Below are 55208 nucleotides of genomic sequence, written 5' to 3' on the forward strand. Positions count from 1 at the left end.
CCAGGCCCGGCGCCTGGAGGGCGAGGGCGGGAACGCCCTGGCCGATCGGCTGGAGGCGGGCCGCAAGGTCGTGGCCGCCGAGGCTCAGCGCTATGTCCAGCGCCAGCACGACCTCTATGCCGCCGAGAGCGGCCGCCAGCTGCGCGAGGAGCTTCTGGCCCGCAAGGCGCTGAACGCCGAGGGCGGCATCGATCCGGTGGACCTGCAGATGATGCAGGCCCTGGTGCGCAAGATGGCCAAGCGCCTGGCCGAGCGCTATTCCCGGCGGCGCAACCGGGCCCGAAAAGGTCACCTGGACGTGCGCCGGACGCTCCGCCAGTCGATGGCCTATGGAGGCGTGCCGTTCAACGTGGTCTGGAAGACCGAGCGGGTCGACAAGCCCAAGATCATCGCCATCTGCGACGTCTCCAAGTCGGTGGCTGCGGCCGCCCAGTTCCTGCTGACCTTCCTCTACAGCCTCAATGAGGTGGTCGACCGGATGGACGCCTACGCCTTTTCCGGGCGCATGATCCCGGTGAACCAGATCCTGGACGAGCACGGGGTGGACAAGGCGATCCTGGAGGTTTTGAGGCTGATCGGCTTCCAGCAGACCGACTATGGCCGCGCCCTGCAGGACTTCGCCGAGAACCATCTCGACAAGCTCGACCGCCACACCACGGTGATCTTCTTAGGTGACGCCCGGTCCAACTACGCCGATCCGCGCCTGGACATCATGCGCACCATCCACGAGCGGTCGCGCTCGGTGATCTGGCTGAACCCGGAGCCGGAGAGCTACTGGAACCAGGGCGACAGCGTCATGAACCGCTACCTGCCCTTCTGCCACCTGGCCAAGACCTGCAACACGCTCGACCAGCTCGAACGCATCATCGAAGACGTCCTGCGCCAGTACGTCCCGCGCTGAGGGGGGCGTCAGCCCCGGCGCGGCCAGCGGTGGGAGATGTAGATTCGGCTGTCGGTGACACCGCCACGCAGATAGACGTCGGCCACGGCGATCTCCTCCCGCGCCTTAGCGATCGCCGCGCCGATCCGGTCCGTGGACGGCGGGGGATGGCTGGTCGCTTCGCTCAGGCGCTTCCAGCTGAACCTCTGCCAGAACGAAAGCTTGACCCGAGGCGGCCCGACACCGCCCGACAGGCCGGACTCTTCACCGTCATTGACCTCCTGACTGAGGAAACGAACGTTGATGTAGGTCTCCACGCCGCTGCTGTAATCGAACCAGATCGACTGCTGTCGGCCATGGAGCTCGCGGGTGATAACGCCGGCCTCGGCCATGGCCGGCCGGGACGGAAATGACCAGCCGAGGTCCTGCAGCAGGGGCAGCAATTCCCCCCGCATGGCTTCGCGTAGGGAGATCTCAGGCGGACTCGTCCGGGCCGTGGCCCGCCGCGCTAGCCTGAACCATTCGAGACCGTCGGTTTCACCCGCACGATAACCACACAGGCTCTCAGCCAGGGCGAGGGGCGCCTCATATTCATCCGCTTCTGAGGGAATGGGCGGTAGCTCGCCCATCGACATGGGTTCGCCTTGGTCCTCCTCGGAAGCCAGCGACCACTGAAGCCGGCCATCCCGATAGGCCTTCGCCCGGGTGAAGCTCTCCGTATCGATGATCTCGGCCCCGAGGGCCTCCCCGCACGCCTCTGACACGCGGGGGAGTTCGTCCAGCAGATCGTCAGAAGCGTCACCGACCAGGACAAGCCAGCCGGATGGCAGTTCGGCCATCACCAGCCCCACGCCGACCTCCTGGCTCACCTCCCCCGCCAGCTCCAGGCCCAGACACGCCAGCAGCGCTTCCCGCCGCTCCGCCTTGACCGCCACCCAGCTCAGCTTGAGGCCCATCACGATCACCCGACCCGCGCAGCCCCCCACGGGCAGCATCTCGTCAGGCGAGACTGCCAGAATCCAGCCGGCCGTCTAGAACAAATTAGCAACGAGTTGGGGTCTTATGCGCCACTCGCACGCCCGCCTACCCCGCCGCCAACTCCTCCGCCCTCAACGGCAGACTCCGCACCCGCTTGCCCGTCGCCGCGAAGATGGCGTTGGTGACGGCCGGGACCACCGGCGGCAGGGCGGGTTCGCCGAGGCCCGTGGGCGGGTTGTCGGACTTGATGAAGTGGGTCTCGATCACCGGGGCGGCGTCGATGCGCAGCAGGGGGAAGGTGTCGAAATTCCCCTGCTCCACCTGACCATCCTTGATGGTGATTTCGCCGAACATCTCCGAGATGCCGTCGATCACCGAGCCCTCGATCTGGTTGAGCGCGCCGAGCGGATTGATGATCTGGCGGCCCACATCGGCGGCGACCCAGACCTTCTCCACCTTGACGGTCCCGTCCTCGGCCACGACCACCTCGGCGACCTCGGCGAAATAGCCCAGGTGGCTGTAGTGGAAGGCGATCCCCTTGCCCCGCCGCGGCTCCAAGCCCTCGCCCCAGGCGGACTTTTCCGCCGCCAGCCGCACCACGGCGGCCATGCGGGCCGCGTCATAGCCCGAGCGCGCGTCGTCGCCGACGAGGCCGCGATCGCCCAGCAGGCGCAGGCGCATCTCCACCGGATCGACCCCGCCGGCATGGGCCAGTTCGTCGATGAAGGACTGCACCACGAAGGCGATGGCGTTGCTGCCCGGCGCCCGCAGCGGGCCCGTGGGCACGCCGAGCGGCATCATCGAGACGTCCAGCCTGTAGTTGTCGATGAAACGGGCCGGGAATTCGGTCGGCGCCATGCCGGCGCTGCGGGCGGTGGCCTCGCCCTCGCCGAAGGTGACGAAGTGGTTGGCCCAGGCCGTCACATTGCCCGCGTCGTCGATCCCGCCCCGGAAGTGGTGGAAGCCGGCCGGCCGGTAGAAGTCGTGCCGCATGTCGTCTTCGCGGGTCCAGACCAGCTTGACCGGCGCCCCGGCCTCCTTGGCGATCCAGGCGGCCTCGGCCATGTAGTCGTTCATTAGCCGCCGGCCAAAGCCGCCGCCGGAGCGGGTCATGTGGACGATGACGTTCTCGGGCGCGAGGCCAAGCGTCTTGGCGACGATCTGGCGGCCGGGCTCGGGCAGCTGGGTCGGGGCCCAGATCTCCATCTTGCCGTCATGGAAGTGGGCCGTGCAGTTCTGCGGCTCAAGCGTGGCATGGGACAGGAAGGGATAGAAGTAGTCGGCCTCCACCGTCTTGGCCGAGCCCGAAAGGGCGGCCTCCACATCCCCGTCGTGGCGCAGGGTCTTGCCAGCCTTGGCCTCGGCGAGGCTGCGGGCCTGGCCGGCATAGCCTTGCGTGGACTGGCTGGAGGTCGAGTGGTCCGCCCACTGAACATTCAGCCCCTGGCGGCCCTTGTTGGCCGCCCACCAGCTGTCGGCGACCACGGCCACGCCAGGCAGCAGGCCGTCGAACTCCGTCCCGCCCTCGACCACGAAGGCGCGGCGGACGCCCTTGACCCCTTGGGCTGCGGCCAGATCGGCGCTGGCCACCTTGGCCCCGAACACCGGCGCCTTGGCGTAGGCGGCGTAGAGCATGCCCGGCAGGCGCATATCGATGCCGAACAAGGGCTGGCCGGTGACGATGGCGGCGGTGTCCACCTGCGGGATCGGCTGGCCGATGATCCGGTAGGCGCTCGCGTCCTTCAGCGGCACGCTGGACAGTTCCGGCGCGGTCTGGGTGGCGGCCTTGGCGGCCAGGGCGCCATAGGTCGCCCGGCGGCGGCTGGCGGCGTGGACCACCACGCCGGGCTCGGTGGTCAGACTTGCGGCCTCCACGCCCCAGTCGGCGGCGGCGGCGGCCAGCAGCATGGCGCGGCCGGCCGCGCCCACCTGGCGCAGCTGGTCCCAGTGCAGGGGGGTGGCCATGCTCCCGCCGGCGAACTGGCGGCCATAGGCCACCGGGTCGTTGTCGGCCTGGACCGTGCGGACATTGACCCAGTCCACGTCCAGCTCCTCGGCGATCAGCATGGGCAGGGAGGTCTTGATCCCCTGGCCGATCTCCGGGTTCTTGGAGACGATGGTGACGATCCCGTCCGGGGCGACCGCCACATAGGCGTTCAGCGCCGCGGGCGTATCGGCCGCCGCGCCCTTGCCGGCCAGGCTGAAGGCCAGGACCAGGCCGCCCGCGCCCCCGCCGGCCAGCACGGCCCGGCGGGAGGGGGAGAAGCCTTCGGTGATGTTGGAGATAATGCCCATGACCTTCAGGCCTCCTGGCCGGCGGCGCGCTTGATCGCGGCGCGGATGCGCACATAGGTGGCGCAGCGGCAGATGTTTCCGGCCATGGCCGCATCGATATCGGCGTCGCTGGGGGCGGGGTTTTCCGCCAGCAGGGCGGTGGCCGACATGATCTGTCCCGGCTGGCAGTAGCCGCATTGGGCCACGTCCAGCTCGCTCCAGGCCTGCTGGACGCGGGCGCCGACCTCAAGACTCGCCGCGCCTTCGATGGTGGTGATCTGGGCGCCGCCGATGGCCTCGATGGGCGTCACGCAGGCGCGGATTGGCGCGCCGTCCGCATGCACGGTGCAGGCGCCGCACTGGGCGATCCCGCAGCCATACTTGGTCCCCACCAGGCCCAAAGTGTCGCGCAACACCCACAAGAGGGGCGTATCGGCGTCCACGTCGGCGGTCATCGCCTTGCCGTTGACGTTGAGCTCGTAGGCCATGCCCCGTCCCCTTGTTCTCGTTTCCTCAGATACCGAGAGTACGGGGGGCGGGGCCGTAGGTAAACGGGTGTTCGACCCTCGCCTCAGAGGCGGGGAATCTGGATCACCGCGTCGGGCAACTCGTTGGGATTGTCGGTGGGATCGGCGGGGAAGTGCTCGGCCAGGATGTCGCCCACCTGGGTGACGGCGTCCACAAGGCCCTCGCCGGTGCGCCCGGCCTTGGCGCCGGCCACCAGGGCGGCGATGGCGTCGTCCCAGCGCTTCTGGTCGACCACCGCAGCGATCCCCTCGTCGGCGATCAGTTCGGCGGCGTGCTCGGCCAGGGAGATGAAGATCAGCACCCCGGTGCGCTCGCGGGTCTGGTGCAGGTTGCGGGCGAGGAACAGTTCCTGGGCGTGGCGTCGGGTGCGGTCCAGCTTGACGCTGCGCGGCGTCATGAACCGGCGCACCGGCTCGAGGGAGCCCACCGCAGCCACCAGGATAAACAGCACCGCCTGCAGGACCAGGGTGGCAGTGAGCGCGCCGCGGACCGCCATCTCGGCCGCCGCCCCGGCCTGGGCCGCCGTCCAGGGGGCGAAGGCGTCGGGGACCGACACTTCGACGCCCGCCAACAACAGGATGGCCGGCGCGGCCAGGGCCGTCAGCCCCGCCCACAGGAAGGGGGTCTCGCGGTAGTCGGAGGATTCCTCGGCGATGACGCAATAGAGCTCGCCGCGGGTGCGGGTCTCGGCCGCGCGCACGGCGGCCTTGACCTTCTGGGTGTCCTGATCGTTCAGCATCTCACCAGCTCCCCGAGGATCCGCCGCCGCCGAAGCCGCCGCCACCGCCGGAGAAGCCTCCGCCGCCAAAGCCCCCACCGCCGCCGCCGCCGCCCCGGCCACCGCTGCTGGAGAGCAGCAGGGGCAAGAGCCACCAGAGGCTTGAGCCGCCGCGCCGGCGCCCGCGGCCTCGGCCACGGCCACGGCCAAAGGCGCCCATGAAGCCGCCGACGATCCAGAGCACGATGAACAGGACGAAGATGATCGGCGCGATCAGACCCTCTTCAGACCGAGGCTGTTCGGCCGCCGCCGCCGCCCGGGCCAGGGCCTCATCCTCCGGCAGGGCCAGCTGATCGATGATGGCCTGGGTCCCGGCGATGACGCCCGCCTCCATCTCGCCGTTGCGGAACTGCGGCAGGACCACGGCCTGGAGGATGGTGGAGGAGAGCGCATCGGTGAGGATGGGCTCCAGCCCATAGCCCACCTCGATGCGGACCTTGCGCTGGTTGGGGGCGACGATGAACAGGGCGCCGGAATCGGTCTCGGCCTCGCCGATCCCCCAATGCCGGCCGAGCTGGTAGCCGTAGTCCTCGATCTCATAACCCTGCAGGTCGGGCAGGGTGACCACCACCAGCTGGCGGCCGGTGGCGCTCTCCAGGGCGGCCAGTTGCTGCGTCAGCTGCGCCTCGGTCTGGGGCGACAGCATGTCGGCGCCGTCGACCACGCGGCCGCTCAACGCCGGGAAGGTGGGCGCGGTCTGGGCCTGTCCCGTCCCGGCGATCGCCAGGACGAGACCGAAGGCCAGGGCGCAGGCGGCGCCGAACGACCTCATTGGGCGGGCGCAGGCTCAACAGCAGGGGCCGGCGCGGGGAGCGGAGCCGGGGCCGGGGCCGGTGTGGGAACCGGTGTGGGCGCAGGCGCCGCCGGCTGCTCGAAGGTCACCGTCGGCGCGGTCTGGGCCGAGGCCGAGGCTTCGAAGGTCTGCATGGGCTCGGCCCAGCCATGGATCGTGTTAGCCCAGATGGCGCCGGGGAAGGTGCGGATCTCGGTATTGTAGTCGCGCACCGCCTCATTGTAGTCGCGCCGGGCGATGGCGATCCGGTTCTCGGTGCCCTCGAGCTGGCTCTGCAGGGCCAGGAAGTTCTGGTTGGACTTCAGCTCCGGATAGCGCTCCTGGATCATCATCAGCCGGCCGAGCACCCCCGACAGCTGGTTCTGCGCCTCGGCGAACCGCTGGAACTGCTCGGGATCGGTGACGGTGTCGGCATTGACCTGGACCTGTGTGGCTGAGGCCCGCGCCTCGGTGACCGCCACCAGGACCTCACGCTCCTGGGCGGCGAAGCCCTGGACGGTGGAGACCAGGTTGGGGATCAGGTCCGAGCGGCGCTGATACTGGGTCTGCACCTCGGCCCAGGCCGCCTTGGCCCGCTCGTCCTTGGTGGGAATGGTGTTGATGCCGCAGCCGGCCAGGGCCAGGGGCACGACGATCAGGACGGCGGCGCGGGCGAGGCGGGCGATCAGTCTGGACAAGGCGGGCGCTCCAAAGCGGTGATGGCGCAGTTTCGCCGCGAATGTGGGCTGCGCCTTGATCCGGCGCAATGGGCGACAGGTTCTAGGCGCCGAGCGCCGCCTCCACCTGGTCCAGCCGGTCCTTGCCGAAGAACATCTCCTCGCCCACGAAGAAGGTGGGCACGCCAAAGGCGCCCCGGGCCGCCGCCGCCTCGGTCCCCGCCAGCAGCTCGGCCTTCACCTCCGGATCCTGCGTCGCCGCCAGCAACGCCTGAGCGTCGAGGCCGGCGGCCGTGAGCACTTCGGCGACCACGGCGGGATCATCCATCTTCCGCCCAGCCTCCCACATGGCGGCGAGGACGGCCTCCAGATAGGGCGCTTCGACTTCCGCGCGGCGGGCGGCGACCAGGCCGCGCATGATCAGCAGGGTGTTGACCGGAAAGTGCGGATTCATCTGGAAGGCGGCGAGCCCATGGCGGGCCACAAAGCGCCGGGTCTCCAGGTTCTCATAGGCGAGCTTGCCCTTGACCTCGGCGAAGGCCTCCACCGGCGAGCGGTTGCCGGTCAGCTTGAAGAGCCCGCCCAGCAGCACCGGCTGCACCGCCACCACGGCGCCGGTGCGCGCCAGGATCGGCGGCAGGGCGCGCCAGGACAGGTAGGCGTTGGGACTGCCAAAATCGAACAGGAATTCCAGGGTGGCGGCCATTGGGCGTCTCTCCTTGCTCACCAGCTCTCCGACCACGGACGAAGATCGAGCTCATGGGTCCAGGCCGAGCGCGCCTGACGGTGAAGGGCCACATAGGTGGCGGCGATATCGGCGGGCTTGAGGATGGAGTCCTCGGCCAGGCGTTGTTCGATATCGGGCAGGTTTCCCCGGCTGAACACGCCATCGATGGCGCCGTCCACCACCACATGGGCCACGTGAATCCCCTTCGACCCCAGTTCGCGGGCCAGGCTCTGGGCGATGGCCCGCAGGCCGTGCTTGGCCGCGGCGAAGGCGGCGAACCCCTCGCGCCCGCGCACCGAGGCCGTGGCGCCGGTGAACAGGATCGTCCCGCGCCCGCGGGGCAGCATCACCCGGGCGGCCTCGCGGCCCGTGAGGAAGCCGGCGAAACAGGCCATCTCCCAGACCTTGGTGAAGACCCGGCTGGTGGTCTCCAGGATCGAAAAGCGGACATTGGCCCCGATGTTGAACACCACCACCTCGATGGGGCCGACCTCGGCCTCGATGCGGTCGAACAGGGCGGCCATCTCGCCCTCCTCCCGAGCGTCGACCCCGTAGGCCCGGGCCTGACCGCCGGCGGCGATGATCTCGTCGGCCAGGGCCTGGAGCTGATCCCCATGGCGGGGCCTGCGGGTGACGCAGGCCACCAGGCCCTCGGCGGCGAAGGCCCTTGCGATCGCCCCGCCGACCCCGTCGCCGGCGCCGATGACCACGCAGGCGCCTCTGGGTTCATGGGTCATAGGTTGCTCCGTTCTGAATTCGAACTCAGGCTCGTATTGAATTTGAACGGAGTCAATCGCATCATTGGCCGGCAACGGGAGGCCGACCGCGATGAAATGGGATGAGCTGGCGCAGGAGCCCTGTTCGGTGGCCCGGTCCCTGGCGGTGATCGGCGACCGCTGGACCCTGATGATCCTGCGTGACGCTTTCTTGGGCGTGCGCCGGTTCGAGGCCTTCCAGGCCAGGCTGGGCATTTCCCGCAGCATCGTCACCGAGCGGCTGAACCTGCTGGTCGCTGCAGGCGTGATGCAGCGCCGCCTCTATCAGGATCGCCCCGTCCGTCACGAATACCGCCTGACCGACAAGGGTCTCGACCTGCATCCGGTGATCATGGCCCTCGTCGACTGGGGCGACCGCCACTATGCGGGCGAGGCTGGTCCGCCGATCCTGCGGCGGCACAAGGGCTGCGGCTGCGACTTCCACGCCGTCCAGGTCTGCTCCGAATGCGGCGAGCCCGTCACCGCCCGCGATGTGGAGGCGAGACCTGGGCCTGCCGCGGCGACGCTGCGAAGCCCCGCATGATCAGGCTGGATCATATCGCCATCTGGACCGACCAGAGGGATGATCTGCTGAACCTCGTGGCCGACGCCGCCGGTCTCGGGATCATCGATGGCTACACCCCGGCCGGAAACCTGGTGGCCCGCGGCGTTCGCTTCGCCAATGGGCCGTTCCTCGATGTCCACCAGGTCGAGAAACCGTCCCCTGACGACGGCCGGCCCTTTCACCGGCTGGTCGGCCTGAATGGTGATATCGACCAGGTCGAGCGCCGGGCGACAGCGTCCGGCCTGCGCGCCAAGGCGGCCCGCCGGGCCGAGGCCGCGCAACCGCAACTGGAAGCGCCCTGGGATCTGCTATCATTCCGCAAGGGACAGGGGCTGGCCTCCCAGATGTTTGTGATCGCCTACCACTCAGGCGCCCCCACCCTGCCGGACTTTGAAAGCCCGCTCTATGATCCGGCAGGGCCGGGCGCCGGTTCGGCTGAGCTGTCCCGGGTCTGGCTTCCCGAAGCCGATCTCGAGGCGGCGCAGGCGGTGCTCTCGGCCTTGGGCGCCAAGACCGCAGGCCCCGTGCAGTCGCCCCTGCCGCCCTATGAAGGCATGGCCTTCGACCTGGGCCCCACCCAGCTCGTTCTCGCCAGTCCTTGGGGTCCGCCGAGTGCGTTGCGGCTGGACATCCAAGCCGGCGGCGAAGACCCGAGAACGCTCTCGCCGCTGCCCGAGATCACCTTCGTGCTCAACGGGGCGGCTTGAGCCGTCCGGTCGAGCCCAGCCGCCTATGGCTCGCCCAAGCTCAGGTCCGCGTCGCGAACTCCGCATCGCCGGTGGCGGCCACCTGGGCGTCGTCGAACGAGGCGTGGGCCGAGGTGTAGAGCCGCGAATAGAGCCCCTTATTGGCCATCAGCGCCTCATGCGGTCCCTGCTCCAGGATGTGGCCCTGCTGCAGCACGATGATCTTGTCGGCGTCGCGGATGGTGGCCAGCCGGTGGGCGATGACGATGCAGGTGCGTCCCGCAAACAGCACCTTCAGCGCCTTCTGGATCGCCTGTTCGGTGAAGGAGTCGATATTGGCTGTGGCCTCGTCGAGGATCAGGATCTGGGGATCGGCCACCAGGGCGCGGGCGAAGGACAACAGCTGTCGCTGTCCCAGCGAGAGGTTGCGGCCCCGCTGACCGAGCTGGGTGTCGTAGCCCTCGGGCAGGCGCATGATGAAGTCATGGGCCGAGACGGACTTGGCCGCCGAGATCACGTCCTCCCGGGTGGCGCCTTCGGTGTTGTAGCGGATGTTCTCCTCGATGGTGCCGCTGAACAGGAAGGGCTCCTGCAGCACCATGCCGATATTGCGGCCCAGGGACTCCAGCGTCACGTCGCGCACGTCGCGGCCGCCGATCAGCACCTGGCCCTGGTCCACCTCATAGAAGCGGTGGGCGAGCGCGATGATGCTGGTCTTGCCTGAGCCGGTAGGGCCCACCAGGGCGACCACCTGGCGGGGCCGGACCTCGAAGCTCACATCGTGCAGGACCGGCCGAGCCGGATCATAGCCAAAGGTGACATTGCGGAACTCCACCGTCGGCTCGAAGTCGGCCAGGGGCTGGGCGTCGGGCTTGTCGACAATGGTCACCGGCACATCCAGCACCTCGAAGATCCGGTGCCCGGCCGCCATGGCCCGCTGCATGATGGTGTACTGCATGGACAGCATGCGCACGGGATCGAAGAACCGCTGCACATAGAAGATGAAGGCGACCATGACGCCGACGTCCAGCCGCCCCCCCAGCACCGCATTGCCGCCGACCACGATGACGATGCCCATGGCCAGGCCGGTCAGCACGTCCACCGTCGGCACCATCACCTGGGTCATGGCCGCCGAGTTGTTCTGGGCGACCATGTTCTCCCGGGCCTTCTCCGAATAGAGCTCGAAGTTCATCGCCTCGCGGCGGCTCTCCTGGACGGTGCGGACCCCCTGGATGTTCTCGGCCAGGGCGCTGTTGGCGGTGGACGATGCGTCGCGGGCTTCCCGGAAGGTCTTCTTGGAGAAGGGCAGCCAGATGGCCCGGACCACGATCAGGGCCGGGATCACCGTGAGGGTCAGCAGGCCCAACTGCAGGTCCATGCTGAGCAGGGCGACCGTGATGCCGATCAGGAGCGCGATGTCGCCCACTGCGCCTGTGGTGCTCTCCAGGAACTCCTGCAGGGCGTTCACGTCCCCCTGCAGCCTGGCCATGATCCGGCCCACATGGGTCTTGTCCATGAAGGACAGGGAGACGTCCTGGAAGTGGCTGAACATGGAGCGGCGGACATCGAAGATGACCCGCTGGGCCAGCCGCGAACTCATCCACTGTTCGAGGAAGAAGGCGCCGGCGTTCAGGATCACCACGCCGACGAAGACGGCGATGATCATGTCCAGGCGCGCATTGTCGCCGCCGCCGACCGCGGCGTTCACCGCCTGGCCGATCATGTAGGGGATGGCGATGGCCGTGGCCGCCGAGATCAGCACGGCGATCTGCGCCCCGATCACGAACGCCTTGTGCGGCTTCAGATAGGGGATGAACCGCCCCAGGACCTTGGGGTTGATCGAGGCGAAGATCTCCTCGGCGTCGTCATTGCCCAGGGTGGCCCGGGGCCGGCGGGGCGTTTGCGAGGCGACATCATTGCCGCGGTCGAAGACGAAGTCGCTCATGCCCGCACCCCCTGGATCTGGTTGGCGACCGCTTCGGGGTCAATGGTCGGCTCCGGCGGCAGGTCTTCGGCCAGCCCCCCCTGATCGGCCCGGGTCTGCAGGGCGTAGAGGTCGGCATAGACGCCGCCGGCGGCCACCAGCGTCTGGTGGTCGCCGCGCTCCACCACCCGGCCCTCGTCCAGCACGATGATCTGGTCGGCGTGCATCAGCGAGGACAGGCGGTGGGCGATGATCACGGTCGCCTTGGCCTTGGTGGCGCTGGCCAGGGCGTCGCGGACCTTGCGCTCGGTGACCGCGTCGATGGCGGCGGTGGAGTCGTCGAAGATCATGACGCCAGGCCCGGGCACCACGCCCCGGGCGATGGACATCCGCTGGCGCTGGCCGCCCGACAAGGCCACGCCCCGCTCGCCCACCCGGGTGGTGTAGCCTATGGGCAGGCCGGCGATATAGTCGTGCAGTTGGGCGGTGCGGGCGGCGCCGACGATGCGATCCTCCTCGGCCCAGGGATCGGCATAGGCGACATTGTTGGTCACCGTGGTGTCGAACAGGAAGGCCTCCTGCTGCACCAGGCCGACATATTCCCGCAGGGAGGCCAGGCTGACCTCGCGGATGTCCTGGCCGTCGATGGTGATCCTGCCGCCGGTGACGTCATAGAAACGGGGAATCAGGTTGGCGATGGTCGACTTGCCGCTGCCCGGCGCGCCGACGACGCCCAGGGTCTGGCCCGGTCGGACCTCGAAACTGACATCGCTCAGCACCGGCCGGCCCACGTCATAGGCGAAGTCCACATGCTCGAAGCGCAGGACTCCTTGCGTCGGCGCCAGCGGCTGGGCGCCCGGCGCATCGGCGATCTCGGGCTCCAGGTCGAGGACCTCGAACACCCGCCCGCCCGATGAGGTGGCCCGGGCGGCCGAGGCGAAGATCATGGCGATCTGCCGGATCGGCGCCTGCAGCAGGGTCATATAGGCGAGGAACTCGGTAAGCCGGCCCACCGACATGGCGCCGGCGATCACCTGGTGGCCGCCGTACCAGAGCAGCAGGGCCATGGAGCCGTAATAGCTCAGCGTCATGGCGGTGATCGCCCGGAAGCGCAGGGTGATGCGCTTGAACGAATACTGCAGGGCGTTGTCGGCGGCGACGTCGAACTTGCCCATCTCGAAGGCCTTGGCCGAGAAGGCGCGCACCACCCGGATGCCCTGGAGATTTTCCTCCATGGTCAGGGTCAGCACCGACATCAGCTGCTGAACCCGCAGCCAGGTCACCCGCAGCATGATCCCCATCCGCGCCAGGACCCAGCTGGCGAACGGCACGAAGGCCAGGGCCAGGAAGGCCATTGTCACGTCGGTGGAGAACATCATGAAGGCCGAGACCGACAGCAGCATGACCAGCGTCAGGGTCTGCATCATGCCGCCCTGGATGAAGGCCCGCGTGCCCTCCAGGTCCAGCATCCCCCGGGTCACCAGGTCGCCGGAATGGATCTTGTCGTGGAAGCCGAAGGACAGGCGCTGAAGCTGCTGGAAGAAGGCCAGGCGCAGGTCATAGGCCACCTTCTGGCTGACCTTTTCGGCCACATAGCCCCCATAGCCGGTGAGCAGGCCGCGAAGGCTGGCGGCCCCCAGAACCAGCAGCGCCGTGGTGATCAGGGCGCGCTGGACGTCATCGACGCTGGCGTTCTCGCTGGCCAGCAGCAGATGGGCCTGGTCCACCGCCTGGCCGAAGAGCCGGGGCAGGGTCAGGCTGAACAGGGCCGCGCCAATGGAACAGCCGACGGCCAGGGCGACCAGGCCCGGATAGCGCAGGGCCAATCCCATGATTCTGCGCAGCACCCGGGGCATGGCCGAGACGTCAATCGACACAGAATCCGCCGCCGCATCCCTGGGGGAGGGGCGTGAATCACTCATCTGAAAATGTCCAATCTTGGTATGACGCCATCATGCGGCGCCACCAGGGGTCGCGCCACCATCTTTTGACGCGCCCGCCAAATAGTCCGCCCACGTGACATCCATCCCCACGCGGGCGACCAGACAGGACAGACAAGTTGGCGTCAGGCCGCCGAAGGGTGGGCCTGTGGCGTCAGGGTGACGGGATTTCGCGGCGCCCTGGGTCGGGCGCGAATCCGCTCGCCCTTCAGCCAGATCTTCAGGGCTTCCCAGTGGATGGCGCCCATGACGCCCAGGGTCATCCAGGGGTGGCCCAACCAGGCGGCCAGCAGGCGCCGGTCATCCAGCGGCTGGCGCTGACCGGCGAAGCTGGCCGAGAGCAGCGGCCCCTGGGCGTCGGCCACCTCGATGCTGACGGCCAGGCCAGCCGTCTCGCCCTGTCCCGGCGGACGGACCTTGAAGGCGTAGGTCAGGTCCATGTCCATGAAGGGCGAGACGAAGAACACCTTGTCGGCGCTCTGGCGCACGACCCCGCCCGACCCGTCCGCCGCCACCGGGATCAGATAGCTGTGCCGGTCGCCGAAGGTGTTGTTGACCTCATAGAGGATGGCGCTGAGCGCCCCGTCCGGCCGATGGCAGAAATAGACGCTGATGGGGTTGAAGACGCCGCCCAGCACCCGCGGCATGCAAAGCAGGCGCACCGCCCCGCCGCCCTCTAGGCCCGCCGTCGCCAGGTGTTGTTCCACCTGGATCTTGAGCGGCGTTTCCGAACCGTCCCCGTGGTCGCAGGTCTGGAAGCTCATCAGACCAGGGCCGTCGAAGCCGAACAGGCGAAGCCCCCGACCCAGCGCCGGCCCCTCATCCAGGTCCAGCAGCAGCATGAAGATGCGATAGCGCAGGGCGTGCGTCCGCGGCCGCGTCCGCCGATGGCTGACGAGGCCGGAATACAGCGCGCTGGCGCGCTCGCTCACGCGGCCGCCTCGGCCAGGGCGGCGGCGGCCGGAGGCGACAGGTGGATGCGGCCGGACTCGTCCTTCACCGACCAGGGCCGGCGGACGCCCCCCAGCTGCTCGGCGACGGCCAGGCCTGACTGCAGGCCGTCCTCATGGAACCCATGGCCGAAATAGGAGCCGCAGAACCAGGTCCGCTTCACCCCCTGCAGGCCCCAGAGTTCCTGCTGGGCGGCGATCGCCCCGCCATCGAACAGGGGGTGGTCATAGACATCGGTGCGGATCACCGCGTCGGGCGCGATCTCCCGGGTCGGATTGAGGGTGACGAACAGCTCGGGCCTGGCCGGCAGGCTCTGGAGCCGGTTCATCCAATAGGTGACACAGCCCTCCTGCGGGGCGTTGCGCCGGCCGATGTGGTTCCAGCTGGTCCAGGCCGCCCGGCGCCGCGGCATCAGGGCCGGGTCGGTGTGCAGCACCGCCAGGTTGCGGCTGTAGCGGAAGGCCGACAGAAGCCGCGTCTCCTCGGCCGTCGGATCCTCAAGCAGGGCCAGAGCCTGGTCCCCATGGGTGGCGATCACCACCTCGTCGAACCGCTCCACCTGGCCGCTGGCCAGGCGGATATCGACCCCGCCGGCCTCGCGGCGCACGCCGGTGACTCGGACGCCCGTGCGCACCTCGCCCTGAAAGGCCTGGGCGAGCTTCTCCACATAGGCCCGACTGCCGCCCTCCACCGTCCGCCAGAGGCCGCGGCCGAACACCTGCATCATGCCGTGGTTCTGGAAGAAGCGGATCAAGGCCGCGGCCGGATAGTCGCGGATGGCCGCCAGGGGCGTCGACCAGATGGCCGCAGCCTGGGGCAGCAGGTGATCGTCGCGGAAGGCCTGGCAGTAGCCCTTCTGCTTCAGATAGTCGTCCAGGCTGGTCAGCGGCGAGTCCAGCTCGGCCAGGTCCTTGGGTCCGTTGCGGTAGAAGCGGGTGACATCCCGGAGCATGCCCCAGTAGCGGGCGCTGAAGAAGTTGCGCTTCTGGGCGAACAGCGAGCCCGACGAATATTCGAACGCCCCGTCGTCCAGGGAGACGCTGAGCGCCATGTCGGCGTCGATGCTGGGGGTCTCCAGGTGCTTCAGCAGGGCGGTGAAGTTGGGATAGTTGTCCTCGTTGAAGACGATGAAGCCCGTATCCACCGGAATGACCCCGTCGGGCCCGCCGGGAGCCTCCACCGTATGGGCGTGGCCGCCGAGGCGGCCATCGCCTTCGAACAGGGTCACCTCGTGGCGAGCGCTCAGGAGCCAGGCGGCGGAGAGTCCGGCGACACCGCCGCCGACAACCGCGATCCGCAACGGCCTGGAAGTGCTCTCTACGCCCACGGGCATTCCCATCTCTTGGCGGCGACGCCACAGCGGGTCCCGGCGAGACACGATACGACGCGAGCACCGCGGCGGATGCAGCCAAGGTGACGCATCCGAACCTCCGCCTTGCGCGTATCCATGGGTGATCTGGCCCCGGCTCTGTTGATCCCCCGGCCGCCACGCCCCAGCGAGGACCGCCCCCATGAGTTTCATCAGTTCGACCGTCCAGGCCTTCGAGGGCGCGCCCATCCCCGATGTCATGCGGCGCGTGGCGATCGAACTGCTGGTGGCCAACGCCCGTCGGCGCCTGGGCGCTGCAGGGCGAGACGCTGAAACCGCCTTCGCCCTGGAGATGGCCCAGAGGCCCATCGCCGAGCACGCCGCCGCGGCCAATGACCAGCACTACGAACTGCCGGCCGCCTTCTTCGAGAAGGTGCTGGGGCCGCAGCTGAAATACTCCTCCTGCCTCTATGGCCCCGGCGTCGAGGATCTGGCGGCGGCCGAGGAAAATGCCCTGTCCGAAACCGCCGATCATGCGGGTCTGGCGGACGGCCAGGAGATCCTGGAGCTGGGCTGCGGCTGGGGCTCCCTCACCCTGTGGATGGCGCGGGCCCTTCCGAACGCCAGGATCACAGCGGTGTCCAATTCGGCCAGCCAGGGGGACTTCATCCGCAGCCGGGCCGGCGCCCTTGGGCTGACCAATGTCACGGTGGTGACCGCAGACATGAACGTCTTCGAGGCGGCCGGCCGCTTCGACCGCGTAGTCTCGGTGGAGATGTTCGAGCACATGGCCAACTGGCGCGCCCTGCTCACGCGGGTGCGCGGCTGGCTGAAGCCCGAGGGGCGGGCCTTCATCCACGTCTTCACCCATCGCACCACGCCCTATCGGTTCGATGTGGAGGACGAGGCCGACTGGATCGCCCAGCACTTCTTCTCCGGCGGGGTGATGCCCAGCCACGGCCTGATGGCCCAGTTTCCCGACCTGTTCGAGGTCGAGGCCGACTGGCGCTGGTCGGGCCGCAACTATGAGCGCACCGCCCTCCATTGGCTGGAGAATTTCGACCGCCATGACGCCGCCCTGCGCGAGGTGCTGGCCGAGGTCTATGGGGACGCGAGCCCCCTTTGGCGCCGCCGCTGGCGGCTGTTCTTCCTGGCCACGGCCGGCCTGTTCGGTCACCGGGACGGGCAGGAGTGGGGCGTCAGCCACTATCGTCTGAAACCGTCGGCCTGAAGGACTCGACCATGCTGAAATATGTCATCGGCTATCTGGGCGCGGGCCTGGCCTTCGCCCTCATCGACGCGGTCTGGCTGACCACGGCGGGGCCCAAGCTCTATCGGCCGACCCTGAACGCGGTGCTGGCCGACCAGTTTTCCCTGCCCCCGGCCATCGCCTTCTATCTGATCTATATCGCCGGCATCATGATCCTGGCGGTCAGTCCGGCGGTGCGCGAGGGCGTCTGGACCCAGGCGCTGACTACCGGCGCCATCCTCGGCTTCCTCTGCTACGCCACCTATGACCTGACCAACCAGGCGACGCTGAAGGTCTGGGCGACCCACATCACCTTGGCCGACATCGCCTGGGGCACGGTGCTGACCGGCGCCTCGGCCACCGCCGGCTACTTCGTCACCCGTTGGGCCGAGCGCACCTTCTAGGCCGCCGATCCCCTCCCATCGCCAGCCCCATCCGACCTCTGTTCGGATTTGGCGGGCGTTGTCGTTGCGGAATTCCGCTGTCATTGTGAGCGCCGATGACGGTTCGGCGGGCGGGCAGGCATATTGCGTCTGCGCCCCTCCGATGAACGGCCGTCCGCAACGATAATCAGATGCGACCTGCGTCCCGAAGCCTCGGACAGCAGGCGCCGGGAGGAATTTGATGGAAGATTTGAAAGAGCGCCTTGGCCTGGAAGATCGCCTGGATCAGGCCGCAGTCAACGGCATGACCATGGCCGTCTGGGCCGATGTCCAGCCCGACAAGGCCGCGGTCATCGACGCCTATGGCAAGTCGCGGACCTTCGCCGAGGTCAACGCCAACGCCAACCGGCTGGCCCGCCTCTTCCGTCAGCATGGGGTTCAGCCCGGCGACAGCCTGGCCCTGGTCTGCTCGAACCGGGCGGAATTCATCGAGGTCCTGGCCGCCACCATGCGCGCCGGCGTGCGCATCACCCCGGTCAACTGGCACCTGAACGCCGACGAAATCGCCTACATCATCAATGACTGCGAGGCCAAGGTGCTGGTCGGCGACGTCCGCGTCGCCGTGATCGGCGAGGCCGCCACCCACTGCCCGCACCTGACGCTGAAGCTGTCGGTGGGCGGTGAGATCGACGGCTTTGTGGATTATGACACCGCGCTCTCGCCCCTGGACGGCTCCGACATCTCTGACCCCGTCCTGGGCAACCAGATGATGTACACCTCGGGCACCACCGGGCGGCCCAAGGGCGTGTTCCGCCCCGTCGCCGCGGTCACGCCGGCCAGCATCCTGGCCGGCCGCGGCTATGACGACACCTCGATCCAGCTCTGCGCCGGCCCCGCCTACCACGCCGCGCCGCTGGCCTTCGATGTCCGGGCCGCCATGGGCACCGGCTCGACCCTGATCTTCATGGACAAGTGGGACTCAGAGCAGATCCTGCGCACCATCAGCGAAGAGAAGGTCACCCATCTGCACATGGTGCCGATCATGTTCCAGCGCCTGCTGGACCTGCCGGCCGAGGTGAAGGCCAAATATTCCGTCGATCACGTCCGCTATATCGTCCACGGCGCAGCGCCCTGCCCGCCCGAGGTCAAGCAGGCGATGATCGAATGGTTCGGCCCGGTGCTCAGCGAGTACTATGCGGGCTCCGAAGGGGGCGCGGGCTTCGCCATCAGTTCCGAGGAATGGCTGAAGAAGCCCGGCAGCGTCGGCAAGCGTCCGGCCATGCTGCAGGTCCGCATCATCGACGAACAGGGCAATGACTGCCCCAACGGCGTGCCCGGCACCATCTACCACCAGCTGCCCCCCGGCGGCGGCTTCCAGTACTACAAGGACGAAGCCAAGACCCAGGCCTCCCGGGTCGGTGAGTTCTTCACCATGGGCGACGTCGGCTATTTCGATGAGGACGACTATCTGTTCCTCACCGGCCGCAGCGCCGAGACCATCATCTCCGGCGGCGTGAACATCTATCCGCAGGAAATCGACAACGAGCTGATCAAGCATCCGGCCGTGGCCGACTCCTCCACCGTGGGCATCCCCCACGCCGAATGGGGCGAGCAGGTGAAGGCGGTGATCATGCTCAATGAGGGCTATGAGCCCAGCGACGAACTGGCCCACGAAATCCTCGACTTCGCCCGCAAGGCCCTGCCCGGCTTCAAGGTCCCCCGCAGCCTGGACTTCGTCACCGAGCTGCCGCGCAGCGAGGCCGGCAAGATCCAGCGCAACAAGGTCCGCGCCCCCTATTGGGAAGGCCGCGCCCGGCAGATCTGATCGCAGCGCCGCGCCGGGACCCGTTCCGGCGCGGCGAAATCTTGCGAAAACATCCGTGTTTGGCGTGACCTCCGGGACCGTGGCATGTACCGCCGCCCTCTAGATCCGCGAGTTTCCGCCATGCCGATTCCGTTCATCGACCTGCAGGCCCAGCGCCAGCGCCTCGGCGAGCCCCTGGAGGCGGCCATCCTCGAGGTGGTGCGCTCCGGCGCCTATGTCATGGGTCCGCAGGTGGCCGCCTTCGAGGCCGCGCTCGCCGAATTTGGCCAGGCGCCGCACGTGCTGTCCTGCGGCTCGGGGACGGAAGCCCTGATGCTGCCGCTGATGGCCTGGGGGATCGGACCCGGCGACGCGGTCTTCTGCCCGTCCTTCACCTTTGCGGCCACCGCCGAGGTCGTGCCCCTGGTGGGCGCCTCGCCGGTCTTCGTCGACATCCTGCCCGACACCTACAATATGGACGCCGTCCACCTGGACGCCGCCATCGCCGCGGTGAAGGCCGAAGGCAGGCTGACGCCCAGGGCGGTGATCGCCGTGGACCTGTTTGGCCAGCCCGCCGACTATCCCGCGATCAGCGCGGTCTGCCGCAGGCACGGGCTGAAGCTGATCGCCGATTCCGCCCAAGGCTTCGGCTGCACCCTGGACGGCCATCACCCCCTGCACTGGGCCGATGTGGCCACCACCAGCTTCTTCCCGGCCAAGCCGCTGGGCTGTTATGGCGACGGCGGGGCGGTGCTGAGCAAAGAAGCGCGCCTGCACGACCTGCTGGTCTCCCTGCGGGTGCACGGCCAGGCGGTGAAGTCCGACCTCGAGGGCCGCACCTTCGACCACGATCCCAAGTACCTGAACATGCGGATCGGCATGAACGCCCGGATGGACACGATCCAGGCCGCGGTCCTCTTGCAGAAGCTGTCGATCTTCGCCGACGAGATCGCCGCCCGGAACCGGGTGGCCGATCGCTACGCCCAGGGGCTGGGCGACGTGGTCCGGACGCCTGACGTGATCGCCGGCGGCGTCTCGGTCTGGGCCCAGTACACCATCGAAACCGACGACCGCGACGGCCTGGCCGGACACCTGAGGGCCGCCGAAATCCCCACCGCGGTCTATTATCCGATCCCGATCCACAAACAGGGGGTCTATTCGGGCTATCCTGTGGGGCCGGGGGGCCTGCCGGCGACCATGGCCGCGGCCGAGCGGGTCATCAGCCTGCCCATGCACCCCTATCTGGAGGCCGACGTGCAGGATCAGATCATCGCCGCCATCCGCGCCTTCGCCGGTCGCAACGCATGAGCGGACCTGCCCTGGACGGGGATCGTCCGACGCCGGATCAGATGGCCGCGGCGTTCGAGGCCCGCGCGGAATCCCGCGACCTGGTCATCGGCGTCATCGGCCTGGGCTATGTGGGCCTGCCGCTCGCCGAAGGCTTCATCGGCAAGGGTTTCCGCGTCCTGGCCTATGACCCGGACGCCGCCAAGATCGCCGCCCTGAGCAGCGGCCACTCCTACATCAAGCACATCTCCGACGCCCGGGTCGCGGCCATGGGGGCCACCGGCCGGCTGGAGGCCACCACAGACGAGGCGCGCCTGGCCGCCGCCGACGCCCTGCTGATGTGCGTGCCGACGCCGCTGAACGTGCATCGGGAGCCGGACCTCTCCTATGTGGCCGACTGCGCCAAGACCATTTCGCGGCATCTGCGCCGGGGTCAGCTGGTGGTTCTGGAATCCACCACCTATCCCGGCACCAGCGAGGAGTTGATCCGGCCCATCCTGGAGGCGGCCACCGGCCTGAAATCGGGCGTCGACTTCGCCATCGCCTACAGCCCCGAGCGCGAGGACCCCGGCAATCTCGACTTCGGGGCCACCACCATCCCCAAGGTGGTTGGGGCCGACACCCAGGCCGAGCGGCGGATGGCTATCGCGGTCTATTCGCCGCTCACCCAGGTGGTGCCGGTCAGCGACCTGAAGACGGCCGAGGCGGTGAAGCTGACCGAGAACATCTTCCGGCTGGTCAATATCGCCCTGGTCAACGAGCTCAAGGTGGTCTTCGAGAGCATGGACATCGACATCTGGGAGGTGATCGATGCGGCCAAGACCAAGCCCTTCGGCTACATGCCCTTCTATCCGGGGCCGGGCCTGGGCGGGCACTGCATCGCCATCGACCCCTTCTACCTGACCTGGAAGGCCCGCGCCCACGGCGAGGCCACCCGTTTCATCGAGCTGGCCGGCGACGTGGTCGCCGCCCTCCCCCGGCGGGTGGTGGAGGCGGTGGCCGAGTCCCTGTCCAGCCGCGAAGGCAAGGCGGTCAAGGGCGCCCGCATCCTGGTGGTCGGCCTGGCCTACAAGAAGAATGTCGACGACATGCGCGAGAGCCCCTCGCTGCACGTGATCCGCCTGCTGCGCGAGCGCGGCGCCCTGGTCGACTATTATGACCCGCACATCCCGATTGTTCATGACCATGGCGAGCATCCGGAAGTGGCCGGCATGAGCTCCATCGCCTGGGACCTCGCCGCCATCGGCGCCTATGACTGCGCGGTCATCTGCACCGACCACGACGCGGTGGACTACGCCGCCCTGACGACGGCGGTCCCCCTGGTGGTGGACACCCGCAACGCCGTCGGCCGCCTGGCCCCCGACTTCGTGGATCAGATCCGCAAGGCCTGAGGACAAAGCCGCCCACGCTCGTCACCCTCGGGCGCGACCCGAGGGCCTATGAACACAGAGCCAGTCCCGTATTCATGGATGGTCGGGTCAAGCCCGACCAAGACGGTGAAGCCCCTACTTGAACCAGCAGAGCTGCTCGGTGGTGGCCAGCAGGACGCCGTCCCGGGACCAGAGCGCCCCGTGCTGGTCGAAGAAGCCGCTTTCGAACCGGCGGCCCTTGGCTTCGCCCAGGATGAAGTCGCCGCCCACCGCTTCCAGCTCCGCCGGCGTGGCGTGGAAATAGACGCTCATGCTCACCGTCGAGGCCGGCCGCCGCTCGGCGCTGCGGTAGAAGATCCGCGGGGCGAAGACGTCGGCCAGACCCGCCAGCAGCACATAGTCCAGCGGTCTCGCCTGGTGGTCGCGCATCCAGTTGCGGGTCAGGCTGTCGGGGTTTTCCTGCAGCGGCGCCGAGCCCTGGACCGGCCGCTGCTCGAACATGGCGGTGAAGAAGCCCGGACGGGTTGGGACGCTCTCGATATCTTCGGGACGCTTTACGCCCTCGGGAAAGCTCGCCTCGTGGGTCGAAAAGGTCTCCCGCCGCTGGCCGAGGGTCACCATGGCCATGGCCACCGGGGCGCCGTTCTGGATGAGCTCAGAGGTCCAGAACTCCACAGACTTGCCCTGGCGGGCCGGCCGCGTGGAGAGCTGCAGCGGACTGTCGTCCAGGCCGCCCATCAGATTGACGGTCAGGCCCACCGGCGTGCCGCCATGGTCGCTCTCGGCCAGGACGGCCTTCAGCAGCAGGGCGGCGGTCCAGCCGCCCCAGGGGCCGATCATGTTCCAGTAGCGCTTGTCGATCCGGGAGTCCCACAGGCGGGGACCGGCCGGGCTCAACGGCAGGGCTTCGTCGAAGTCGTGCAGGCGCACGGGCGCGGCGGCGTCCATGGGAAATCCCTCAAAAAATGGCAGGCGCGGCGGGGAGGCCGCGATCAATAAGCCTGCTTCTAGAAAGGGCGCCCTAGGGGAAGGCAAAACGAATGAGAGCGCAGCCAAGGACTGCGCTCTCTCCGTCAGGATGAGGCCGGAACTCCCCCAAGCCCGGCTACGTCACAGCAAGGGATGCGACGCTCCTAACAGCCTTTTTCCCGGTAGAGGCCCAGCAGGTGGTTCATGCGCTGCTGCTGGGGCGAAACGGTCGGGGCGGCGACCTCGCCGCCGGCCGCCACCGCCTGACCGACGGCCTCGGAGCTGGAATCGGCCACCGCGCTCAAGGCCTGGGCGGCGAAGGGGCTGAAGGCCCCGCCCACCATGCCGCGGGCCAGCCCATAGCGAGCCGCGCCGCCCAGGACGCCGCTGGCCAGGCCGCCGGCCATGCCCCGGCCCTGCTTGGCGCGCTGGGCCTGCTTGGCGGCTTCCGCCTGCTCGGCCATCAGCTGGGCGTTCAGCGCGTTGGCTTCGGCGCCGACCCGCTCGCAGCTCATGGCCCGGTCGCCGGGACGCAGCACCTGATAGACGCCGGGGTCGATCATCGGCGCGGCGGGCGGCAGGCTCTCGGCCGGCGCCGGCGGCAGGGCGGTGACGTCAGGGGTCTGGGCGACCGCGGCGCCGGCGGCCAGCGCCAGGGCGGCCGTGGCGCAGATCAAGCGCTTCATGGTTTTGGTCTCCATAGGACGGAAGATGGCGGGGAGGATCATTGGCCGCGCGCCTTGCGGATCTCGGCCACCAGGGCGGTATTGAAACCCTGGATGGCGGCGCGGCTGAGGGCGGCGTAGCGCTTGGGCGAAACCTCGGCGTCGTAGACGAGGCTCTGGCGGTAGATCGAGCCGAAGCCGACGCTGACCAGGGCGTTGTGGGTGGCGACGGAGTCCGATCGGTCGGCGGTCTGGGCCAGGATGCCGAAGGGCTGCGGGGTGAAGGCGCCCTTGGTGGTGAACCAGCCGGGCATGGCGCCGCCGCTGTCGTTCCCCCAGACGAAGTCCACCCGCGACGTGGGATTGATCCCGAACCGCAGTTCGGCATCCACCGAGGCCGAGCCGCTGTAGGTGCGCCGGCCCGTGCTCTCCATGTCGATATAGTCGAGCAGCAGCCGCGGCGAGATGATGATGGCGTCCAGATCGCGGCTGGCCCGGCCGAACCGCATGAGGGCGCCGGAGGCCGCCACCGCCCCCATGCCCGTCTCAAAGGCGTGGCCCTTGATGGGCGGCAGCCCCGTCGGGCCATAGACGACCCAGGCCTTGGTGGCCCGACCGTCGATGATCCCCTGCCCGCCGAAACGGGCGCTGTAGCGGGCCAGGCCCTGCATCTGCTCGGACGCCAGCTGGGCGACCGGGTCGACCACCTGGAAGCCGGCGGCCTCAAGCTGGCGCACCAGGTCGGCATAGGCCTCGTCGGCCAGGTCGCGGGCCATCTCATCGGTGAGGCCCACCAGACGGGTGGCGATCTGGGTCCGCCGCTGGCTGGGGTCGAGGCCGGCTCCGCCACCGAAGGCGCTGGCGCTGGCGCCCTGGACGAAGGCCAGGGTGTAGCCCGGGATGGCGATCTTCGACCGGTTGGCGAGGAACCGGGTGGAATGGCCCTGCAGCGCCACCGGCAGGGGCGGCGCATGGGTCGGCATCATGTCCAGCTGCGCGAGGCTCACCCGACCGCCGGCCTCGGCGCCCACATAGAAGCGCCCCACCGCGCCGCTGACCGAGGTCGAGCCGGTGCGCCCCGACGAGGCGTCCTGGGCCGGCGGCGCGCCTGCCGGCGGGGTGTAGAGGGCGCCGAAGGGATCGGACTGGCTCGCAGCCGGACCGCTGAAGGCCAGGGTCAACAGGCTGGCGCAACCCAGGACGCTAAGGCCCTGGCGGCGACGGCGGATGGTGAGGCGCATGGGGGAATGGCCTTGGCGAAAACAGACGGAGGCGTGTCGTCCCCTTCCTGCGGCCTGCGACGGGACCGCCGCATGATCCAAACGGACTAGGCTGGCCGACTTCGGCGCGCCGGGCGCCTTGCGATCATCGCCCCGGCATGGGAAGGCTTGGCGTCAAACGTTTGTTTTAAGTCATTAGGGAGACGGCCCATGAAGGCTGCGGTCTATTACGAGAACGGCGGTCCTGAAGTCCTCAAATACGAGGAAATTCCGGACCCGACCTGCCACCCCAAGGGGGTGATCATCCGCGTCGAAGCCATCGCCATCGAGGGCGGCGACACCTTGAATCGCTGGCGCGGCCCGCTGATGACCAACCCGCATGTGGTCGGCTATCAGGCGGCCGGCGAAATCATCGAGATCGGCTCGGAAGTCACCAATGTCCGGGTCGGCCAGAAGGTCGCCACGGTGAACAACTGGGGCAGCCATGCCGAGCTGCGCTCGGTTCCGGCGCGCAACTGCTGGCCTGTTCCCGACGGCTTCGACCTGCGCAAGGCCGCGGCCATTCCGGTGACCTTCGGCACGGCCCATGACTGCCTGTTCGAGTTCGGCCGCATGAAGAAGGGCGAAACCGTCCTGGTCCAGGCCGGCGCGTCGGGCGTCGGCGTGGCAGCCATCCAGCTGGCCAAGCGGGCCGGGGCCGGCCTGATCCTGGCTACCGCCTCGTCCGACGAGCGGCTGGAGAAGCTCAAGCGCCTCGGCCTCGATCACGGCATCAACTACACCCGCGACGACGTGGTGAAGGAGGTCAAGCGCCTGACCGACAACAAGGGCGTCGACGTGGTGGTCGATTCCGTCGGCGGCTCGACCCTGCAGGGCTCGATCAATTCGCTGGCCTATCGCGGCCGGGTCTCCATGGTCGGCGCGGCCGGGCGCGAGCCCATGGTGGTCGATGTCGGCACCATGATGGGCGGCAACCGGGCGCTGTCGGGCGTCTTCCTGGGCGCCGAGATCGGCACCGACCGGGTGCATGACAACATCCAGCAACTGATCGAAGACGCCGCCAAGGGCGAGCTGGAAGTGATCATCGACAAGGAATTCCCCCTGTCGGACGCCGCCGGGGCGCATGCCTATATCGAGAGCCGCCAGGCTGTCGGCCGGGTGGTGCTGGTCCCCTGATCGCCCCATGATCGGACGGCGCGGGCGCAGGCCTGCGCCGTCCGCAATCCTTTTCCTATACCGGGAGGCCGCCATGCCCCGCGCCGCCGTCAACGGCATCGAGATCGAGTACGAGACCTTCGGCCCGGATGACGCCCCGCCCGTGCTGCTGATCAACGGCCTGGGGTCGCAGATGACCCGCTGGCCCGTCGCCTTCTGCGAGAAGCTGGTCGCCCGGGGCTATCGCGCCATCCGCTTCGACAACCGCGATGTGGGCCGCTCCACCTGGTTCCAGTCCGGCGACCGCTACACCCTGTCGGACATGGCCGCCGACGCCTCAGGCCTGCTGGACTGCCTGAAGATCGACAAGGCCCATGTGGCTGGCGTCTCCATGGGCGGCATGATCGCCCAGACCGTGGCCATCGAGCATCCGGGCCGCGTGCGCTCGCTCACCTCGATCATGTCGGCCACCGGCGCGCCGGGAACCATGGACTCCACCCCGGAAGCCGCCGCCGTGCTCACCCAGGTGGCGCCAGATCCCACCGTGGACGAAGAGGCCTTCGTCGCCCACGGCATGAGGAACGCCCGCATCATCGGCAGCCCGGCCTATCCGTGGACCGACGAGGCCCTGCGCGAGCGTGTGCTGTCGGAAATGCGCCGCGCCTTCAATCCCAAGGGCGTGCAACGCCAGCGCGGCGCCATCGGGGCCAGTGGCGATCGCACGGAGAAGCTCTCCAAGCTCGACGTGCCCACCGTCGTCCTGCACGGCGAGGTCGATCCGCTGATCCCCAAGGCCGGCGGCGAGGCCACGGCCAAGGCGATCCCCGGCGCGGAGTTGCGCATCATTCCGGGCATGGGCCACGACCTGCCCGAAGCCCTCTACGACACAATTATCGACGCCATCGTCGCCGCCGCCGAACGGGCGCGCTGACGCCTTTATCGCAGGAGAACTACATGGGACGTCTCGAGGGCTTTTCGGCCGTGGTCACCGGCGCGGCCAGCGGCATCGGCCGCGCCAGCGCCAGCCTGTTCGCCAAGGAGGGCGCCCGGGTGGTCTGCGTCGACCGCGCCGAGGCCGTGGAAGAGACCGCCGCGTCCATCCAGGCCCACGGGGGCCAGGCGATCGCCATGACCGGCGACGCCGGGGATGAGGCCTTCGTCCAGTCCTACATCCAGCGCGCGGTGGACGAATTCGGCGGCCTGGACGCCGTCTACGCCAATGCCGGGATCACCGGCGGCCCCACCCCCTTCTTCGAGCTGACGCCGGAGATCTGGACCGAGGTGCTGCGGATCAACCTGATCGGCCCGTTCCTGGCCATCAAGCACGCCAGCAAGGTGATGATCCCCAAGGGCAAGGGCTCCATCGTCTGCACGGCTTCCGTGGCCGGCATCCGCTCTGGCGCTGGGCCGGCCTCCTATTCGGCCTCCAAGGCCGGGGTCATCAACCTGGCCACCACGGCGGCCAACGAGCTCTATGGCACGGGCGTGCGGGTCAACGCCGTCTGCCCGGGCCTGATCGAGACCGGCATGACCCAGAGCGTCTTCGACTATGCCCGATCCCGCGGCAGCGAGGACAGGATCGGCCAGCTCAATCCGCTGAAGCGCGCCGGCGTCCCCGACGAGATCGCCCACATGGCCCTGTTCCTGGCCAGCGACGAGGCCTCCTATGTCAACGGCCAGGCCATCGCCGTGGACGGCGGTCTCTCGTCCTCACATCCCGTGGGCAAGCGCGGCGGCCCCCGATAGGCGCAACCTTCGAAGGGGCGCAGGGTTTTGCCTTGCGCCCCGGCGGGCGCTAGAAGCGGCGCTCACACGCTGCAGACCAGACGAAGACCTCCAGGACCCATGGCCGGACATTCAAAGTTCAAGAACATCATGCACCGCAAGGGCCGCGCCGATGCGGTGCGGTCCAAGCTGTTCTCCAAACTCAGCCGCGAGATCACGGTGGCCGCCAAGTCGGGCATGCCTGACCCGGCGATGAATTCCCGCCTGCGCCTGGCGGTGGCCAACGCCAAGGCCGAGTCCATGCCCAAGGACAATATCGACCGGGCGATCAAGAAGGCCTCAGGCGCCGACGCCGAGGCCTATGAAGAAATCCGCTATGAGGGCTTCGGCCCGGGCGGGGTCGGCCTGATCATCGAGGCCCTGACCGACAACAGAAACCGTGCGGCGGCCAATGTGCGGGCCATCTTCGCCAAGAACGGCGGCAATCTGGGGGAGACCGGCGCGGTGTCCTTCATGTTCGACCGGGTCGGCCAGATCGTCTATCCGGCCAGCGTCGGCACCGAAGACAAGGTGATGGAAGCCGCCATCGAGGCCGGCGCCGAGGACGTGGAATCCGACGAGGACACCCACACCATCTACACCGCTTTTGAAGGCCTGTCCGAGGTCGCCCAGACCCTGGAAGCCTCGCTCGGCGAGCCCAAGTCCACCACCATCGCCTGGCGCCCCAAGACCCTGACGCCCGTTGAGGGCGAGCCCGTCGCCACCCTGATGAAGCTGATCGACGCCCTGGAAGACGATGACGACGTCCAGAACGTCTATGGCAATTACGACATCTCCGACGAGGACCTGGAGACCTACGCCGGCTGAGCGCCCGTGAAGCTCCCGCGCGCCTCGCGCGTTGGAGGTCCATGGAGTGGTTCGCCGCCTATGTGCTGCCCGTTGCGGGCGCCGTCATCGCCGGCGGGCTGATCGGGTTCGAGCGGGAGTACCGCGGCCGGCCGGCCGGCTTCCGCACCCACATCCTGGTCAGCCTGGCCTCGGCCCTGCTCATGCTGGCCGCCGTCCACCAGGTCGAGTGGATGGGCGATGTCTCGGCCGAGATCATCCGCATCGATCCGGTGCGCATGGCCCACGGCATCCTGACCGGGATCGGCTTTCTCTGCGGCGGCGTGATCTTCCGCCATGGCCTCAGTGTGCACGGCCTGACGACGGCGGCCTCCCTCTGGATCACCTCGGCGCTCGGCACCCTCTATGGCGTCGGCTTCTACGGCCTGGCGATCGGCGGCACGGCAGTGACGGTGCTGGTCCTGGGGGTCCTGCGGTGGGCCGACCGGCACATGCCCCAGCTCAATATCATCGACGTCCGGGTCTGTTACCGTCGCGCCGAAGCCCTGGACGAAAGCGCCTTTCGCGAGCTGATGGGCGAGTTCGGCCTGCACGCCGGCGCCATCAGCCAACGGCTCTGGGCCGGCGCCGGGGACCGGCTGGGCCGGGTGGAATACAGCGCCACCCTGCACGGCAGCGGCCAGCTCAAGGTGGAGCGCCTGGCCAGGCGTCTGCGCGATGATCCCCTGGTGGTGGAGTACAGGCTTGCGCCCCGAAAGGACTGAGCCAGGCGACAGGGCCATGCCTGCGGTGCTAGAAGCCGCGCCCTCATGACCTTGCGAATCTGGATCGAAACCAATCATCAGGCCCCCTACCGCACCGGCGGCTGGGCCTGGCTCCGTCAGACCGGCAAGGCCGTTTCCGGCGCCGCCGGCGGCGACCGGGACCTGGACGCCGAAGGCTTCTGCATCCGCGCCCTGCAGGCGGCGCTGATCGATCTGCCGGCCGACGAGGGGGTCGCCCTGCACCTCTCCGACCCCCTGCTGATCGACGGCGTGCGCACCATGTCGGCGAGGCGGGCGGCCGGCTGGCTGGATGAGGCCGGCGCGCCCGATCCGGAAGCCAAAGGCTGGGAAGGGGTGGCCCAGGCCCTGGCCGGGCGGACCCTCAGCCTGGTCCGCACCCAGCCCACCGACCCCCACACGCCGGCCGGCTTTGCGGCCGCCTGGGCCGAGCTCGCCCGGGACAAGGCCAAGACCAAGGGGACGTTCAAGAACCCGATCCCCCGCCCGAACCTGACCAAGGTCCGCGGCCTCTAGGCAAGCGTAAACGCCGCCTTAACCCCGTGGCGGGCTAATCGGCCGGTAGGAACAATCCCCGAACACGCCTATAGAGTCGCCCATGGCCGCCGTGCGAATCCTTGGACTGGACCCCGGCCTCCGCCGCACCGGCTGGGGGGTGATCACCATCGAGGGCGCACGTCTGACCCACGTGGCCCATGGGGTCATTGCGCCCAAGGACTCCCTGCCCTTTTCCGAGCGCCTCCTGGTTCTGTTCGAGGCCATCAGCGCCATCGTCGCCGAGCACGGGCCCGACGAGGCCGCGGTGGAGGAGACCTTCATGAACAACAACGCCGCCTCCGCCCTGAAGCTGGGCCACGCCCGGGCCATGGCCCTGGTGGCGCCGGCCCGCGCCGGTCTGCCGGTGGCCGAATACGCCGCCACCGTGGTCAAGAAGGCGGTGGTGGGCACCGGTGGCGCCGACAAGGACCAGGTCGCCTTCATGATCGCCCGGCTGCTGCCGGCCGCCGGCGGCGTCACCGCCGACGCCGCCGACGCCCTGGCCGTGGCCATCGCCCACGCGCATGCCCGCACAGCCCGCAGCCTTGCGGCGCGGATACCGTCGAGGAAGGTGGCGTGATGATCGGCCGGCTGCGGGGAACGGTCGCCGAGATCGGCGAGGAGGACGCCCTGATCGATGTCCTGGGCGTCGGCTATGTGGTCCGCTGCGGCGCCCGCACCCTGGCCCGGCTGCCGCCGGTGGGCGAGGAGGCGGTGCTGCACATCGAGACCCAGTGGAGCGAGCAGGCGGGCATGCGCCTCTATGGCTTCCTCACCCGGGACGAGCGCCGCACCTTCCTGATCCTCAAGGAGATCCAGGGGGTGGGCCCCAAGGCCGCGCTCGCGGTGCTGGACGTGCTGCCGCCGGCCGAGCTGGCCGCCGCCGCCGGGCGTCAGGACAAGGCGGCCATCGCCCGCGCCCAAGGGGTGGGGCCCAAGCTCGCCCTGCGCATCGCCACCGAGCTGAAGGACAAGCCGCTGACCGACCTGCCGATCAGCGCCTTTGCGCCCGGCGCCGGGGCGGCTGAACCGTCCGTGACGCCTTCAGCCTCCGGCGAAGCGGTCGCGGCCATGATGGGCTTGGGCGTCGCCGAGCCCCAGGCCCGCCGACTGGTCGAGGCCGCGGCCGCGCGCCTGGGCGAAGAGGCGCAGGCGCCCGCCCTGATCAAGGCGGCCCTGCAGGAGCTCGGCCGGTGAGTCGGCTGGTCAGCGGCGAGGCGGCCCCAGCCGAGGGGACCGACCGGGCCTATCGCCCCCAGACGCTCGCGGAATTCGTCGGCCAGGAGCAGTCCAAGGCCAATCTGCGGATCTTCATCCAGGCCGCCCGCGACCGCGGCGACACCCTCGACCACGTCCTGCTGTTCGGGCCGCCGGGGCTGGGCAAGACGACGCTGGCCCAGATCATCGCCCGGGAGATGGGGGTGAACTTCCGCGCCACCTCCGGCCCGGTCCTGGCCAAGGCCGGGGACCTGGCCGCCATCCTGACCAATCTGGAGGCCGGCGACGTCCTCTTCATTGACGAGATCCACCGCCTGGCGGCCAATGTGGAGGAGATCCTCTATCCCGCCATGGAGGACCATGTGCTGGACCTGATCATAGGCGAGGGCCCCTCGGCCCGGTCGATCCGCATCGATCTGTCGCCCTTCACCCTGGTGGCCGCCACCACGCGGGCGGGCCTGTTGGCCACGCCGCTGCGCGACCGGTTCGGCATCCCCGTCCGCCTGGAATTCTACACCCCGGCCGAGCTCATCAAGGTCCTGGCCCATGCGGCGGGCAAGATGGGGGTGAGCCTGACCAAGGACGGCGCCGCCGAGATCGCCGCCCGCGCCCGGGGCACGCCGCGGGTGGCCGGCCGGCTGCTGCGCCGGGTGCGGGACTTCGCCGCCGCAGAGGGCGCCGCCGAGATCGACCGTGGCGCCGCCGGCCGGGGCCTGGCGCGTCTCGAGGTGGATGAGGTGGGTCTGGACTCCCTCGACCGCCGCTATCTGCGCGCCCTGATCGACAACTATGGCGGCGGGCCGGCCGGGGTCGAAACCCTGGCCTACGCCATCGCCGAGGCCCGCGACGCCGTCGAGGACGTGATCGAACCGTATCTGATGCAGCAAGGCTTCATCCAGCGCACCCCCCGGGGTCGCGTGGCCTGCGCCAAGGCCTACGCCCATCTGGGCCTGACCCCGCCGCCCCAGCCGCCGGGGGCGGGCCAGGCGACCCTGTTCGACGAATAGACGAAAGGCCCGACGCGATGACGCCTGCCCCTGGCGAGCCTTCCGCCGGCTGGATCGACGGCCGCGAACACGTCCTGCCGGTCAGAATCTATTACGAGGACACCGACTTCACCGGCGTCGTCTATCACGGCAACTATCTCCGCTATTTCGAGCGCGGCCGGTCGGACTTCCTGCGGCTGGCGGGTGTGCGCCACGCCGAACTGCTGGCGCAGGAGACCCCGGCGGCCTTCACCATCGTGCGCATGGAGCTGGATTTCAAAGCCCCGGCCCGCATCGACGACGCCCTGCAGGTGCGCACCACCTATGACCGGGTCAAAGGCCCCCGCCTGTTCATCAGCCAGAGGATCGTGCGGGGCGAGACCCTGATCGCCCAGGCGGCGGTCCTGGCCGCCTGCATCGGCCTGGATGGCCGGCCCCGCAAGCCACCGCCGGGGATGGCGGCCGCGCTCATCCCCTTCTTCGCCCACGAGCCATCAGCCTCCTCATAAGGCCCGGGCAGGTGACGACGAGCGCACGGTGATTCAACTTTGCTGCGATCGATTCGAGGCGTGTGGCGTTTCTGCGCGTTAGGCAGGATTCGGTAAGGTTATTGCTGTTCCAGTGTCTCGTTAAGGACGTGGTCATCACCGACCGGCGCCTTAAGTTCGCCACCGCCACGTTCCAAGCCACCCCTGGGCGCAATCTCGCCCTCGCCAACGGAGCCCAGACCGCATGGACCCCGCCGCCTCCGGCACATTGACGGCCGAAAGCTTTTCCCTGATCGCGCTGTTCCTGCGCGCCGACTGGGTCGTGAAGGCCGTGATGATCGGCCTCGGCCTCGCCTCCCTGTTCTCCTGGGCGGTGATCATCGACAAGCTGCTGCGGTTCAGCGCGCTCAACCGCCATGCCGACCAGTTCGAGGACCAGGTGTCGTCGGGCCGGTCCCTGGAGGAAATCGCCAACGAGGCCGGCGAACGCCCCCGCCACGCCCTGCCCCGCATGCTGCAGGCCGCCCTGCGGGAATGGCGCGAGGCCCGAACCAAGGGCCTGTCCAGCGACACCCAGGCCGGCTTCCTGATCCAGCGCATCGACCGGGTGCAGGACGCCATCATCGCCCGCGAAGCCTCCCGCGTGGAGGAAGGCCTGCCCCTGCTGGCCATCGTGGCCACCGCCTCGCCCTTCGTCGGCCTGTTCGGCACGGTCTGGGGGATCATGGGCGCCTTCCAGGCCATCGCCATCCAGCAGAACACCAACCTGACCGTGGTGGCCCCGGCCATCGCCGAGGCGCTGTTCGCCACCGCCATCGGCCTGGCCGCCGCCATCCCGGCCTATATCGCCTACAACAAGTTCTCCTCCGACGCCGCGCGCTACTCCGGACGCCTGGAGGGCTTCGCCGACGACCTGGCCACCGCAATCCAGCGGCGGCTGAGCGATCGGGCCTAAGTCCCCATGGCGCTCTCCTCCCACGACGCCTATTCGGCCGGCGGCGGCCGGCGGCGACGGCGGTCCAGCCGCCGCGGCGCCCTGTCGGAAATCAACGTCACGCCCCTGGTGGACGTGATGCTGGTGCTGCTGATCGTCTTCATGATCTCGGCGCCGCTCCTCACCGTCGGCGTGCCCCTGGAGCTACCCAAGACCGAGGCCAGCGCCATCCCCGACCAGTCCGAGCCCCTGACCGTCTCGGTGCGCGCCGACGGCGCGGTCTTCATCGACGAGGAGGAGACGCCCTTCGACAGCCTGTCGCCCCGCCTGATCGCCATGGCCGACGGCTCCACCGAGCGCCCGATCTATGTGCGCGCCGACGGCCGGGCCACCTACGCCCTCGTCGCCCAGGTCATGGCCGCCCTGGCCAGCTCGGGCTTCACCTCGATCAACCTGCTCACCGAGACCGGCGGCCCCTCTTCGGGCGCGGATCAGACGGCGCGCTGAGGCCAGCGCATGCGCGATGAGCGGTCGAATCTGAGCTCAGCCCTCATAATCTCGGCGATCCTGCACGTCGCCGTCGTCGGCGCGGCCCTGATTCCCTGGCCCTGGGCGCGGGAGCTGACCGTCGGGGCGGTAGTCCCGATCAAGGTTGTGAGCTCGATCCCAGACAATCCTCGCCCCGCCGTCCAGGGGCCGGAAGATCAGGCCGCCCAGACCGAGACGCCGGAGCCCGAGGCGCCGCTTGATGCGCCGGCTGCGGCGCCAGAGCCACAACCTGAGCCGCAACCACAACCTCAGCCTCAGCCTCAGCCTCAGCCTGCGCCGCAACCCACGCCCAAGACGCCGACGCCCAAACCTGCGCCGACGCCCAAACCCGCGCCGACGCCGAAGCCGACGCCCACCCCGCCTCCCAAACCGGCGCCGGCGCCCAAGCCCGCGCCCACGCCTGCGCCTGCGCCGGCTCCGTCTCAACCGGCCCCGAAGCCGCCCGCCCCCAAGCCTGCCGCCCCGGCCAAGAAGGACAGCGGCCTGGACCTGGACGCCCTGGCTGACAGCCTCAAGGGCTCTCGCAGTTCCGCCGCCAAGGGACCCAGTCGCCCCGAAACCGCGACCCAACCCCGCGCGACCACCGGCAGCGGCATCTCCGGAGCCGCCATGTCAGGCCTGTCCGAAGAACTTCAGCGCCGCTGGAATCCCAATTGCGAGGTCGAGGCGGCGCGCAACGTCCGCGTGCGTGTCACCTTCCGCCTGGGGAGCGACGGCCGGGTGGTCGGCAATGTTCAGGCCGGCGGACAGGAAAACTCTTCGGACCCCGTCGTCCGCGCCGCCGCCGAACGCGCCATTCGCGCGGTCTATAGCGCCGCCCCCTTCACCACCCTGCCCCGCGAGTTCTACGGTGACCAGATCGCCGTGAGCTTCAACGCCGCCCAGGCGTGCGCCGACAATTAAGGAGCATTCGAGCCCATGCGTCTAAGGACCCTGTTCGTCGCCCTGACGGCGGCCCTGCTGTCGGCCGCGACCCTCGCCAGCCCTGCGCGCGCCCAGATCGAGGTGGACGTCAACCGCGGCGATATCCAACCCCTGCCCGTCGCCGTACCCGCCTTCACCGGCGAGCGGGGCGCGGAAATCGCCCAGGTGATCACCAGCAATCTCGAGCGCTCGGGTCTGTTCCGCCCCATCGACCCGGCCGCCTTCATCGAGCGCGACCTGGACATCCGCTACCAGCCACGCTTCGCCGACTGGAAGACGATCAACGCCCAGGGCCTGGTCAATGGCGAGGTGACGGTGGACGCCACCGGCCGCCTGACCGTCAACTTCCGCCTATGGGACGTCTTCTCCGAACAACAGCTGCTGGGCATGCAGTTCACCTCGACTTCGGAGAACTGGCGCCGGGTGGCGCACAAGATTTCTGACGCCGTCTATGAGCGCCTGACCGGGGAAAAGGGCTATTTCGACACCCGCGTGGTGTTCGTGGCCGAGAGCGGCGGCCGCGTGGACCGGATCAAGCGCCTGGCCATCATGGACCAGGACGGCGCCAATCCCAGCTATCTGACCGACGGCTCCTACATCGTCATGACGCCGCGGTTCTCCTCCACCAGCCAGGAGATCACCTACATGGCCCTGCGGCCGGACGGGTCGTCGATCTACCTGTTCAATCTGGAGACCGGCCGCCGGGAGTCCCTGGGCAATTTCAGCGGCATGGTGTTCGCTCCGCGCTTTTCACACGATGGCGGCAAGGTCGCCTTCTCGGTGGAGCGAGGCGGCAATACCGATGTCCACGTCATGGACCTGCGGAGCCGCTCCACCAGCCGCCTGACCAGTGATCCCTCCATCGACACCTCGCCCTCCTTCTCGCCGGACGGGGGGCGGATCACCTTCAACTCTGACCGGGGCGGCTCCCCGCAAATCTACGTGATGAACGCCGATGGATCAGGCGCCATGCGGATCTCCCGGGGGAGCGGCCGATACATGACCCCGGTGTGGAGCCCAACGGGCGAATACATCGCCTTTACCAAACAGGCCGGCGGCCAATTCCATATCGGCATCATGCGCCCCGATGGCTCAGGGGAGCGCCTTTTGACCACCAGCTATCTGGATGAGGGTCCTACCTGGGCGCCCAATGGCAGAGTTTTGATGTTCTCCCGTGAAACATCTGGCGGACCTTCGCGTTTGTGGACGGTTGACGTGACGGGCCGGGTAGTCCGGCCGGCGCCCTACCCTCAGTCAGGGTCGGACCCGGCTTGGTCGCCTCTGCTCAACTGAATGTGAATGCAGGAAAAGAGTTTTGAAGTTGTTAGGCTAGCTTGACTTCAGCATGTACAACCGCCTTCGCAAGTGTGACTGGCCCCGGGCGCGCCCCGCTATTATAACTCTTTTATAAGGAAAGACTGCGTGATGACCACCAGCTCCATGACCAAGCGCGCCGCAAAGTTTGCGGTTATCGCGCTCGCCGCCGCCTCCGTCACTGCCTGTGCTTCACGTCCCAAGCCGGAAGCCGTAGGCCCCACGCCTCCGCCCCCGCCGCCTGCGACGTCCCAGCCGGGTACGACGCCGCCGCCCGTGAGCCAAGGCGCTCTGCCGGGCACCCAGCAAGACTTCGTCATCAATGTTGGCGACCGGGTCTACTTTGACTTCGACGCCTATTCGGTTCGTGGCGACGCCGCCCAAATCCTGGAAGCCCAGGCCGCCTGGCTGAACCGCTATCCGTCGGTGATGATCCGCATCGAAGGCAATGCCGACGAACGCGGCACCCGCGAATACAACCTCGCCCTGGGCGCCCGTCGCGCCAACGCCGTGCGCGACTTCCTGGTCGGCCGCGGCGTGTCGTCGAGCCGCATCAACACCGTGTCCTACGGCAAGGAACGCCCGATCGATCCGGGCACCAGCGAGGACGCCTACCAGCGCAACCGGAACGCCCACACGGCGATCACCTCCGGCGCCAACTAGGCCTGAGCTCAAGCTATGAACTGGCGGAGGGGACCCCTGGCGGGTCCCCTCTTTGCTGTCAGCTTCCCATGACCCTTGGCGCCGATGGCTTCGCTGGCCCATGGTGGCGCCAACGCCGCAATTTCGGCCCTTCGGCCCCATAGATGATTTGACCATGACGCATCGCAGCCGCATCGCCCTGCCCGCCGCCCTGGCCCTGTCTCTGATGACCCTGGGGCCGGCCTTCTCACCGCCGGCCCTGGCCCAGACGTCCATGAGCGACCCCCTGGACGCCCGCGACGCCCGGCGGGTCGAGCGCATGGAGCAGGTGGTGCGCGAACTCCGCGCCATCGTCTTCCAGGGCCGCGACACCGGCCGCCCCGTGGTCGTCCAGCCCGCCGAGACCGATTACCGCCTCGCCGACCTGGACCGGCGGCTGAGCGATCTGGAGACGGTGCTGACCCGGATCAACGGTCAGATCGAGACCAGCAGCTTCGACCTTCGCCAAGCCACCGAGCGCAACGCCGCCCTGGAGGCCCAGATCCAGGCGCTCAGCGAACGTATCGCCACGCTGGAAGCCTATACCGGGGCGCCCATCGGCGGCGGGGGCGGCGGCACACCCCCCGGCTTCGGCGCCACCCCCGCGCCCGGTGCGAGCAGCGGCGCCGGCGGTTCGCCGCAGGCGGAGTTTGACCGCGCCCGCGGCCTGATGCTCAGCGGCGACTATGACGCCGCCGAGGCCGCCTTCGAGGGCTTCACGGCGAACCATGGCGGCTCCAATCTGGCGCCCGAGGCCAACTACTGGCTGGGCAAGACCCTGGTGGTTCGCGGCGCCGACGGCGAGGCGGCCAGCGCCTTCATCGCCGCCATCCGCGGCTGGCCGACGACGGCCTGGGCGCCGGACGCTGTGCTCGAGCTGTCCCGGTCGCTGATCGCCCTGGAGCGCAACGCCGAGGCCTGCCAGACCCTGGGCGAGCTTTCCCGCCGCTATCCCAACGCCGCGCCGTCGATCAAGTCCCGGGCGACGGCGGCCCGGACCCAGGCGCGGTGCGGCTAGCCGAGGCCGCGCCGGCCGAGAGCCACCCCGGACAGGACGCCCTGTCGCGGCGTCTGCGGCCTGACTCGCCAGCCCCCCTGGCCGTGGCCTATTCCGGCGGCGGCGACAGCCTGGCCCTCCTACTGAGCGTCCGGGCCTGGGGGCGAGCCCATCAGCGCCAGGTGGTGGCGCTTCATGTGGACCATCAACTGCAGGCCGCCTCCGACGCCTGGGCGCGCCATTGCGCTGACGTGGCCGAGCGCCTGGGCGTACCTTTCCTCAGGCTGACATGGACGGGACCAAAGCCGAACACCGGCCTGCCGGCCGCCGCCCGCGCAGCCCGCCATCGTCTGTTGGCGCAGGCCGCGCGAGACCTCGGCGCCCGGGTTCTGCTGCTGGGGCATACGGCTGATGATGTCGAGGAGGCCCGCCTGATGCGGGCGGACGGCGCCTCCGTCCCGGAGCCTCGGAGCTGGACGCCCAGTCCCGTCTGGCCCGAGGGTCGCGACCTCTTCATCCTTCGCCCCTTGCTCGGTGAGCGCAGAGCCGCCTTGCGCGCCTGGCTGGCCGATCAGGCGCTCACCTGGATCGACGATCCGGCCAATGAGAACCTGACCTATGCGCGGGCTCGGGCGAGAACAGCCCTGGCCGATGGACAGGTTCGCGACCTGCCGACGCCGCGCCATATCGACACCCGAGCGCTCGCGGCGACCGCCCGCATCCATGCTCTGGGGCTCGTTGCATGGCCGCGGGGCGAACTGGCCGCTCAACCGGTCGCCGTGGCCCAGCGGGCGCTCGCCATCGCCTGCCTGTGTGCGGCCGGCGCTGTGCAGCCACCGCGAACGGCGGCGCTGGCGAGTCTGCTGGCCCGCATCGGAACGCCGGAGGCCTTCACGGCTACCCTGGCCGGCGCCCGGATCGAGGCTGAGGCCCAGGACGTCACGATCCTGCGGGAGGCGGGCGAGGCGGCCCGGGGCGGCCTGACGGAGCAGGCGCTGATCCCGGACAGGGCTCAGGTCTGGGACGGACGTTTCGAGATCACGACCACTCGACCAGGCTTGCGGGTCCGCGCCCTCGCGGGGCTTGCGTCCAGGCTGGAGCCATCGGCGCGGCAGGAGCTCGCCGCCCTGCCCGCCCGTCTGCGCCCCGTCCTGCCGGCGGTGATCAAGGCGGACGGTCAGGTTGCCTGCCCCGTCTTGGCCCCGATCAAAGGCGTCGAAATCCGCAGCCTGATCGCCGGCCGCCTTGAGGCCGCCGCCGGCCTCGTGGAGCGAGAGCCGGCCGCCTAGAGCGACTTGAGGATGCCCTCGACCATCTTCTTGGCGTCGCCGAACAGCATCATGGTGTTGTCCCGGAAGAAGAGCTCGTTATCGACGCCGGCATAGCCCGAACTCATGCCGCGCTTCACGAACAGCACGGTGCGGGCCTTCTCCACGTCCAGGATCGGCATGCCGTAGATGGCCGAGGTCGGGTCGGTCTTGGCCGCCGGATTGGTGACGTCATTGGCCCCGATGACGAAGGCCACGTCGGCGGTGGAGAATTCCGAATTGATGTCCTCCAGCTCGAACACCTCATCATAGGAGACCCGGGCTTCGGCCAGCAGGACGTTCATATGGCCGGGCATCCGGCCAGCCACGGGGTGGATGGCGTATTTCACATCCACGCCCTCGGCCTTGAGCACGTCGCCCATCTCGCGCAGGGCGTGCTGGGCCTGGGAGACGGCCATGCCGTAGCCGGGCACGATGATCACCTTGCTGGCGTTCTTCATGATGAAGGCCGCATCCTCGGCCGAGCCCTGCTTAACCGGCCGGGTCTCCACATGGCCGCCGGCCGCGGCCGCGGAATCGTCGGCGCCGAAGCCCCCCAGGATCACCGAGACGAAGGACCGGTTCATGCCCTTACACATGATGTAGGACAGGATCGCGCCCGACGAGCCCACCAGGGCGCCGGTGATGATCAGAGTCGTGTTCTCCAGCGTGAAGCCGAGCGCCGCGGCGGCCCAGCCGGAATAGGAGTTCAGCATCGAGACGACGACGGGCATGTCGGCGCCGCCAATGGGGATGATCAGGGTGACGCCGATCAGCAGGGCGAGCGCAAAGATGCCCCAGAAGGCCCAGACCGCCGCGCCGCCGCTGGCCACCAGCACCACCACCAGGGCGACGATCCCGGCGGCGATGGCCAGGTTCAGCAGGTGGCGGGCCGGCAGCAGGATCGGCGCGCCGGACATGTTGCCGTTCAGCTTGGCGAAGGCGATCACCGAGCCGGTGAAGGTCACCGCCCCGATGGCCAGGCCGAGGGACAGCTCGATCAGCGAGATCAGGTGGATCTCGCCGGTGATGCCGATGCCATAGGCCTCGGGGGTATAGATCGCCGCCACCGCCACCAGGCAGGCGGCCATGCCCACCAGACTGTGGAAGGCCGCCACCAGCTGGGGCATGGAGGTCATCGGCACCTTGCGGGCGATGACCGCGCCGACCCCGCCGCCGATGGCGACGCCGCCGATGATCAGGGCCAGGGTCAGGGCGTCCAGCGCCCCTTGGCCCAGCAGGGTGGCCATGGCCGTGCCGACGGCGATGGCCATGCCGATCATGCCGTTGCGATTGCCCGCCCGGCTGGTCTCAGGACTGGACAGGCCCCGCAGCGCCAGGATGAACAGCACCCCGGAGACGAGATAGAGAATGGCCGCGAGATTGGCGTTCATGGTTGTGCCCCCTGAGCCCGCTCTACTTCTGCTTCTTCTTGTACATGGCGAGCATGCGCTGGGTGACCAGGAAGCCGCCGAAGATGTTCACCGCCGCCAAGGCCGCAGCCAAGGCTCCAGCGCCCTTGGAGACCATCACGCTGCCGCTCAAGGCGGCGCCCTCGGCCCCATGGGCGGCGGCGGCCAGCAGGGCGCCGACGATGATCACCGAGGAGATGGCGTTGGTCACGGCCATCAGCGGCGTGTGCAGGGCCGGCGTCACGCTCCAGACCACATAGTAGCCCACGAAGATGGCGAGCACGAAGATCGCCAGGCGGAAGACGGTGGGATCGACGGATTCCATGGGGGTCGTCCTCTCTTGATGGGGTCAGCCGGCCAGGGCGGGGTGGACCACGGCGCCGCCCCGGGTCACCAGGGCCGCCTTCAGGATCTCGTCCTCATAGTCGGGGGCGAAGGCGCCTTCCTTGTCGAGGAACAGGCCCGCAAAGGCGAACAGGTTGCGGGCATAGAGGGCCGAGGCGTCGGCGGCGATGCGGCCAGGCAGATTGGCATAGCCGACGATCTTCACGCCCCCGGTCTCCACCACCTGACCCGATACCGAGCCCTCGACATTGCCGCCCTGCTCCACGGCCAGGTCGACGAGGACCGAGCCCGGCCGCATGGAGGCCACCTGGCCGGCGCTGACCAGCCGCGGCGCCGGACGCCCCGGAATCAGGGCGGTGGTGATCACCATGTCCTGCTTACGGATGTGTTCTGAGACCAGGGCCGCCTGCTTGGCCTGGTACTCGGCGCTCATTTCCTTGGCGTAGCCCGCGGCGGTCTCGGCGGCCTTGAACTCCTCGTCCTCGACGGCGACGAACTTGGCGCCGAGGCTTTCGACCTGTTCCTTGGCGGCGGGGCGCACATCGGTGGCGGTGACCACCGCGCCCAGGCGCCGCGCCGTGGCGATGGCCTGCAGGCCGGCGACCCCCGCCCCCATGACGAAGACCTTGGCGGCGGCGACGGTGCCGGCCGCGGTCATCATCATCGGCATGACCTTGCCATAGGCGTTGGCCGCCTCCAGCACCGCCCGGTAGCCGGCCAGATTGGCCTGGGAGGACAGCACGTCCATCACCTGGGCCCGGGTGATCCGCGGCACGAACTCCATGGAAAAGGCGCTGACGCCCTTGGCCGCCAGGGCCTGCAGGGTCGCCTTGTCCTGGTGCGGATTGAGCATGCCGACCACCAGGGCGTCGGCCTTCAGGCCTGCGATCTCCTCAGGGACGGGACTACGGACCTTGAACAGGATGTCGGCCTTGGCCAGGGCTGCAGCCAGGTCGGGCGCGATCTCCGCGCCGGCCGCCTCGTAATCGCCATCGGGATAAGACGAAGCCGCCCCGGCCCCGGCCTCGACCACCACGGCGAAGCCGGCGGCGATCAGTTTCTTGACCGTATCCGGCGTGGCGGCGACGCGGGTTTCCCCGTCGCGGCGTTCCTTGGTGACGGCGATGACGGCCATGCCTGTGGTTCCCCCCGGGTCGGTCAAGCCGGCGGACCTTAGGGACGTCACAGGGGCCTTGTCCAGACGTCGATCAGCGATCTCTAAACGCGCGTTTGAATCGTTGTCGCCCGTCGCGGGCAGGCGGAGGCGCGGCCGGACCACGGCCCGCGCCGACGCCTCGGTAGGCGACAGGGGTGTGGCTAGTGCGCCGCGCCCGGCTTTTCGCGCAGGAGCACGAAGCCGACCGCCGCCAGGACCACGGCGCTGATCAGGCCGGCGAGGAAGCCGCCCGGCGTGCAGAACCAGACCGTGAACAGCAGCAGGGCGCTGGCGATCGCCAGGGAGCCCCATTTGGTCATGCCCATGAACAGGTTGTAGGTGGCCACCTGCTCCTGGATTTCCATTTCGCCGCGGTGATAGTCGGAAGCCTGTTCGCCCATGGCGGCCGGGTCTCTCTTCTTACGGAACCAGTTCGAGTGCGGTGCTACACGAGAGCGCGCGCCGGCTCAAGATGGCCAGACGGCCAGCAGGGCGCGCAGGGCGGCGATCAGGGCCAGGGGCTGATCCACCATGACGTGATGGTTGGAGTCCGGGATGGCGATCTCGATCATATCCTTGGGCAGCGGATTGGCCCGGCCGTCATGGCGCCGCGCGATCACCGGGGAAAGCTCGCCATAGATGTGGGCGATGGGGACCTCGACCTTGGGCGGCCCCTCGGTGACCAGGGCGTTCATGGCGCTGCGGTCCAGCTTGTTCCACATGGCCGGGTCGAACATCCAGGCCCAGCCCTCGCCGGAGCCATCCTCCAGCGGCGCGCGCTTCAGCGAGCGGCGGGCGATGAAGTCGGCGACGAACAGATGGCCCGGTTCCTGGGGCGGCATGAAGCGGAAGCGGGCGAGCGCGGCCTCGAGGGTCGCATAGACCCGCTTGGGTCGGTCGGTGGTGGGGATATTGCGCACCTGCTCCATGCGGCGCGCCATCTCCTCCTGCTCCCGCGGCGGCGGGCCGCCAAAGCCGGTGTCCACCAGGATGGCGGCGTGCATGCGGTCCGGATAACGGCTGGCGGCGTAGAACACCTGCGAGCCGCCGAAGGAGTGGCCGATATAGATGGGCTTGCGGCCGCCGTCATAGAGGCCGGTCGCCTTCGCCACCGCCTCGGCGTCTTCGGCGAAGTCCTGAAAGGCGTAGGACTCCCGCCAGTCCGAGGCGCCCATGCCGGCCAGCGACATCGAGGCCACCCGATAGTCCTCCGCCAGATAGGGGGCGATGAAGCTCCACCAGTCGGCATGCGCGCTGTTGCCGTGCACCAGCAGCAGGCCGGGCTTGCCCACCTCGCCCCAGGTCAGCACTTCGATCTGGCTGCCCATCGAGGTGACGAAGCTGCGCTGCGGCGCCTTGGCGATGGCGGCCTCGAACCAGGGCGGGGCCGGCGGCTTCTCGCCCTTGAACGGGGCCAGCGGCGCCTGGACCTCCGGCGGCAGTTCGCCGGGCTTGGTCTGGATGGGCCGGTCGTCGTCGAACTCGGCGGCGGCCACGGCCGGCGGCGTCTTGGTCTGGTCGGTCATGGGATCAGGCCCTCTGCGCCTGGCGGTCGCCGGGCTTGCGCTTGATGTGGCGCATCCCCTTGAACACGCCGGTGCCGGTCATCAGGGTCCGCTCGCCGCACCAGATCTTGCCGCGAACCGTGAAGATATCGTCCTGCTCGGAGATGATCTCGCTGCCGCCCTCGACCCAGTCGCCCATCTGGGCGCCGGAGAGGAAGTCGGTGGTCAGGCGCACCGTGACCCAGCCGATCTCCCGCTGGTTGGAGATCACCCGCCCCCAGGCCATGTCGGCGAAGCTCATCAGCATGCCGCCGTGGCAGTTGTTCATGCCGTTGGCGTGATGCTCCTCCACCCGGAAGGCCATGATCTCGTTATTGGCCTCGTCCCGCTTGGAATAGAAGGGGCCGACCGTGCGGCCAAAGCCACGCTGCCAGAGGTTGATCACATAGCCGTCCGGAATGACGGCGGTCTGGACGGGGGTCAGATCATCGGACATGCCCTGCTGACTAACGCCCGTTTGAAAAATGACAAGGCTTCAGGCGAGATTAGGCCGCTCCCGCGCGATCAGGGCGCCAGGGTGCGAGCCTCCAGTTCAGCCTCGCCCGAAAGCGTCACAGTCTGGGCGTCCGACTGCAGGCTGACGGCCACCGCGCCCCCGTCGATCCGCCAGCCGGGCAGGCTCACATCATAGGCCGCCAGCAGACGCGGATCGGCGGTGATCTCCACCTCCCGCCGCTCGCCAGGCGCCAGGGCGACCCGGGTCCAGCCGATGAGCCGCAGGCCAGACTGACCATCCGCGCCTTTGACCCGCGCATAGAGCTGGGGTGTGTCCACCCCGGCGCGATCGCCGACATTGGCCACGCTGAACCGCGCCCGCACGCTCGCCCCGCCCTGCAGGCGCAGGTTCTCATGGGCGAAGCGCGTGTAGGAGAGCCCGAAGCCGAACGGAAACAGCGGCGACGTCTGCTGGCGGTCGAACCAGCGGTAGCCGACGGCCGCGCCTTCGGGATGGGGCACGGAGAACCGCCCCTTGTGCTGCTGCACGTCCGGATAGGAGGTGGGGATGGTGGCCCCCTCCACCGGCGGACCGAAGATCATGCCGGGGATTTCGGGCCGCACGAGGTCGTCTGTAGAACGGGGGAAGCTGATCGGCAGGCGCCCCGAAGGCTCGGCCTCGCCAAACAGCAACCGGGCGATGGCCTCGCCGCCGCGGGCGCCGGGATACCAGGCCTGAAGGACGGCGGCGGCGTCATCGAGCCAGGGCATGGTGACCGGGCCGCCGGTCTCCAGCACCACGACGGTCTTTTCGTTGGCCGAGGCGACGGCGGCGATCAGGGTGTGCTGGTCGCCGGGCAGGGCCAGGGTCGGCAAGTCCTCGGCCTCGGTGGTCCATTGCTCGGCGAAGACCACCGCGACATCGGCGTCGGCGGCGATGGCCATGGCGGCGGCGAGGTCGCGCCCGTCGGCATAGGTCACCAGGCCCGCGCGCCGGCCGATGGCCGCGAGCGGCGAGGAGGGATGATAGGTGATCCGCGAAAAGGCCGAGGACGGGCCGATGGTCACCGGGATCTCCAGGGCTGCGCCCCCCACCGGGATCACCTGGGACGAGCCGCCGCCCGACAGTACGCCCACATCGGCATGGCCGCCGATCACCGCCACCTTCAGACGGGGCGCCAGGGGCAGCAGGCCCTGGTTCCTGAGCAGGACGAGGCCGGCCTCGGCGGCGGCCTGGGCCACCTGCGCATGGGCCTCATAGTCGATCTCTTCCCGCTCGACCGGCCGGTCGAGAACGCCGTGGGCGATCAGGCTGCGCAGGATCCGGCGGACCATGTCGGTCAGCCGCTCGAAGGACACCTCGCCCTCCTGCACCGCGGTCTTCAGGAGGTCGCCGAAATAGACCTGTTTATCCAGCTGCTCGCCGGACTCCTGGTCCAGGCCGCCGAGCGCCGCCTTGGTCGTGGAATGGCAGCCGCCCCAGTCCGACATCACCCAGCCGGGATAGGCCCAGTCGCCCTTCAGGACGCGGTTCAGCAGGAAGTCGTTCTCGCCGCACCAGTCGCCGCCCAGGCGGTTATAGGCGCTCATCACCGAGCCCGGCTGGCCCCGCTCGATGCCGATCTGGAAGGCCAGCAGGTCGCTTTCGCGCAAGCCCCCCTCGTCGATCTGCACATCGACCACGTGGCGGCAGGTCTCCTGGTCGTTGATCGCGAAGTGCTTGATCGTGCAGACGATGTCATTGGACTGGGCGCCGGCGATGGCCTCGCCCGCCAGGACGCCGGCCAGCAGCGGGTCTTCGCCGAGATATTCGAAATTCCGGCCGCAGCGGGGGTCCCGCGTCAGGTTGACCCCGCCGCCCAGCAGGATATTGAACCCCTTGGCCCGGGCCTCGGCCCCGACCATGGCGCCGGCCCGGCGGGCGAGATCGGGGTCCCAGGTGGAGGCGAGCGCCAGGCCCGACGGCAGGGCGGTGGCGCCGTCGCCTGCACGCACCTTGCGAGGGTTGGCCACGCCCAGGCTGGCGTCGGTGGCGTTCTGCGGGGGAATCCCCAGGCGCGCCACGCCCGGCACATAGCCGGCCCCTCGCGCCGCGTCGGCCGGAACCTCGTCCAGCAGGTTGGGCATCGGCCCATGAACCAGGCCGATCATCTCGTCCAGGGTCAGCTCGGCGATCAGCAGGTCAGCCCGCTCGTCGGGCGAGCGGGCGGCGTCCATCCACGGCCGGGTGTCGGCTTGGCTCATCTTCAGGTTCCTCCCCACGCGCGGGTCTTCCCGTCGCGCTGCTTTAAGTCCCGGACGTCAAGGCCGGCTGGCCTCAGACCAGGGCTTCGAACTCGTCCACCAGCCGCTCCATCTGGGTCATGCCCGCCGCCCAGAAGGCCTTTTCCCGCGGGTTGAGGCCGAACGGCGCCAGGGCCTCCACATAGGTCCGCGAGCCGCCGGCGGCGAGCAGGTCCTCATAGAGGGGCGCAAAGCCCTTAGGGTCCTCCCGGCGCTTCTCCATCAGGCCCCGCACCAGCAGGTCGCCGAAGGCGTAGGCGTAGACATAGAAGGGCGCGTGGGCGAAGTGGCTGACATAGGCCCACTAGTGCTCATAGCCGGCGTTCAGCTTGATGGCCGGCCCCAGGCTTTCGCCCATCACCTCCATCCAGATCGCCGAGATCTCGTCGGTGGAGACCTCGCCCTGCTGGCGGGCGGCGTGGAAGCGGGTCTCGAACTTGTGGAAGGCGATCTGCCGGACCACCGTGTTCAGCCCGTCCTCGATCTTGCCGGCCAGTAGGCCGCGGCGCTCCTCGTCGGTGGCGCCGGCCATCAGGCGTTCGAACACCAGGCCTTCGCCAAAGATCGAGGCGGTCTCGGCCAGGGTCAGGGGCGTGTCGGCCAGCAGGGTGCCGAGCGGCGCGCACAGGGTCTGGTGCACCGCATGGCCGAGCTCATGGGCCAGGGTGAGCACGTCGCGGCGCTCGCCCATATAGTTCATGAACACATAGGGATGGCGGTCGGCGCTGACCGGGTGGGAATAGGCGCCCGACTGCTTGCCGGCCCGGGGGCGGGCGTCGATCCAGGGCTGGGTGAAGAAGGTCTGGGCGGTGTCGGCGAACCGCGGCGCGAGCGCCGAGAAGGACTCCAGCACTATCTCCTGGGCCTGCGGCCATGTGTAGGTTCGCGGCGCGCTGGCGTCCAAGGGGGCGTTGCGGTCCCAGTAGTCCAGGGTCTTGCGGCCCATGACCTTGGCCTTCAGGGCGTAGTAGCGATGACTGACGGTGGGATAGGCCTCGGTGACCGCCTCCACCAGGGCTTCAACCGCGTCGGCGTCCACCTCATTGGCCATATGGCGCGAGGCGGCCGGCTGCGGATACTTCCGCCAGCGATCCTCCACCTGCTTCTCATAGGCCAGGGTGTTGAGGCAGAGGGCCAGGGTCGAGGTGCGGTCCTCCAGCGCCTTGGCCAGACCCTGGGCGGCCTGCTTTCGCCGGGCGCCGTCGGGGTCCGACAGCCGGTTCAGGGTCTCGGGCAGGGTCAGGGTCTCTGACCCCACCTTGGCGGTCAGCTTGGCCAGGGTTTCGTCGAACAGGCGCATCCAGTTGGCGACGCCCGGCCCCCGGTCGATCATCAGCCGTTCGAGGTCGGCGCTCAGCTCATGTGGTCGCGACAGGCGCACCCGCCGCAGCCAGGGCAGCCAGCGCTTGGCCGGGGCGTGGGCGGCCAGGGCGGCGTCCAGCTCGGCCTCGTCCAGTTCGTTGATCTCGAGGGTGAAGAACAGGGTCTCGGCGCCGATCTGGGCGGCCTTGCCCCGGAAGTCGGCCTCGAACTTCGACCAGGCCGGATTGTCCCGCGCCGTGCTGGCCGACAGGGAGGCATAGGCGCCGACCCCATAGAGGGCGTTGGTTCCCACCTCATAGAGGGCGATGGTCTCGTCCAGACGACGCCCCAGGGTTTCCGGCTCGCCGCGGGCGGCCACCAGCTGGCCCTTATAGGCCAGCAGATCGGCGGCCGCCTTGCGGGCCTTGTCCAGGTCAGCCTCGATCTGCGGATCGTCGCGACCGGCATAGAGGTCGTCGAGGCGCCATTCGGGCAGGGTGTCGGTCTTCACGGGTGCGTTCATGGGGGCGATCTAAGCACGCCCAGGGCCCGCCGCCACCTCCCCTTGGCCCAAGAATCTACAGGCGGGTGGTCGCCAGCAGGATCGAGGTCTCGGTGGCGGCGATGCCGGGGATGCGGCGGATCTCATCCAGGGCGGCGCTGAAGGCGGCCAGGCTGTCGGTGTCCAGCTCGGCCACCAGGTCCCAGCGGCCGTTGGTGGTGTGGACCGCCACCACCTCGGCGAAGCCCTGCAGGGCGCGCACGACCCGCGGGCCGCCCTCCCCTTCCACCGAGATGGTCATGACCGCCCGCACCCTCTGGGCCTCCACATCTGGGCGAGTGCGCACGGTGAAGCCCTGGATCACCCCGCGCTGGCGCATCTTGTCGATCCGGTTCTGCACCGTGCCACGGGAGACCTTCAGGCGCTCGGCCAGGGCCGCCACCGAGGTCCGGGCGTCGGCGCGCAGCAGGGCCAGGAGCTGGCGGTCGATCTCATCCATCTCAGATCGCCACCTTGAGCTGTCAAATCGGCAGAATTCTCCGCATATACTACAAGTCCTGCGCCTTTTCGCTAGCGCCGCCGTGTCCCACCCTTCGTCGCACCCACGACATTCTGAGGGAGGCGCGCATGGCGACCCCGCACTATCTGATGACCGATCCGGCGCATTTCGAGGTGTGCTACCAGATCAATCCCTGGATGGACCCCGCCGTCTGGCGGGCCGACGCCAGCGCCTGCGCCCGGGCCGCCGCCGGCTCCGACGCCCTGCGCCACGCCATCGAGGCGGCCGGCGGCAAGGTCGAGATGATCCCCGCCGAGGCCGGCCTGCCCGACCTCGTCTTCCCCGCCAATGCGGCCACCGTGCTGGACGGCCGCGCCCTGATGGCCCGCTTCGCCCATTCCGAGCGCCGCGGTGAGGAAGCGCCCTTCCTGGCCGCCTTCCACGCCCTGCGCGACCGGGGCGTGCTGCGCGAGGTGGCCGAGCTTCCCCCCGGGGTCATCCACGAAGGCGCCGGCGACGCCCTGTGGGACGCCGCCCGCGGCTGGTTCTGGGGCGGCCATGGGCAGCGCTCGACCCTGGCGGGCCTCGAGGCCCATGCGGATTTCTTCGGCCAGGAGGTGGTGGCCCTGGAGCTCGCCACCCCGCACTTCTACCACCTCGACACCTGCATGCGCCCGCTGGACGGCGGCCACATCCTCTATTACCCGCCGGCCTTCACCGATCAGGCCCTGAAGACCCTGCGCGAGCGGGTGGCGCCCGACCTGCTGATCGAGGCCGACCGGGCGGCGGCCGAGGCGCTCTGCGTCAATGCGGTGAACCTGGGCGACACCGTGATCATGGCCAAGGCCCCGCCGACCCTGCGCGCGGCCCTGGAGGCGCGCGGTTATCGCCTCGTCGAGGTCGATCTCTCCCCCTTCATCATGTCCGGCGGCGCGGCCTTCTGCATGAGCCTGCGCCTGGACCTTTCCTCTCACCCCAAACCCGCCCTCGCGGCGGCCGAATGAGGCTTCCCATGACCGACCACGCCGTTCTCGACCGTCCCGCCCTGTCCACCCCGCAGGACTATATCGCCGCCGAGGCGCGCCTGGGCGCGCGCAACTACAAGCCGCTCGACGTGGTGCTGAGCCGCGGCGAGGGGGTCTATGTCTGGGACGTCGAGGGCAAGCGCTACCTGGACGGGCTCTCGGCCTATTCGGCGGTCAACCAGGGCCATTGCCACCCGAAGATCCTGGCCGCCATGACCGAGCAGGCCGGCAAGCTGACCCTGACCAGCCGGGCCTTTCGCAACGACCAGCTGGCCCTCTTCTATGAGGAAATCTGCGCCCTGACCGGCTCCCATCGCGCCCTGCCGATGAACTCCGGCGCCGAGGCCGTGGAAAGCGCCCTGAAGGTGGCCCGCAAGTGGGGCTATGAGGTCAAGGGCGTGCCGGCCGGCCAGGCCGAGATCATCGTCTGTTCGGAGAACTTCCACGGCCGGACCCTGGCGATCGTCGGCTTCTCCACCGACGCGCAGGCCCGCGGCGGCTTTGGCCCCTTCGCGCCGGGCTTCAAGGTCGTGCCCTTCGGCGATGCGGCGGCCCTGGAGGCGGCCATCACCCCCAACACCGTCGCCTTCCTGGTGGAGCCGATCCAGGGCGAGGCCGGCGTCATCATCCCGCCGGCCGGCTATCTGAAGACCGCCCGGGAGCTCTGCACCCGCCATAACGTCGTCCTGATCCTGGATGAGATCCAGACCGGCCTGGGCCGCACCGGCAAGCTGCTGGCCGAGGAGCATGAGGGGATCGAGGCCGACCTCACCCTGGTGGGCAAGGCCCTGTCGGGCGGCTTCTATCCGGTCTCGGCCGTGCTTTCGAACGACGCGGTCCTGGGCGTGCTGAAGCCCGGCGAGCACGGCTCCACCTTCGGCGGCAATCCGCTGGCCTGCGCGGTGGCCCGCGCCGCCCTGAAGGTGCTGGTGGAAGAGGACATGATCGGCAACGCCGCCCGTGTCGGCGATCGCCTGCAGGCGTCCCTGGCCTCCATCCGCCACGACGCCATCAAGCAGGTCCGCGGCCGGGGCCTGATGCTGGCGGTCGAGCTGCATGCCGAGGCCGGCGGCGCCCGGCGGGTCTGCGAGAACCTCCAGCGCCGCGGCCTGCTGTGCAAGGAGACCCACGAGCACACCATCCGCATCGCCCCGCCCCTGGTGCTGACGCCGGCCCAGGCCGACTGGATCGCCGAGCAGTTCGAGGCCGCCCTGCGCGACCCGGCCTAACGGCAGGGCGTCCCAACGCGATCCTGGGTCAAGGCGCCCAGGATCGCAGGCTCCCTCTATTTCGCGCCGGCCGCGACCTTGGGCGGTGTCGCCCCCTTGCGGGCCTCGGTCAGCACATAGGCGCGGATGTTCTCGGCGTCGACGTCCGACAGGTAGCGCGAGAAGCCGACCATGCCCCGGGAGGCGAGCGCCCCATAGAGCACCACCGAGGACCAGTTCTCGTCTGAGAGCAGCATCTGCGAGCGCTTCAGGTCCGGCAGGTAGCGGCCCGAGGCGTTGGCGCCGTGGCAGACCTGGCAGTACTGCTGGAAGCTGGCGAAGCCCGCCGTCGCATTCCCCCGTGAGCTCACCCCCGTCAGGTCCAGCGGCTCGACCTGTGGCAGGTCATAGGCCGGCGCGGTCGCCGCGCCCCCGAGCTTGAAGACCAGAAGCCGGCCGGGCAGGCGCGAGCGGTCGGGCAGCAGGGCCGGCGAGGACAGGGCGCCGGCCCCGCCATAGCCCACCATCAGGGCCACATACTGCTCGCCGTCGATCTCATAAGTGGACGGCGGGGCGATCACCCCGTTCACCGTCTCATAGGACCAGAGCTTGGCGCCGGTGGCCGCGTCATAGGCCGAGAAGGTCCCCTCGGCGGCGCCTTGGAAGACCAGGCCTCCGGCCGTGGTCAGGACGCCCGCATTCCAGAAGAAGGGATGCTCGACGGTCCAGCGCGCCTTCTGGGCCACCGGGTCCCAGGCGATCAGCTGGCCCTTCACCATGGCCTTCAGCCCCGCCAGCTGGGCGGCGTCATCGGGCAGGGCGTTGGCCAGGAAGTCCGTGCCGACATTCCAGGCGCCGGGCTGATGGCGGTAGCCGGCCTCGTTCACATAGGCGAAGGGCACGACCTGAGCCGGGATATAGACCAGCCCCGTCTGCGGATTGAACGCCATGGGGTGCCAGTTGTGCGCCCCGAACGGCGCGGGGATCTGCAGGGAGGGGGCGTCGCGATAGCGGGCGCCCGGCGCCTCGATGGGTCGGCCGGTGGCCTTGTCGACGCCGGTGGCCCAGGTGATCGGCACATAGGGTTCGGCCGAGATCAGCTCGCCGGTCGCCCGGTCCAGCACATAGAAGAAGCCGTTCTTGGGCGCCTGCATCAGCACCTGGCGCGTCTGGCCCTCGATGGTCAGGTCCGACAGGATGATGTGCTGGGTGGCCGTATAGTCCCAGCTCTCGCCCGGCGTGGTCTGATAGTGCCAGACGTACTGGCCGGTGTCGGGCTTCAGGGCGAGGATGGACGAGACAAACAGGTTGTCGCCCTTGCCGTCCGAGCGCTTCCCGTGGTTCCAGGGCGTGCCGTTGCCGACCCCCACATAGAGGAGGTCGAGCTTGGGGTCATAGGCCATGGCGTCCCAGACCGTGGCGCCGCCGCCGGTGGCCTTCCAGCCCTCGCCAAACCAGGTGCCGGCCGCCTTCTCCGCCAGGATGGCGTCCGAAGCCGCCCCGTCGGGCTGGCCATCGGGATTGGGGGCGGTGAAGAAGCGCCAGATCAGGGCCCCGGTTTCGGCGTCATAGGCCGACAGATAGCCGCGCACCCCGTATTCCGCGCCGCCATTGCCGATCAGCACCTTGCCCTTGATGACCCGCGGCGCGCCGGTGATGGTGTAGGGCTTGGCGGTATCGGTGGTCTGGACCGACCAGGCCTCGGCGCCGGTGTCGGCGTCGAGCGCGATCAGGCGACCGTCGAGGGCGCCCACATAGACCTTGCCGCCCCAGACCGCGACCCCACGATTGACCACGTCGCAGCAGGCGTCGAAGGCCTTTTCGCCGGCGACCTTGGGGTCATAGGACCATTTCAGCGCACCCGTGGCGGCGTCAAAGGCGTAGACCTTGGACCAGGCCGTGGTGGTGTAGAGCACCCCGTCCTTGACGATGGGGGTCGCCTCCTGGCCGCGGTCGGTGTCGAATTCGTAGGACCAGGCCAAGCCCAGCTCGCGCACCGACTCGGTGTTGATCTGGGTCAGCGGGCTGAACCGCTGCTCTGAATAGGACCGGCCATAGGACAGCCACTCGGCGTTGGTCTCGGCGGCCTCGAGCCGCGCCTGATCGACGTCCCGAGGGCCGGCCGCCTCCTGGCAGGCGCTGAGCAGACCCACGCAGGCGAGCGCGATCAGGGTGAACTTGAATGTCATGTCGGCCCTCCCCGGCCTGGCCGCGTCTCCGGCCTTCAGGCTTCACTATGGCGCGCTCTCGACCTCAGGCAATCCCGCAGCCGATCTTGGTCGGCCAGGGCCCGCCTCCGGCCAGGATCAAGGCTCGCCCGTTAACCCCTGACTCAGGTCTGCGAAACCCCGCCTTTACCGGCGACCTGTATCAATCCGCGACAAGTGAGCCCCGCCCGAAGAGGTGGGCGTCCAGTACAGGTGGTGTCTTCAGATGACCAAAACGGTCCTTGTCGTCGATGATGATCCGACCCAGCGCAGGCTGATCCAGGCCGTGCTGGAGCGGGAAGGCTTCGCCGTGGCCCACGCCGAATCCGGCGACGCGGCCATCGAGCACCTGATGGCCGGCGCCAAGGTCGATCTGATCCTGCTGGACCTGGTCATGCCCAGGCTCTCGGGCCAGGACGCCCTGAAGGAGATGCGCGCCCGCGGCTTCCACCAGCCGGTGATCGTGGTCACCGCCCAGGGCAGCATCGACACCGTCGTCCTGGCCATGCAGGCGGGCGCCGGCGATTTCTTCGTCAAGCCGGCCAGCCCCGAGCGGATCATGGTCTCGATCCGCAACGCCCTGTCCATGGGCGACCTGCGCGGCGAGGTGGATCGCCTGAAGAAGCACAAGACCGGCCGCTTCACCTTCGCCGACATGGTCGGCGGCTCCGCGCCGATGACGCTCGTCAAGCGCATGGGCGAGCGGGCGGCCAAGTCGACCATTCCGATCCTGATCACCGGCGAGAGCGGCGTTGGCAAGGAGGTCATCGCCCGCGCCCTGCACGGATCGTCGGATCGCTCGGGCAAGGCCTTTGTCGCCGTCAACTGCGGCGCCCTGCCCGAGAACCTGGTGGAATCCATCCTGTTCGGCCACGAGAAGGGCAGCTTCACCGGCGCCACGGACAAGCACCTGGGCAAGTTCCAGGAGGCCAATGGCGGCACCCTGTTCCTCGACGAGGTGGGGGAGCTGCCGCTGGACATGCAGGTCAAGCTGCTGCGGGCCCTGCAGGAGAGTGAGATCGATCCGGTGGGGTCCAAGCGCTCGGTGAAGGTCGATGTGCGCATCGTCTCGGCCACCAATCGCGACCTGTCGCTCGCCGTGGCCGAGGGCCGGTTCCGCGAGGACCTCTTCTATCGGCTCAACGTCTTCCCCATCGAGGCTCCGGCCCTGCGCACGCGCAAGGACGACATCCCGGCCCTGGTCGAGCACTTCATCCGCCGCTTCAATGTGGAGGAGGGCAAGAAGGTGGTCGGCTGCGCGCCCGAAACCCTGCAGCACCTGCTGGCCTTCGACTGGCCCGGCAATGTCCGGCAACTGGAGAATGCGGTCTATCGGGCCATCGTCCTGTCGGACTCGCCCTATCTGCAGCCCTTCGACTTCCCCGCCATCTCCGGGATGGTGGCTCCGCCGCCAGAGGTCGCCTCGGCTCCGGCCGCCCAGGTCCCGTCGTCGAGCCCCATTTCGCCGGACGCCGCCCGGGAGCTGATGGCCGAGCTGCCCAAGGACGCCCCGGTGCGCATCCTCGACGAGCGCGGCCACCTGCGCACGCTCGAGGATATCGAGCGCGACCTGATCCAGCTGGCCATCGAAATCTATGCCGGCCACATGAGCGAGGTGGCGAGGCGCCTAGGCATCGGCCGCTCCACCCTCTACCGCAAGGTCCGCGAACAGGGCCTGGACGGGGTGATCGGCGGCGCCGACGACGGTGAGACCGAAGCGGCCTGAGGGCGCCATCCAAGCGCGTCAGCGCAAGATAAATAGGGGACACAAAGGACACGAAGAAGGCGCGAAGGGCACGAAGAGGCCTTGGTGTCCTTCGTGTCCCATCTTCATTGCGCCTGCGGCGCCGAAAACTGCAGGCCCTAGTCCTCGACCTCGCGCGGTTTGCGGCCGAAGCCGCGGCGGGCCATGGGCTTCTTCTCGCCCTTGGCCTTGGCCGAGATTTCCTTGAGCTTGCGGTGCTGCAGGGCCGAAAGCGCCTGGCCCGGCGCGCCCTTTTCGGGATCGCCGAAGGCCCGGCCATAGGTCTTCACCCGGTCCTCCACCGAACCCAGGAACTCGCCCTCCCATTCGGAGAGCTCCACGCCGGTGCGCACGGCCTCACGCTGAACACGCTTGAGCGCGTTCAGCGCGG

Annotated in this window: 53 protein-coding genes and 1 pseudogene (2 of these 54 cut by a window edge); 28 read left to right on the plus strand and 26 right to left on the minus strand. The window is 69.0% G+C overall.

The features are described 5' to 3' along the window. Positions 1-901, plus strand: partial view of a VWA domain-containing protein gene (locus Q7S93_RS06170; RefSeq protein WP_304712863.1) — the 3' portion only. 482 nt of this gene lie to the left of the window's left edge; 901 of the gene's 1383 nt are visible here — the last part of the coding sequence; the start codon falls outside the window, past its left edge; the stop codon is at positions 899-901. 8 nt (positions 902-909) lie between these two features. On the opposite strand, the gene Q7S93_RS06175 is transcribed toward Q7S93_RS06170, so the two are convergent. The 8 genes from Q7S93_RS06175 to Q7S93_RS06210 form a co-directional block, all read right to left on the minus strand. Further along, positions 910-1836, minus strand: coding sequence for a hypothetical protein (locus Q7S93_RS06175; RefSeq protein ID WP_304712864.1), 927 nt, complete (start codon positions 1834-1836; stop codon positions 910-912). 127 nt (positions 1837-1963) lie between these two features. Then, positions 1964-4153 (minus strand): xanthine dehydrogenase family protein molybdopterin-binding subunit, encoded by a 2190-nt coding sequence (locus tag Q7S93_RS06180; protein ID WP_304712865.1) that lies wholly within the window; start codon positions 4151-4153, stop codon positions 1964-1966. 5 nt (positions 4154-4158) lie between these two features. Continuing rightward, positions 4159-4620, minus strand: coding sequence for a (2Fe-2S)-binding protein (locus Q7S93_RS06185; protein WP_304712866.1), 462 nt, complete (start codon positions 4618-4620; stop codon positions 4159-4161). A gap of 83 nt (positions 4621-4703) precedes the next feature. Beyond that, complete coding sequence (locus Q7S93_RS06190) at positions 4704-5399, minus strand: TPM domain-containing protein (RefSeq protein WP_304712867.1); 696 nt, start codon at positions 5397-5399, stop codon at positions 4704-4706. Position 5400: 1 nt separating this feature from the next. Then, entirely contained in the window at positions 5401-6210 is an 810-nt protein-coding gene (locus Q7S93_RS06195) for a TPM domain-containing protein (protein WP_304712868.1), read from the minus strand. Next, positions 6207-6908 carry a LemA family protein gene (locus Q7S93_RS06200; RefSeq protein WP_304712869.1) on the minus strand — a complete coding sequence of 234 codons (702 nt, stop codon included), beginning with the start codon at positions 6906-6908 and terminating at the stop codon, positions 6207-6209. Before Q7S93_RS06200 ends, Q7S93_RS06195 begins: the two co-directional genes overlap by 4 nt. A gap of 82 nt (positions 6909-6990) precedes the next feature. Beyond that, a complete protein-coding gene (locus Q7S93_RS06205; RefSeq protein WP_304712870.1) occupies positions 6991-7593 on the minus strand; it encodes a 2-hydroxychromene-2-carboxylate isomerase in 603 nt (200 codons plus the stop codon). 17 nt (positions 7594-7610) lie between these two features. Then, a complete protein-coding gene (locus Q7S93_RS06210; protein WP_304712871.1) occupies positions 7611-8351 on the minus strand; it encodes an SDR family oxidoreductase in 741 nt (246 codons plus the stop codon). Between the two features lie 91 nt (positions 8352-8442). Between Q7S93_RS06210 and Q7S93_RS06215 the strand changes: the two genes are divergently transcribed. After that, positions 8443-8913: a winged helix-turn-helix transcriptional regulator gene (locus Q7S93_RS06215; RefSeq protein ID WP_304712872.1), complete on the plus strand. Its 471-nt coding sequence runs from the start codon at positions 8443-8445 to the stop codon at positions 8911-8913. Further along, the gene (locus Q7S93_RS06220; protein ID WP_304712873.1) at positions 8910-9641 is read left to right on the plus strand and encodes a hypothetical protein; all 732 of its coding nucleotides are present in this window, start codon (positions 8910-8912) and stop codon (positions 9639-9641) included. The genes Q7S93_RS06215 and Q7S93_RS06220 overlap by 4 nt, the downstream gene beginning before the upstream one ends. 40 nt (positions 9642-9681) lie before the next feature. Here Q7S93_RS06220 and Q7S93_RS06225 read toward each other — a convergent pair whose 3' ends face one another. From Q7S93_RS06225 to Q7S93_RS06240, 4 genes are all read right to left on the minus strand, one after another. After that, positions 9682-11565: an ABC transporter ATP-binding protein gene (locus Q7S93_RS06225; protein WP_304712874.1), complete on the minus strand. Its 1884-nt coding sequence runs from the start codon at positions 11563-11565 to the stop codon at positions 9682-9684. Beyond that, the gene (locus Q7S93_RS06230; RefSeq protein ID WP_304712875.1) at positions 11562-13421 is read right to left on the minus strand and encodes an ABC transporter ATP-binding protein; all 1860 of its coding nucleotides are present in this window, start codon (positions 13419-13421) and stop codon (positions 11562-11564) included. The genes Q7S93_RS06225 and Q7S93_RS06230 overlap by 4 nt, the downstream gene beginning before the upstream one ends. Before the next feature lie 188 nt (positions 13422-13609). Continuing rightward, complete coding sequence (locus Q7S93_RS06235) at positions 13610-14416, minus strand: DUF1365 domain-containing protein (protein ID WP_304712876.1); 807 nt, start codon at positions 14414-14416, stop codon at positions 13610-13612. After that, on the minus strand, positions 14413-15735 hold the full coding sequence (locus Q7S93_RS06240) for an NAD(P)/FAD-dependent oxidoreductase (protein WP_370652086.1): 1323 nt from the start codon (positions 15733-15735) through the stop codon (positions 14413-14415). The genes Q7S93_RS06235 and Q7S93_RS06240 overlap by 4 nt, the downstream gene beginning before the upstream one ends. Positions 15736-15946: 211 nt before the next feature. On the opposite strand from Q7S93_RS06240, the gene Q7S93_RS06245 reads away from it, so the two are divergent. The 5 genes from Q7S93_RS06245 (at position 15947) to Q7S93_RS06265 (ending at position 21858) form a co-directional block, all read left to right on the plus strand. Next, the gene (locus Q7S93_RS06245; RefSeq protein WP_304712878.1) at positions 15947-16975 is read left to right on the plus strand and encodes an SAM-dependent methyltransferase; all 1029 of its coding nucleotides are present in this window, start codon (positions 15947-15949) and stop codon (positions 16973-16975) included. Between the two features lie 11 nt (positions 16976-16986). Then, on the plus strand, positions 16987-17397 hold the full coding sequence (locus tag Q7S93_RS06250) for a DUF2177 family protein (protein ID WP_304712879.1): 411 nt from the start codon (positions 16987-16989) through the stop codon (positions 17395-17397). A gap of 220 nt (positions 17398-17617) precedes the next feature. Continuing rightward, positions 17618-19201 (plus strand): AMP-binding protein, encoded by a 1584-nt coding sequence (locus Q7S93_RS06255; RefSeq protein ID WP_304712880.1) that lies wholly within the window; start codon positions 17618-17620, stop codon positions 19199-19201. Positions 19202-19321: 120 nt separating this feature from the next. Further along, entirely contained in the window at positions 19322-20488 is a 1167-nt protein-coding gene (locus Q7S93_RS06260) for a DegT/DnrJ/EryC1/StrS family aminotransferase (protein ID WP_304712881.1), read from the plus strand. After that, positions 20485-21858 (plus strand): nucleotide sugar dehydrogenase, encoded by a 1374-nt coding sequence (locus Q7S93_RS06265; RefSeq protein WP_304712882.1) that lies wholly within the window; start codon positions 20485-20487, stop codon positions 21856-21858. The genes Q7S93_RS06260 and Q7S93_RS06265 overlap by 4 nt, the downstream gene beginning before the upstream one ends. A gap of 114 nt (positions 21859-21972) precedes the next feature. Here Q7S93_RS06265 and Q7S93_RS06270 read toward each other — a convergent pair whose 3' ends face one another. From Q7S93_RS06270 to Q7S93_RS06280, 3 genes are all read right to left on the minus strand, one after another. After that, positions 21973-22785, minus strand: a complete 813-nt coding sequence (locus Q7S93_RS06270; RefSeq protein ID WP_304712883.1) for a thioesterase family protein — start codon at positions 22783-22785, stop codon at positions 21973-21975. 185 nt (positions 22786-22970) lie between these two features. After that, on the minus strand, positions 22971-23492 hold the full coding sequence (locus Q7S93_RS06275; RefSeq protein ID WP_304712884.1) for a hypothetical protein: 522 nt from the start codon (positions 23490-23492) through the stop codon (positions 22971-22973). 38 nt (positions 23493-23530) lie between these two features. Continuing rightward, complete coding sequence (locus Q7S93_RS06280) at positions 23531-24712, minus strand: hypothetical protein (RefSeq protein WP_304712885.1); 1182 nt, start codon at positions 24710-24712, stop codon at positions 23531-23533. A gap of 189 nt (positions 24713-24901) precedes the next feature. On the opposite strand from Q7S93_RS06280, the gene Q7S93_RS06285 reads away from it, so the two are divergent. The 17 genes from Q7S93_RS06285 to tilS all read left to right on the plus strand — a co-directional run bounded on the left by Q7S93_RS06285 (position 24902) and on the right by tilS (position 39116). Next, positions 24902-25867 carry a quinone oxidoreductase family protein gene (locus Q7S93_RS06285; protein WP_304712886.1) on the plus strand — a complete coding sequence of 322 codons (966 nt, stop codon included), beginning with the start codon at positions 24902-24904 and terminating at the stop codon, positions 25865-25867. A 73-nt stretch (positions 25868-25940) separates the two neighbouring features. Beyond that, positions 25941-26777: an alpha/beta fold hydrolase gene (locus tag Q7S93_RS06290; protein ID WP_304712887.1), complete on the plus strand. Its 837-nt coding sequence runs from the start codon at positions 25941-25943 to the stop codon at positions 26775-26777. Positions 26778-26800: 23 nt separating this feature from the next. Continuing rightward, the gene (locus tag Q7S93_RS06295; protein ID WP_304712888.1) at positions 26801-27592 is read left to right on the plus strand and encodes an SDR family NAD(P)-dependent oxidoreductase; all 792 of its coding nucleotides are present in this window, start codon (positions 26801-26803) and stop codon (positions 27590-27592) included. Positions 27593-27691: 99 nt separating this feature from the next. After that, positions 27692-28438 carry a YebC/PmpR family DNA-binding transcriptional regulator gene (locus Q7S93_RS06300; protein ID WP_304712889.1) on the plus strand — a complete coding sequence of 249 codons (747 nt, stop codon included), beginning with the start codon at positions 27692-27694 and terminating at the stop codon, positions 28436-28438. 41 nt (positions 28439-28479) lie between these two features. After that, positions 28480-29181, plus strand: a complete 702-nt coding sequence (locus Q7S93_RS06305; protein ID WP_304712890.1) for an MgtC/SapB family protein — start codon at positions 28480-28482, stop codon at positions 29179-29181. Between the two features lie 45 nt (positions 29182-29226). After that, the gene (locus Q7S93_RS06310; protein WP_304712891.1) at positions 29227-29715 is read left to right on the plus strand and encodes a hypothetical protein; all 489 of its coding nucleotides are present in this window, start codon (positions 29227-29229) and stop codon (positions 29713-29715) included. 82 nt (positions 29716-29797) lie between these two features. After that, positions 29798-30316 (plus strand): crossover junction endodeoxyribonuclease RuvC, encoded by a 519-nt coding sequence (gene ruvC, locus Q7S93_RS06315; protein ID WP_304712892.1) that lies wholly within the window; start codon positions 29798-29800, stop codon positions 30314-30316. Further along, a complete protein-coding gene (gene ruvA / locus Q7S93_RS06320) occupies positions 30316-30933 on the plus strand; it encodes a Holliday junction branch migration protein RuvA (RefSeq protein WP_304712893.1) in 618 nt (205 codons plus the stop codon). Before ruvC ends, ruvA begins: the two co-directional genes overlap by 1 nt. Further along, a complete protein-coding gene (gene ruvB / locus Q7S93_RS06325; protein ID WP_304712894.1) occupies positions 30930-31961 on the plus strand; it encodes a Holliday junction branch migration DNA helicase RuvB in 1032 nt (343 codons plus the stop codon). Before ruvA ends, ruvB begins: the two co-directional genes overlap by 4 nt. A gap of 17 nt (positions 31962-31978) precedes the next feature. Further along, the gene (gene ybgC, locus Q7S93_RS06330) at positions 31979-32449 is read left to right on the plus strand and encodes a tol-pal system-associated acyl-CoA thioesterase (protein WP_304712895.1); all 471 of its coding nucleotides are present in this window, start codon (positions 31979-31981) and stop codon (positions 32447-32449) included. 223 nt (positions 32450-32672) lie between these two features. Next, positions 32673-33383 (plus strand): protein TolQ, encoded by a 711-nt coding sequence (tolQ, locus tag Q7S93_RS06335; RefSeq protein ID WP_304712896.1) that lies wholly within the window; start codon positions 32673-32675, stop codon positions 33381-33383. Between the two features lie 6 nt (positions 33384-33389). Beyond that, a complete protein-coding gene (locus tag Q7S93_RS06340; protein ID WP_304712897.1) occupies positions 33390-33869 on the plus strand; it encodes an ExbD/TolR family protein in 480 nt (159 codons plus the stop codon). A 9-nt stretch (positions 33870-33878) separates the two neighbouring features. Then, complete coding sequence (locus tag Q7S93_RS06345; protein ID WP_304712898.1) at positions 33879-34814, plus strand: energy transducer TonB; 936 nt, start codon at positions 33879-33881, stop codon at positions 34812-34814. Positions 34815-34829: 15 nt separating this feature from the next. Continuing rightward, the gene (gene tolB, locus Q7S93_RS06350; protein WP_304712899.1) at positions 34830-36128 is read left to right on the plus strand and encodes a Tol-Pal system beta propeller repeat protein TolB; all 1299 of its coding nucleotides are present in this window, start codon (positions 34830-34832) and stop codon (positions 36126-36128) included. A gap of 132 nt (positions 36129-36260) precedes the next feature. Next, positions 36261-36812, plus strand: a complete 552-nt coding sequence (pal, locus tag Q7S93_RS06355) for a peptidoglycan-associated lipoprotein Pal (protein ID WP_304712900.1) — start codon at positions 36261-36263, stop codon at positions 36810-36812. Between the two features lie 154 nt (positions 36813-36966). Next, a complete protein-coding gene (gene ybgF / locus Q7S93_RS06360) occupies positions 36967-37848 on the plus strand; it encodes a tol-pal system protein YbgF (protein WP_304712901.1) in 882 nt (293 codons plus the stop codon). Further along, on the plus strand, positions 37839-39116 hold the full coding sequence (gene tilS, locus Q7S93_RS06365; protein ID WP_304712902.1) for a tRNA lysidine(34) synthetase TilS: 1278 nt from the start codon (positions 37839-37841) through the stop codon (positions 39114-39116). The genes ybgF and tilS overlap by 10 nt, the downstream gene beginning before the upstream one ends. Here tilS and Q7S93_RS06370 read toward each other — a convergent pair. From Q7S93_RS06370 to Q7S93_RS06410, 9 genes and pseudogenes are all read right to left on the minus strand, one after another. Continuing rightward, positions 39113-40528 (minus strand): NAD(P)(+) transhydrogenase (Re/Si-specific) subunit beta, encoded by a 1416-nt coding sequence (locus Q7S93_RS06370; protein ID WP_304712903.1) that lies wholly within the window; start codon positions 40526-40528, stop codon positions 39113-39115. The genes tilS and Q7S93_RS06370 overlap by 4 nt on opposite strands. A gap of 22 nt (positions 40529-40550) precedes the next feature. Further along, entirely contained in the window at positions 40551-40871 is a 321-nt protein-coding gene (locus tag Q7S93_RS06375) for a proton-translocating transhydrogenase family protein (protein WP_304712904.1), read from the minus strand. A gap of 24 nt (positions 40872-40895) precedes the next feature. After that, the gene (locus Q7S93_RS06380) at positions 40896-42026 is read right to left on the minus strand and encodes a Re/Si-specific NAD(P)(+) transhydrogenase subunit alpha (RefSeq protein ID WP_304712905.1); all 1131 of its coding nucleotides are present in this window, start codon (positions 42024-42026) and stop codon (positions 40896-40898) included. Positions 42027-42208: 182 nt separating this feature from the next. After that, positions 42209-42448 carry an aa3-type cytochrome c oxidase subunit IV gene (locus tag Q7S93_RS06385; protein ID WP_304712906.1) on the minus strand — a complete coding sequence of 80 codons (240 nt, stop codon included), beginning with the start codon at positions 42446-42448 and terminating at the stop codon, positions 42209-42211. Positions 42449-42514: 66 nt separating this feature from the next. Beyond that, positions 42515-43573 carry an alpha/beta fold hydrolase gene (locus tag Q7S93_RS06390; protein ID WP_304712907.1) on the minus strand — a complete coding sequence of 353 codons (1059 nt, stop codon included), beginning with the start codon at positions 43571-43573 and terminating at the stop codon, positions 42515-42517. A 4-nt stretch (positions 43574-43577) separates the two neighbouring features. Then, positions 43578-44048, minus strand: coding sequence for a PaaI family thioesterase (locus Q7S93_RS06395; protein ID WP_304712908.1), 471 nt, complete (start codon positions 44046-44048; stop codon positions 43578-43580). A 68-nt stretch (positions 44049-44116) separates the two neighbouring features. Beyond that, positions 44117-46291, minus strand: a complete 2175-nt coding sequence (locus Q7S93_RS06400; RefSeq protein WP_304712909.1) for a beta-glucosidase — start codon at positions 46289-46291, stop codon at positions 44117-44119. A gap of 73 nt (positions 46292-46364) precedes the next feature. Then, positions 46365-48155 (minus strand): annotated as a pseudogene (locus Q7S93_RS06405) (M3 family oligoendopeptidase). Positions 48156-48210: 55 nt separating this feature from the next. Beyond that, positions 48211-48633: an Lrp/AsnC family transcriptional regulator gene (locus Q7S93_RS06410; RefSeq protein ID WP_304712910.1), complete on the minus strand. Its 423-nt coding sequence runs from the start codon at positions 48631-48633 to the stop codon at positions 48211-48213. 128 nt (positions 48634-48761) lie between these two features. Between Q7S93_RS06410 and Q7S93_RS06415 the strand changes: the two genes are divergently transcribed. Beyond that, positions 48762-49637 (plus strand): dimethylarginine dimethylaminohydrolase family protein, encoded by an 876-nt coding sequence (locus Q7S93_RS06415; protein WP_304712911.1) that lies wholly within the window; start codon positions 48762-48764, stop codon positions 49635-49637. 8 nt (positions 49638-49645) lie between these two features. After that, positions 49646-50887: an ornithine--oxo-acid transaminase gene (gene rocD / locus Q7S93_RS06420; protein ID WP_304712912.1), complete on the plus strand. Its 1242-nt coding sequence runs from the start codon at positions 49646-49648 to the stop codon at positions 50885-50887. A gap of 56 nt (positions 50888-50943) precedes the next feature. Here the strand turns inward: rocD and Q7S93_RS06425 are convergent, their stop codons facing one another. Then, positions 50944-53055, minus strand: coding sequence for a PQQ-dependent dehydrogenase, methanol/ethanol family (locus Q7S93_RS06425; protein ID WP_304712913.1), 2112 nt, complete (start codon positions 53053-53055; stop codon positions 50944-50946). 244 nt (positions 53056-53299) lie between these two features. Between Q7S93_RS06425 and Q7S93_RS06430 the strand changes: the two genes are divergently transcribed. Then, the gene (locus Q7S93_RS06430; protein ID WP_304712914.1) at positions 53300-54799 is read left to right on the plus strand and encodes a sigma-54-dependent transcriptional regulator; all 1500 of its coding nucleotides are present in this window, start codon (positions 53300-53302) and stop codon (positions 54797-54799) included. A gap of 137 nt (positions 54800-54936) precedes the next feature. Here Q7S93_RS06430 and Q7S93_RS06435 read toward each other — a convergent pair whose 3' ends face one another. Next, positions 54937-55208, minus strand: partial view of a hypothetical protein gene (locus tag Q7S93_RS06435; RefSeq protein WP_304712915.1) — the 3' portion only. Its footprint extends 43 nt past the window's final position; 272 of the gene's 315 nt are visible here — the last part of the coding sequence; its start codon lies off the right edge, out of view; it ends in the stop codon at positions 54937-54939.

Source organism: Phenylobacterium sp. (assembly GCF_030646615.1).
GTDB lineage: Bacteria > Pseudomonadota > Alphaproteobacteria > Caulobacterales > Caulobacteraceae > Phenylobacterium.

Excerpts from the sequence above, each read along its gene's own strand:
- ybgF (WP_304712901.1), top strand. The coding sequence starts at position 36,967 with ATGACGCATCGCAGCCGCATCGCCCTGCCCGCCGCCCTGGCCCTGTCT.
- rocD (WP_304712912.1), top strand. The coding sequence starts at position 49,646 with ATGACCGACCACGCCGTTCTCGACCGTCCCGCCCTGTCCACCCCGCAG.
- Q7S93_RS06300 (WP_304712889.1), top strand. The coding sequence starts at position 27,692 with ATGGCCGGACATTCAAAGTTCAAGAACATCATGCACCGCAAGGGCCGC.
- ybgC (WP_304712895.1), top strand. The coding sequence starts at position 31,979 with ATGACGCCTGCCCCTGGCGAGCCTTCCGCCGGCTGGATCGACGGCCGC.
- Q7S93_RS06190 (WP_304712867.1), bottom strand. The coding sequence starts at position 5,399 with ATGCTGAACGATCAGGACACCCAGAAGGTCAAGGCCGCCGTGCGCGCG.
- Q7S93_RS06220 (WP_304712873.1), top strand. The coding sequence starts at position 8,910 with ATGATCAGGCTGGATCATATCGCCATCTGGACCGACCAGAGGGATGAT.
- Q7S93_RS06225 (WP_304712874.1), bottom strand. The coding sequence starts at position 11,565 with ATGAGCGACTTCGTCTTCGACCGCGGCAATGATGTCGCCTCGCAAACG.
- pal (WP_304712900.1), top strand. The coding sequence starts at position 36,261 with ATGACCACCAGCTCCATGACCAAGCGCGCCGCAAAGTTTGCGGTTATC.
- Q7S93_RS06185 (WP_304712866.1), bottom strand. The coding sequence starts at position 4,620 with ATGGCCTACGAGCTCAACGTCAACGGCAAGGCGATGACCGCCGACGTG.
- Q7S93_RS06180 (WP_304712865.1), bottom strand. The coding sequence starts at position 4,153 with ATGGGCATTATCTCCAACATCACCGAAGGCTTCTCCCCCTCCCGCCGG.
- Q7S93_RS06310 (WP_304712891.1), top strand. The coding sequence starts at position 29,227 with ATGACCTTGCGAATCTGGATCGAAACCAATCATCAGGCCCCCTACCGC.
- Q7S93_RS06290 (WP_304712887.1), top strand. The coding sequence starts at position 25,941 with ATGCCCCGCGCCGCCGTCAACGGCATCGAGATCGAGTACGAGACCTTC.
- Q7S93_RS06410 (WP_304712910.1), bottom strand. The coding sequence starts at position 48,633 with ATGGATGAGATCGACCGCCAGCTCCTGGCCCTGCTGCGCGCCGACGCC.
- Q7S93_RS06385 (WP_304712906.1), bottom strand. The coding sequence starts at position 42,448 with ATGGGCGAACAGGCTTCCGACTATCACCGCGGCGAAATGGAAATCCAG.
- Q7S93_RS06245 (WP_304712878.1), top strand. The coding sequence starts at position 15,947 with ATGAGTTTCATCAGTTCGACCGTCCAGGCCTTCGAGGGCGCGCCCATC.
- Q7S93_RS06380 (WP_304712905.1), bottom strand. The coding sequence starts at position 42,026 with ATGGCCGTCATCGCCGTCACCAAGGAACGCCGCGACGGGGAAACCCGC.
- Q7S93_RS06430 (WP_304712914.1), top strand. The coding sequence starts at position 53,300 with ATGACCAAAACGGTCCTTGTCGTCGATGATGATCCGACCCAGCGCAGG.
- Q7S93_RS06395 (WP_304712908.1), bottom strand. The coding sequence starts at position 44,048 with ATGTCCGATGATCTGACCCCCGTCCAGACCGCCGTCATTCCGGACGGC.
- Q7S93_RS06265 (WP_304712882.1), top strand. The coding sequence starts at position 20,485 with ATGAGCGGACCTGCCCTGGACGGGGATCGTCCGACGCCGGATCAGATG.
- Q7S93_RS06425 (WP_304712913.1), bottom strand. The coding sequence starts at position 53,055 with ATGACATTCAAGTTCACCCTGATCGCGCTCGCCTGCGTGGGTCTGCTC.
- Q7S93_RS06175 (WP_304712864.1), bottom strand. The coding sequence starts at position 1,836 with ATGGGCCTCAAGCTGAGCTGGGTGGCGGTCAAGGCGGAGCGGCGGGAA.
- Q7S93_RS06250 (WP_304712879.1), top strand. The coding sequence starts at position 16,987 with ATGCTGAAATATGTCATCGGCTATCTGGGCGCGGGCCTGGCCTTCGCC.
- Q7S93_RS06285 (WP_304712886.1), top strand. The coding sequence starts at position 24,902 with ATGAAGGCTGCGGTCTATTACGAGAACGGCGGTCCTGAAGTCCTCAAA.
- ruvC (WP_304712892.1), top strand. The coding sequence starts at position 29,798 with ATGGCCGCCGTGCGAATCCTTGGACTGGACCCCGGCCTCCGCCGCACC.
- Q7S93_RS06415 (WP_304712911.1), top strand. The coding sequence starts at position 48,762 with ATGGCGACCCCGCACTATCTGATGACCGATCCGGCGCATTTCGAGGTG.
- Q7S93_RS06215 (WP_304712872.1), top strand. The coding sequence starts at position 8,443 with ATGAAATGGGATGAGCTGGCGCAGGAGCCCTGTTCGGTGGCCCGGTCC.
- Q7S93_RS06370 (WP_304712903.1), bottom strand. The coding sequence starts at position 40,528 with ATGAACGCCAATCTCGCGGCCATTCTCTATCTCGTCTCCGGGGTGCTG.
- tolB (WP_304712899.1), top strand. The coding sequence starts at position 34,830 with ATGCGTCTAAGGACCCTGTTCGTCGCCCTGACGGCGGCCCTGCTGTCG.
- Q7S93_RS06205 (WP_304712870.1), bottom strand. The coding sequence starts at position 7,593 with ATGGCCGCCACCCTGGAATTCCTGTTCGATTTTGGCAGTCCCAACGCC.
- Q7S93_RS06270 (WP_304712883.1), bottom strand. The coding sequence starts at position 22,785 with ATGGACGCCGCCGCGCCCGTGCGCCTGCACGACTTCGACGAAGCCCTG.
- Q7S93_RS06305 (WP_304712890.1), top strand. The coding sequence starts at position 28,480 with ATGGAGTGGTTCGCCGCCTATGTGCTGCCCGTTGCGGGCGCCGTCATC.
- Q7S93_RS06260 (WP_304712881.1), top strand. The coding sequence starts at position 19,322 with ATGCCGATTCCGTTCATCGACCTGCAGGCCCAGCGCCAGCGCCTCGGC.
- Q7S93_RS06340 (WP_304712897.1), top strand. The coding sequence starts at position 33,390 with ATGGCGCTCTCCTCCCACGACGCCTATTCGGCCGGCGGCGGCCGGCGG.
- Q7S93_RS06375 (WP_304712904.1), bottom strand. The coding sequence starts at position 40,871 with ATGGAATCCGTCGATCCCACCGTCTTCCGCCTGGCGATCTTCGTGCTC.
- Q7S93_RS06195 (WP_304712868.1), bottom strand. The coding sequence starts at position 6,210 with ATGAGGTCGTTCGGCGCCGCCTGCGCCCTGGCCTTCGGTCTCGTCCTG.
- Q7S93_RS06280 (WP_304712885.1), bottom strand. The coding sequence starts at position 24,712 with ATGCGCCTCACCATCCGCCGTCGCCGCCAGGGCCTTAGCGTCCTGGGT.
- Q7S93_RS06345 (WP_304712898.1), top strand. The coding sequence starts at position 33,879 with ATGCGCGATGAGCGGTCGAATCTGAGCTCAGCCCTCATAATCTCGGCG.
- Q7S93_RS06255 (WP_304712880.1), top strand. The coding sequence starts at position 17,618 with ATGGAAGATTTGAAAGAGCGCCTTGGCCTGGAAGATCGCCTGGATCAG.
- Q7S93_RS06275 (WP_304712884.1), bottom strand. The coding sequence starts at position 23,492 with ATGAAGCGCTTGATCTGCGCCACGGCCGCCCTGGCGCTGGCCGCCGGC.
- Q7S93_RS06390 (WP_304712907.1), bottom strand. The coding sequence starts at position 43,573 with ATGACCGACCAGACCAAGACGCCGCCGGCCGTGGCCGCCGCCGAGTTC.
- Q7S93_RS06295 (WP_304712888.1), top strand. The coding sequence starts at position 26,801 with ATGGGACGTCTCGAGGGCTTTTCGGCCGTGGTCACCGGCGCGGCCAGC.
- Q7S93_RS06210 (WP_304712871.1), bottom strand. The coding sequence starts at position 8,351 with ATGACCCATGAACCCAGAGGCGCCTGCGTGGTCATCGGCGCCGGCGAC.
- ruvA (WP_304712893.1), top strand. The coding sequence starts at position 30,316 with ATGATCGGCCGGCTGCGGGGAACGGTCGCCGAGATCGGCGAGGAGGAC.
- Q7S93_RS06400 (WP_304712909.1), bottom strand. The coding sequence starts at position 46,291 with ATGAGCCAAGCCGACACCCGGCCGTGGATGGACGCCGCCCGCTCGCCC.
- tolQ (WP_304712896.1), top strand. The coding sequence starts at position 32,673 with ATGGACCCCGCCGCCTCCGGCACATTGACGGCCGAAAGCTTTTCCCTG.